59 protein-coding genes and 3 pseudogenes (1 of these 62 running past the window's edge) are annotated in these 57,671 nt (G+C 43.3%); 20 read left to right on the plus strand and 42 right to left on the minus strand.

Annotation, left to right across the window (positions count from 1 at the left end):
- Positions 1 to 340 precede the first annotated feature (340 nt).
- On the plus strand, positions 341 to 889 hold the full coding sequence (locus C9J46_RS16610; RefSeq protein WP_107247638.1) for a gamma carbonic anhydrase family protein: 549 nt from the start codon (positions 341 to 343) through the stop codon (positions 887 to 889).
- Between the two features lie 53 nt (positions 890 to 942).
- On the opposite strand, the gene C9J46_RS16615 is transcribed toward C9J46_RS16610, so the two are convergent.
- The 4 genes from C9J46_RS16615 to C9J46_RS16630 form a co-directional block, all read right to left on the minus strand.
- Positions 943 to 1,206: a DUF1488 domain-containing protein gene (locus C9J46_RS16615; RefSeq protein WP_107247637.1), complete on the minus strand. Its 264-nt coding sequence runs from the start codon at positions 1,204 to 1,206 to the stop codon at positions 943 to 945.
- 5 nt (positions 1,207 to 1,211) lie between these two features.
- On the minus strand, positions 1,212 to 2,033 hold the full coding sequence (aroE, locus tag C9J46_RS16620; RefSeq protein ID WP_107291252.1) for a shikimate dehydrogenase: 822 nt from the start codon (positions 2,031 to 2,033) through the stop codon (positions 1,212 to 1,214).
- A 63-nt stretch (positions 2,034 to 2,096) separates the two neighbouring features.
- Positions 2,097 to 3,005, minus strand: a complete 909-nt coding sequence (hemF, locus tag C9J46_RS16625) for an oxygen-dependent coproporphyrinogen oxidase (protein WP_107291253.1) — start codon at positions 3,003 to 3,005, stop codon at positions 2,097 to 2,099.
- 12 nt (positions 3,006 to 3,017) lie between these two features.
- Positions 3,018 to 3,575, minus strand: coding sequence for an L-threonylcarbamoyladenylate synthase (locus tag C9J46_RS16630; RefSeq protein WP_107247634.1), 558 nt, complete (start codon positions 3,573 to 3,575; stop codon positions 3,018 to 3,020).
- Between the two features lie 194 nt (positions 3,576 to 3,769).
- Between C9J46_RS16630 and purE the strand changes: the two genes are divergently transcribed.
- Together purE and C9J46_RS16640 are read left to right on the plus strand one after the other, a co-directional pair.
- Positions 3,770 to 4,258, plus strand: coding sequence for a 5-(carboxyamino)imidazole ribonucleotide mutase (gene purE, locus C9J46_RS16635; protein ID WP_107247633.1), 489 nt, complete (start codon positions 3,770 to 3,772; stop codon positions 4,256 to 4,258).
- A complete protein-coding gene (locus C9J46_RS16640) occupies positions 4,258 to 5,376 on the plus strand; it encodes a 5-(carboxyamino)imidazole ribonucleotide synthase (RefSeq protein ID WP_107291254.1) in 1,119 nt (372 codons plus the stop codon). Before purE ends, C9J46_RS16640 begins: the two co-directional genes overlap by 1 nt.
- Positions 5,377 to 5,419: 43 nt before the next feature.
- Here the strand turns inward: C9J46_RS16640 and C9J46_RS16645 are convergent, their stop codons facing one another.
- The 4 genes from C9J46_RS16645 to C9J46_RS16660 all read right to left on the minus strand — a co-directional run bounded on the left by C9J46_RS16645 (position 5,420) and on the right by C9J46_RS16660 (position 8,729).
- Positions 5,420 to 5,995, minus strand: coding sequence for a topoisomerase DNA-binding C4 zinc finger domain-containing protein (locus C9J46_RS16645; RefSeq protein WP_107247632.1), 576 nt, complete (start codon positions 5,993 to 5,995; stop codon positions 5,420 to 5,422).
- 92 nt (positions 5,996 to 6,087) lie between these two features.
- On the minus strand, positions 6,088 to 6,561 hold the full coding sequence (locus C9J46_RS16650) for a DUF494 family protein (RefSeq protein WP_005372379.1): 474 nt from the start codon (positions 6,559 to 6,561) through the stop codon (positions 6,088 to 6,090).
- A 2-nt stretch (positions 6,562 to 6,563) separates the two neighbouring features.
- Complete coding sequence (gene dprA, locus C9J46_RS16655) at positions 6,564 to 7,661, minus strand: DNA-processing protein DprA (protein ID WP_107287972.1); 1,098 nt, start codon at positions 7,659 to 7,661, stop codon at positions 6,564 to 6,566.
- Between the two features lie 6 nt (positions 7,662 to 7,667).
- Complete coding sequence (locus C9J46_RS16660; RefSeq protein ID WP_107291255.1) at positions 7,668 to 8,729, minus strand: LysM peptidoglycan-binding domain-containing protein; 1,062 nt, start codon at positions 8,727 to 8,729, stop codon at positions 7,668 to 7,670.
- 357 nt (positions 8,730 to 9,086) lie between these two features.
- Between C9J46_RS16660 and def the strand changes: the two genes are divergently transcribed.
- From def to C9J46_RS16685, 5 genes are all read left to right on the plus strand, one after another.
- A complete protein-coding gene (gene def / locus C9J46_RS16665) occupies positions 9,087 to 9,596 on the plus strand; it encodes a peptide deformylase (RefSeq protein WP_045084609.1) in 510 nt (169 codons plus the stop codon).
- A gap of 16 nt (positions 9,597 to 9,612) precedes the next feature.
- Positions 9,613 to 10,557, plus strand: coding sequence for a methionyl-tRNA formyltransferase (fmt, locus tag C9J46_RS16670; RefSeq protein ID WP_107208065.1), 945 nt, complete (start codon positions 9,613 to 9,615; stop codon positions 10,555 to 10,557).
- Positions 10,558 to 10,645: 88 nt separating this feature from the next.
- Positions 10,646 to 11,926, plus strand: a complete 1,281-nt coding sequence (gene rsmB, locus C9J46_RS16675) for a 16S rRNA (cytosine(967)-C(5))-methyltransferase RsmB (RefSeq protein ID WP_107287973.1) — start codon at positions 10,646 to 10,648, stop codon at positions 11,924 to 11,926.
- 120 nt (positions 11,927 to 12,046) lie between these two features.
- A complete protein-coding gene (gene trkA / locus C9J46_RS16680; RefSeq protein WP_107208067.1) occupies positions 12,047 to 13,423 on the plus strand; it encodes a Trk system potassium transporter TrkA in 1,377 nt (458 codons plus the stop codon).
- A gap of 6 nt (positions 13,424 to 13,429) precedes the next feature.
- Positions 13,430 to 14,875, plus strand: a complete 1,446-nt coding sequence (locus tag C9J46_RS16685; RefSeq protein ID WP_107208068.1) for a TrkH family potassium uptake protein — start codon at positions 13,430 to 13,432, stop codon at positions 14,873 to 14,875.
- Between the two features lie 63 nt (positions 14,876 to 14,938).
- On the opposite strand, the gene C9J46_RS16690 is transcribed toward C9J46_RS16685, so the two are convergent.
- Together C9J46_RS16690 and C9J46_RS16695 are read right to left on the minus strand one after the other, a co-directional pair.
- A complete protein-coding gene (locus C9J46_RS16690; RefSeq protein ID WP_107208069.1) occupies positions 14,939 to 15,598 on the minus strand; it encodes a hemolysin III family protein in 660 nt (219 codons plus the stop codon).
- 174 nt (positions 15,599 to 15,772) lie between these two features.
- Complete coding sequence (locus C9J46_RS16695) at positions 15,773 to 16,453, minus strand: FadR/GntR family transcriptional regulator (RefSeq protein WP_107208070.1); 681 nt, start codon at positions 16,451 to 16,453, stop codon at positions 15,773 to 15,775.
- A 347-nt stretch (positions 16,454 to 16,800) separates the two neighbouring features.
- Here C9J46_RS16695 and C9J46_RS16700 point away from each other — a divergent pair, with 347 nt between their 5' ends.
- The 4 genes from C9J46_RS16700 (at position 16,801) to C9J46_RS16715 (ending at position 19,404) form a co-directional block, all read left to right on the plus strand.
- The gene (locus tag C9J46_RS16700; protein ID WP_107208071.1) at positions 16,801 to 17,001 is read left to right on the plus strand and encodes a hypothetical protein; all 201 of its coding nucleotides are present in this window, start codon (positions 16,801 to 16,803) and stop codon (positions 16,999 to 17,001) included.
- A gap of 174 nt (positions 17,002 to 17,175) precedes the next feature.
- Complete coding sequence (locus C9J46_RS16705; protein ID WP_005372361.1) at positions 17,176 to 17,442, plus strand: YihD family protein; 267 nt, start codon at positions 17,176 to 17,178, stop codon at positions 17,440 to 17,442.
- A 298-nt stretch (positions 17,443 to 17,740) separates the two neighbouring features.
- The gene (locus tag C9J46_RS16710) at positions 17,741 to 18,727 is read left to right on the plus strand and encodes a serine/threonine protein kinase (RefSeq protein ID WP_107208072.1); all 987 of its coding nucleotides are present in this window, start codon (positions 17,741 to 17,743) and stop codon (positions 18,725 to 18,727) included.
- A gap of 74 nt (positions 18,728 to 18,801) precedes the next feature.
- Positions 18,802 to 19,404 (plus strand): thiol:disulfide interchange protein DsbA/DsbL, encoded by a 603-nt coding sequence (locus C9J46_RS16715; RefSeq protein WP_107208073.1) that lies wholly within the window; start codon positions 18,802 to 18,804, stop codon positions 19,402 to 19,404.
- Between the two features lie 65 nt (positions 19,405 to 19,469).
- Here C9J46_RS16715 and C9J46_RS16720 read toward each other — a convergent pair whose 3' ends face one another.
- Entirely contained in the window at positions 19,470 to 20,996 is a 1,527-nt protein-coding gene (locus C9J46_RS16720; protein ID WP_107208074.1) for a YifB family Mg chelatase-like AAA ATPase, read from the minus strand.
- A gap of 390 nt (positions 20,997 to 21,386) precedes the next feature.
- Between C9J46_RS16720 and ilvG the strand changes: the two genes are divergently transcribed.
- The 5 genes from ilvG to ilvA all read left to right on the plus strand — a co-directional run bounded on the left by ilvG (position 21,387) and on the right by ilvA (position 27,715).
- Positions 21,387 to 23,033 carry an acetolactate synthase 2 catalytic subunit gene (gene ilvG / locus C9J46_RS16725; RefSeq protein WP_107291256.1) on the plus strand — a complete coding sequence of 549 codons (1,647 nt, stop codon included), beginning with the start codon at positions 21,387 to 21,389 and terminating at the stop codon, positions 23,031 to 23,033.
- Entirely contained in the window at positions 23,033 to 23,281 is a 249-nt protein-coding gene (gene ilvM / locus C9J46_RS16730; protein ID WP_005372349.1) for an acetolactate synthase 2 small subunit, read from the plus strand. Before ilvG ends, ilvM begins: the two co-directional genes overlap by 1 nt.
- Positions 23,282 to 23,301: 20 nt before the next feature.
- The gene (ilvE, locus tag C9J46_RS16735) at positions 23,302 to 24,234 is read left to right on the plus strand and encodes a branched-chain-amino-acid transaminase (RefSeq protein ID WP_107247627.1); all 933 of its coding nucleotides are present in this window, start codon (positions 23,302 to 23,304) and stop codon (positions 24,232 to 24,234) included.
- A gap of 80 nt (positions 24,235 to 24,314) precedes the next feature.
- The gene (gene ilvD, locus C9J46_RS16740) at positions 24,315 to 26,156 is read left to right on the plus strand and encodes a dihydroxy-acid dehydratase (protein WP_107208076.1); all 1,842 of its coding nucleotides are present in this window, start codon (positions 24,315 to 24,317) and stop codon (positions 26,154 to 26,156) included.
- A gap of 5 nt (positions 26,157 to 26,161) precedes the next feature.
- A complete protein-coding gene (gene ilvA / locus C9J46_RS16745) occupies positions 26,162 to 27,715 on the plus strand; it encodes a threonine ammonia-lyase, biosynthetic (protein WP_107291257.1) in 1,554 nt (517 codons plus the stop codon).
- Between the two features lie 60 nt (positions 27,716 to 27,775).
- On the opposite strand, the gene C9J46_RS16750 is transcribed toward ilvA, so the two are convergent.
- The 22 genes from C9J46_RS16750 to C9J46_RS16855 form a co-directional block, all read right to left on the minus strand.
- On the minus strand, positions 27,776 to 28,168 hold the full coding sequence (locus C9J46_RS16750; RefSeq protein WP_107208078.1) for a helix-turn-helix transcriptional regulator: 393 nt from the start codon (positions 28,166 to 28,168) through the stop codon (positions 27,776 to 27,778).
- Positions 28,169 to 28,336: 168 nt separating this feature from the next.
- Complete coding sequence (locus C9J46_RS16755; RefSeq protein ID WP_107208079.1) at positions 28,337 to 28,714, minus strand: helix-turn-helix transcriptional regulator; 378 nt, start codon at positions 28,712 to 28,714, stop codon at positions 28,337 to 28,339.
- Positions 28,715 to 28,955: 241 nt separating this feature from the next.
- Positions 28,956 to 30,791, minus strand: coding sequence for a glutamine--fructose-6-phosphate transaminase (isomerizing) (glmS, locus tag C9J46_RS16760; RefSeq protein WP_107291258.1), 1,836 nt, complete (start codon positions 30,789 to 30,791; stop codon positions 28,956 to 28,958).
- A gap of 25 nt (positions 30,792 to 30,816) precedes the next feature.
- Positions 30,817 to 31,587 carry a DeoR family transcriptional regulator gene (locus C9J46_RS16765; protein WP_107287978.1) on the minus strand — a complete coding sequence of 257 codons (771 nt, stop codon included), beginning with the start codon at positions 31,585 to 31,587 and terminating at the stop codon, positions 30,817 to 30,819.
- Positions 31,588 to 31,802: 215 nt separating this feature from the next.
- Complete coding sequence (glmU, locus tag C9J46_RS16770; protein WP_107291259.1) at positions 31,803 to 33,161, minus strand: bifunctional UDP-N-acetylglucosamine diphosphorylase/glucosamine-1-phosphate N-acetyltransferase GlmU; 1,359 nt, start codon at positions 33,159 to 33,161, stop codon at positions 31,803 to 31,805.
- Between the two features lie 242 nt (positions 33,162 to 33,403).
- Complete coding sequence (locus C9J46_RS16775) at positions 33,404 to 33,826, minus strand: F0F1 ATP synthase subunit epsilon (protein ID WP_107208083.1); 423 nt, start codon at positions 33,824 to 33,826, stop codon at positions 33,404 to 33,406.
- Positions 33,827 to 33,843: 17 nt separating this feature from the next.
- Positions 33,844 to 35,250 (minus strand): F0F1 ATP synthase subunit beta, encoded by a 1,407-nt coding sequence (gene atpD, locus C9J46_RS16780; RefSeq protein WP_107208084.1) that lies wholly within the window; start codon positions 35,248 to 35,250, stop codon positions 33,844 to 33,846.
- Positions 35,251 to 35,282: 32 nt separating this feature from the next.
- Positions 35,283 to 36,149: a F0F1 ATP synthase subunit gamma gene (atpG, locus tag C9J46_RS16785; RefSeq protein WP_005372328.1), complete on the minus strand. Its 867-nt coding sequence runs from the start codon at positions 36,147 to 36,149 to the stop codon at positions 35,283 to 35,285.
- 44 nt (positions 36,150 to 36,193) lie between these two features.
- Positions 36,194 to 37,735, minus strand: coding sequence for a F0F1 ATP synthase subunit alpha (gene atpA / locus C9J46_RS16790; protein WP_005372324.1), 1,542 nt, complete (start codon positions 37,733 to 37,735; stop codon positions 36,194 to 36,196).
- A gap of 16 nt (positions 37,736 to 37,751) precedes the next feature.
- Complete coding sequence (atpH, locus tag C9J46_RS16795; RefSeq protein ID WP_107291260.1) at positions 37,752 to 38,285, minus strand: F0F1 ATP synthase subunit delta; 534 nt, start codon at positions 38,283 to 38,285, stop codon at positions 37,752 to 37,754.
- A gap of 16 nt (positions 38,286 to 38,301) precedes the next feature.
- Positions 38,302 to 38,772, minus strand: coding sequence for a F0F1 ATP synthase subunit B (gene atpF / locus C9J46_RS16800; protein WP_005372318.1), 471 nt, complete (start codon positions 38,770 to 38,772; stop codon positions 38,302 to 38,304).
- A 79-nt stretch (positions 38,773 to 38,851) separates the two neighbouring features.
- The gene (atpE, locus tag C9J46_RS16805) at positions 38,852 to 39,109 is read right to left on the minus strand and encodes a F0F1 ATP synthase subunit C (protein ID WP_005372317.1); all 258 of its coding nucleotides are present in this window, start codon (positions 39,107 to 39,109) and stop codon (positions 38,852 to 38,854) included.
- A 64-nt stretch (positions 39,110 to 39,173) separates the two neighbouring features.
- On the minus strand, positions 39,174 to 39,977 hold the full coding sequence (gene atpB, locus C9J46_RS16810) for a F0F1 ATP synthase subunit A (protein WP_107208085.1): 804 nt from the start codon (positions 39,975 to 39,977) through the stop codon (positions 39,174 to 39,176).
- A gap of 8 nt (positions 39,978 to 39,985) precedes the next feature.
- Positions 39,986 to 40,375 carry a F0F1 ATP synthase subunit I gene (locus C9J46_RS16815; RefSeq protein ID WP_107208086.1) on the minus strand — a complete coding sequence of 130 codons (390 nt, stop codon included), beginning with the start codon at positions 40,373 to 40,375 and terminating at the stop codon, positions 39,986 to 39,988.
- A 177-nt stretch (positions 40,376 to 40,552) separates the two neighbouring features.
- Positions 40,553 to 41,452: a ParB/RepB/Spo0J family partition protein gene (locus tag C9J46_RS16820; protein ID WP_107291261.1), complete on the minus strand. Its 900-nt coding sequence runs from the start codon at positions 41,450 to 41,452 to the stop codon at positions 40,553 to 40,555.
- A gap of 8 nt (positions 41,453 to 41,460) precedes the next feature.
- Positions 41,461 to 42,258: a ParA family protein gene (locus tag C9J46_RS16825; RefSeq protein ID WP_105061258.1), complete on the minus strand. Its 798-nt coding sequence runs from the start codon at positions 42,256 to 42,258 to the stop codon at positions 41,461 to 41,463.
- Positions 42,259 to 42,274: 16 nt separating this feature from the next.
- The gene (gene rsmG, locus C9J46_RS16830; RefSeq protein ID WP_107208088.1) at positions 42,275 to 42,895 is read right to left on the minus strand and encodes a 16S rRNA (guanine(527)-N(7))-methyltransferase RsmG; all 621 of its coding nucleotides are present in this window, start codon (positions 42,893 to 42,895) and stop codon (positions 42,275 to 42,277) included.
- A gap of 10 nt (positions 42,896 to 42,905) precedes the next feature.
- Positions 42,906 to 44,795: a tRNA uridine-5-carboxymethylaminomethyl(34) synthesis enzyme MnmG gene (gene mnmG, locus C9J46_RS16835; RefSeq protein WP_107291262.1), complete on the minus strand. Its 1,890-nt coding sequence runs from the start codon at positions 44,793 to 44,795 to the stop codon at positions 42,906 to 42,908.
- 426 nt (positions 44,796 to 45,221) lie between these two features.
- Positions 45,222 to 45,668, minus strand: coding sequence for an FMN-binding protein MioC (gene mioC / locus C9J46_RS16840; protein ID WP_107208090.1), 447 nt, complete (start codon positions 45,666 to 45,668; stop codon positions 45,222 to 45,224).
- 374 nt (positions 45,669 to 46,042) lie between these two features.
- The gene (locus C9J46_RS16845; protein WP_107287981.1) at positions 46,043 to 46,804 is read right to left on the minus strand and encodes an ABC transporter ATP-binding protein; all 762 of its coding nucleotides are present in this window, start codon (positions 46,802 to 46,804) and stop codon (positions 46,043 to 46,045) included.
- Complete coding sequence (locus C9J46_RS16850) at positions 46,801 to 47,835, minus strand: iron ABC transporter permease (protein WP_107208092.1); 1,035 nt, start codon at positions 47,833 to 47,835, stop codon at positions 46,801 to 46,803. The genes C9J46_RS16845 and C9J46_RS16850 overlap by 4 nt, the downstream gene beginning before the upstream one ends.
- Positions 47,828 to 48,775 carry an ABC transporter substrate-binding protein gene (locus tag C9J46_RS16855; protein ID WP_233217797.1) on the minus strand — a complete coding sequence of 316 codons (948 nt, stop codon included), beginning with the start codon at positions 48,773 to 48,775 and terminating at the stop codon, positions 47,828 to 47,830. Before C9J46_RS16855 ends, C9J46_RS16850 begins: the two co-directional genes overlap by 8 nt.
- A 135-nt stretch (positions 48,776 to 48,910) precedes the next feature.
- Here C9J46_RS16855 and C9J46_RS16860 point away from each other — a divergent pair, with 135 nt between their 5' ends.
- Positions 48,911 to 49,450 carry a cobalamin adenosyltransferase gene (locus C9J46_RS16860; RefSeq protein ID WP_107291263.1) on the plus strand — a complete coding sequence of 180 codons (540 nt, stop codon included), beginning with the start codon at positions 48,911 to 48,913 and terminating at the stop codon, positions 49,448 to 49,450.
- 75 nt (positions 49,451 to 49,525) lie between these two features.
- Here the strand turns inward: C9J46_RS16860 and mnmE are convergent, their stop codons facing one another.
- The 9 genes and pseudogenes from mnmE to C9J46_RS16905 form a co-directional block, all read right to left on the minus strand.
- Positions 49,526 to 50,893: a tRNA uridine-5-carboxymethylaminomethyl(34) synthesis GTPase MnmE gene (mnmE, locus tag C9J46_RS16865; RefSeq protein ID WP_107208095.1), complete on the minus strand. Its 1,368-nt coding sequence runs from the start codon at positions 50,891 to 50,893 to the stop codon at positions 49,526 to 49,528.
- A 113-nt stretch (positions 50,894 to 51,006) separates the two neighbouring features.
- Positions 51,007 to 51,666: pseudogene (yidC, locus tag C9J46_RS16870) on the minus strand (membrane protein insertase YidC); the annotation flags it as partial.
- A gap of 154 nt (positions 51,667 to 51,820) precedes the next feature.
- A complete protein-coding gene (yidC, locus tag C9J46_RS16875) occupies positions 51,821 to 53,455 on the minus strand; it encodes a membrane protein insertase YidC (protein ID WP_107247616.1) in 1,635 nt (544 codons plus the stop codon).
- A gap of 2 nt (positions 53,456 to 53,457) precedes the next feature.
- Positions 53,458 to 53,715, minus strand: a complete 258-nt coding sequence (gene yidD / locus C9J46_RS16880; RefSeq protein ID WP_107291264.1) for a membrane protein insertion efficiency factor YidD — start codon at positions 53,713 to 53,715, stop codon at positions 53,458 to 53,460.
- A complete protein-coding gene (gene rnpA, locus C9J46_RS16885) occupies positions 53,682 to 54,038 on the minus strand; it encodes a ribonuclease P protein component (RefSeq protein WP_005372259.1) in 357 nt (118 codons plus the stop codon). Before rnpA ends, yidD begins: the two co-directional genes overlap by 34 nt.
- A 15-nt stretch (positions 54,039 to 54,053) precedes the next feature.
- Entirely contained in the window at positions 54,054 to 54,191 is a 138-nt protein-coding gene (gene rpmH / locus C9J46_RS16890) for a 50S ribosomal protein L34 (RefSeq protein ID WP_005372258.1), read from the minus strand.
- A gap of 204 nt (positions 54,192 to 54,395) precedes the next feature.
- Entirely contained in the window at positions 54,396 to 54,623 is a 228-nt protein-coding gene (locus tag C9J46_RS16895) for a hypothetical protein (protein ID WP_233217798.1), read from the minus strand.
- 53 nt (positions 54,624 to 54,676) lie between these two features.
- Positions 54,677 to 54,865: pseudogene (locus C9J46_RS21835) on the minus strand (amino acid ABC transporter permease); the annotation flags it as partial.
- 173 nt (positions 54,866 to 55,038) lie between these two features.
- A pseudogene (locus C9J46_RS16905) lies at positions 55,039 to 55,248 on the minus strand (transporter substrate-binding domain-containing protein); the annotation flags it as partial.
- A 489-nt stretch (positions 55,249 to 55,737) separates the two neighbouring features.
- Between C9J46_RS16905 and dnaA the strand changes: the two are divergent.
- The gene (gene dnaA / locus C9J46_RS16910) at positions 55,738 to 57,144 is read left to right on the plus strand and encodes a chromosomal replication initiator protein DnaA (protein WP_107208098.1); all 1,407 of its coding nucleotides are present in this window, start codon (positions 55,738 to 55,740) and stop codon (positions 57,142 to 57,144) included.
- Between the two features lies 1 nt (position 57,145).
- On the plus strand, positions 57,146 to 57,671 hold the start of the coding sequence (gene dnaN, locus C9J46_RS16915) for a DNA polymerase III subunit beta (protein ID WP_005372253.1). 575 nt of this gene lie beyond the right edge of the window; the window shows 526 of its 1,101 coding nt (coding positions 1-526); its start codon is at positions 57,146 to 57,148; the stop codon falls past the right edge of the window.

The raw sequence follows: 57,671 nt of genomic DNA on the forward strand, positions 1-57,671 counted from the left end.
ATATTTGAATTGACTGTGCCAAATAACCGAAGTTATTTGTATTGGTCACTAGTATCATTGATAAATCTTTCGACTTAACTTTTCAACGAGTGCCCACACAGATTGCATGGTCAAATTGTTAAAGAACAATACTGAACTCGGTAACCGCTTGCGCCGTTGTCTGTCTCAGTGGGGTCGTAGTATAGAGAGTTCGATCACATTAGCAAGGGCTAAAGTGAAATAATTCTGACATATTTAATCACTCGAACAAATAATACTCAGAGTGCTATTGATTGACTACAATTCACGCGTCTATTTAGTTACTCTTGGTTAAAAATCCGTCCCCTATACAGGTATTACTATGACTTCCTCATTACGTAGCTATAAAAATATTCATCCAACACTGGAAAATAATGTCTATGTTGATCCATCTTGTGTTTTAGTGGGGGATATTCGCTGTGATGATGACAGTAGTATTTGGCCTTTAGTCGCTGCGCGTGGCGATGTGAACTACATCACTATCGGTAAACGCACGAATATTCAAGATGGTAGCGTGCTACACGTTAGCCGTGTCAGTGATGATCACCCTGATGGCTTTCCGCTGATTATTGGTGATGATGTAACGGTGGGACATAAAGCGATGTTACATGGTTGCCAAATAGGTCATCGTGTTTTAGTGGGGATGGGCACAATTATTTTAGATGGGGCTATTATCGAAGATGATGTCATCATTGGCGCAGGCAGTTTGGTTCCACCCAATAAACGCCTAGCATCTGGTTTTCTTTATGTTGGCAGTCCCGCAAAACAAGCCCGCCCTTTAACGGACAAAGAGAAAACCTTTTTATCACAATCAGCAGATAACTATGTGCGACTCAAAAATGAGTACCTTTGCGAAGAACTTCCGCTGTAAATAAAAAGAAGCCTTATCTAACGATAAGGCTTCTCGATAATTATTTGAGTGACTTAGCCAATAACGACATCACCATTATCGTCAAAACATTCATCTTCAATCATTTCTTCAGCCAACTCTTCAAGATCAAAACGCAATGAAGAAAACTCAGCGAGGATATCAGCTTCGTTATTTAAGGCTTTACCACTGTGCTGTTGTAGCCAGTTTAAGGTTACCCAACAGATGATCAGTGCGCCGCCTTGCTGAGCAGGGAAGTTAACGGCTTGTCGAACAGCATCCCATGATTGAATATCTGAAAATAGAATATCTTGGTTCATTACTTTTACTCTTGTAAAGTTCGGCGCAACTCACGTTGTACTTGTTTAGCTCCCGGACGAAGCCCGCGCCATAACATAAAGCTTTCAGCAGCTTGTCCAACGAGCATTCCTAACCCATCTAACACCTTTACTGCGCCATGCTCTTTCGCCCAACCATTAAAAGAGGTTATTGCTGAGCCATACACCATGTCATAGCACGTGGTATTCGTACCAATCACCGTTGGAGATATCGCTGGCACATCTCCAGATAGGCTGGCTGACGTTGAGTTGATGATCACATCAAAGGTTTGGTTTTCGAGTTCGGCGTGCTCTAGTGCAATAACATTACCGTAAGAAGAAAACAGCTCTGCCAATTGTTTTGCTTTGCTTACTGTGCGGTTGGCTATAACCAATTGTTTAGGTTGCTGTGCTAATAATGGCAAAATCACACCACGAGCAGCACCACCGGCACCTAACAATAAGATGCGTTGATCTTTTAATTCGACCTGTTGATTTATCAGATCTTGAACAAGGCCTTCACCATCAGTGTTATCACCCAATACACCGCCGTCATCCAATTTCTTAAGTGTATTTACGGCACCAGCCAAGCGAGCACGTTCAGTTAGCTTGGTCGCATATTGATAAGCTTGCTCTTTAAATGGCACCGTAATGTTACAACCTTTACCACCATCATTAAAAAACATATCTGCCGCTTGCACAAAACCATCAATGGCAACAAGTTGACTGGTATATGTCATCTGTTGGCTCGTTTGACGGGCAAATAAGGTATGAATGAACGGAGATTTACTTTGTCCGATCGGATTACCAAATACGACGTACTTATCCATATACGAATTCTCTCTTTATATTAAGAAGGCTCTATCACTCCGTGATCTGAGCTCAATAATTGATTACCACTCTCGTGGTTTTAAATAATCTTGATACAGTCGCGCTTCTGCTGAATTGGGCTCTGGTTCATAGCAGTACTCCCAACGTGCTAATGGTGGCATCGACATTAAAATAGATTCCGTTCTTCCGCCACTCTGTAAACCAAACAAAGTGCCACGATCATAAACCAAATTAAATTCGACATAACGTCCACGACGGTATAACTGAAACTCCCGTTCACGTTCACCATAGGGTAGATAATAACGCTGTTGTACTATCGGCATGTAGGCATTGATAAAGCCATTACCTACCGCTTGCATATAAGCAAAACTCTTATCAAATCCCCATTGATTGAGATCATCAAAGAATAGACCGCCTATACCGCGGGTTTCATTACGGTGCGGTAAGAAGAAGTATTTATCACACCATGCTTTGTGCTGTTGATAAACATCATCACCAAACGGCGCACACAACTGTTTAGCTGTATCATGCCAGTGTTGGCAATCTTCTTCGAAAGGATAGAACGGGGTAAGATCAAAGCCACCACCAAACCACCAAACCGGAGCTTCACCGTCTTTTTCTGCGATAAAGAAGCGAACATTGGCATGAGAGGTTGGCACATAAGGGTTGCGAGGGTGAATAACCAATGACACGCCCATCGCTTCAAAACGACGACCTGCTAATTCTGGGCGATGTGCTGTTGCAGAAGCTGGCATTTCAGCACCATAAACATGAGAAAAATTCACACCTGCTTGCTCGAAGATTTCGCCATCACGTAATACACGACTACGACCACCGCCACCTTCTTCACGCTGCCATTGGTCTTGTTCAAATACGACGGTTGTTTCTTGTTGCTCTAATGCTTGGCAAATACGATCTTGTAAATCCAACAAAAAGGCTTTAACTGCATTTTTATCTACTTGGCTATCCATACTCTTTATCCCTTACCCTTGACGGAAGATATTGCCATTAAGCGCATCACGTATCTCGGAAGGATTGGTACGTCCGCCTGTTTCACCTTGCAAGATTGCAGCTAAACAATGCCCTAACTGTTGTTCAACCTCTTGCGCTGTTCGACCTGGCTCTTGGCCTGTTAAATTTGCGCTGGTTGAGGTAATAGGTTTACCAAACTCCAAACATAAGCGTTGCACGAGTGGATGATCACTCACACGTACCGCAATCGTAGTAAATTGCCCCGTTAAAAACGAGGGAATATTAGGCTTAGTCGGCATTACCCAAGTCACAGGCCCTGGCCATGTTGCCATCACGGTTTGCTTTTGTTGTTCGGTCAATTGGTTTTCATCAATATATGACAGCAGCTGATCGTAATTCGCCGCGATCAAAATTAAGCCCTTTTCCACTGGGCGTTGTTTGATCGCTAATAGTTTTTCAACCGCTTCTTGATTATCCGGATCACAGCCGACACCAAACACCGCTTCGGTTGGGTACCCGATCACTTCACCTTGCTTTAAAGCTGCGACGACTTGAGCAAAATTCTCCACAGTATCCTCATTATTTGTTCAGCAAATATTGTTGTTTTACTTTCTCAATTTCATTCTACCTACTCCTTAGTCACAACTCCATGCTCGGTTATAAGACAGTCAATATTCATGACGCAAACGTTTTCCTTTGAGCTAAATCACCGTATAATGCAGCCATCAACACGATGTTAAGTTATGACCTGAAGGAGAATGAGATGAAAGTTGGAATTATCATGGGTTCAAAATCTGATTGGCCAACCATGCAACATGCGGCTGAGATGCTTGATCGTTTCAATGTTCCTTATGAGACAAAGGTCGTTTCGGCTCACCGCACGCCACATTTACTAGCCGAATACGCTGAAAGTGCACAAGAGCGTGGCATTAAAGTGATCATCGCAGGTGCTGGCGGTGCAGCTCACTTACCGGGGATGACAGCGGCTTTCACTAGCGTGCCTGTATTAGGCGTACCAGTGCAATCACGTGCATTAAAAGGAATGGATTCATTGCTTTCTATCGTTCAAATGCCGAAAGGTATTGCTGTTGGTACCTTAGCAATTGGTGATGCAGGGGCTGCCAATGCAGGTCTCTTGGCCGCACAAATTATCGGCACTCAAAATGAGCAAGTACTGGCCGCTATTGATGCTTTCCGCAAAGAGCAAACAGAAACGGTATTAAGCAACCCAAATCCAGCAGAGGATGCATAATGAATAATGTGCTAGTCCTTGGTGCTGGCCAACTTGCCCGTATGATGGCACTGGCTGGCGCTCCTCTTAACATCAATGTGATCGCTTATGATGTAGAGAGTGATAAAGTGGTTCATCCTCTTACCCAACAAGCAATGTCGAACTCGCTCGTTGAAGCGATTAATGACGTTGATGCGATTACTGCCGAGTTTGAACATATTCCTCACGATATTTTAGATATTTGTGCTGCCAGCGAGAAGTTCTTCCCAACGCCAGAAGCAATCAAAGCCGGTGGCGATCGTCGTCTAGAAAAAGCGTTATTAGATAATGCTGGCGTGCGCAATGCTAAATACCATGAAATCACTGAACGTGCAGATCTTCTTACTGCAATTGAAAAAATCGGGTTACCGCTGGTGTTAAAAAGTGCATTAGGTGGCTACGACGGTAAAGGACAGTGGCGCTTAAAAGAAAGCGCACAGATTGATGATATTTGGCCTGAAATGGCGCAATGTATTGCTGATTCTCCTAATCAGGCTATTGTTGCTGAGCAATTTATTCCTTTTCAACGCGAAGTATCATTGATTGGTGCCCGTAATCGCAGTGGTGATATTCAGGTATTTAACTTAACTGAGAATATCCATACTGATGGCGTACTAAGTTTATCAACTGCGATTGTGGGTGACTCACCACTGCAAGCGCAAGCCGATAACATGTTCCGTGCCGTCGCTAATAGCCTTGATTATGTCGGCGTGTTAGCTATCGAGTTTTTCGATCTCGATGGCGAACTACTGGTAAACGAAATCGCACCACGGGTTCATAACTCAGGTCACTGGACACAGCAAGGTGCAGAAACATGTCAGTTTGAAAACCACTTACGCGCGGTATGTGATTCTCCTCTTGGTAGTACTCAACTCATTCGTCCAAGTGCGATGATCAATATCTTAGGTTTAGATAGCATTCCTGATGCGGTTTATGCCCAAGAAGGTTGCCATGTACACTGGTACGGTAAAGAAAAACGAGCAGGGCGTAAAATGGGGCACATTAACGTGTGTGCTGATACACCAGAGCAATTGCAGTATCGTTTGATCATGTTATCAAGCTTGCTGGATGAGAAGGATTTCCCCGCACTGCCGCGTTAATATTTACTCCAATTTAAAAAGCCTGCGTCTGAGCAGGCTTTTTTTATGCTGTTTTATCAACACTATCAGGATCTTGATAAGCATGGCACTTTCTATCTGCACATTGCAGTTTCACACCACTAGCTAATTTCTTTTCAATTAGCAAACCAAAGCCACATTGTTGGCACGTACCGACAACGGGTTTGTTATTCACAGCAAAGCGACAGCTTGGATACTGATCACAGGCGTAAAACACTTTGCCATAACGGGATTTACGCTCAGTTAAATGGCCTTTATGACATTCAGGACATCCAACATCGGTATTCTCTGCTTTCTTTTCCGTTGAGGCTAAATAGTGACAAGCAGGGTATGCTGAACACCCAATAAACATCCCATAACGACCTTGGCGTAATACCAATGGGCTCTCACATTCAGGACAAGGCATATCGAGCTCTTTCACTACATGTCCATCGTTGTGATTTAATGGCTGAATATAGTCACAACTCGGATAATGATCGCAACCAAGAAAAGGACCACGCTTACCAAATCGCATCACTAATTCGCCACCACATTGTGGGCACGGTGTATGTGATAGCGCCTGCTCATGGGCAGAGAATAAAGGTGGGTTATTGGTTGTCATTACTGCTCGCTTAAAAAGGAATATCGCGTTTTACACGCTATCGCGACAAATAGCATAGATACAATAACGGGCCACTTTAAGGCCCGCTAATTTTAATGCACTGCGCCGTCTTCCGCACCGTATAGCAACTCTTCCATCTGGCTATACGCTGTTTCATTACCGGGGGCATTAAACAGCACCATTAAGATAATCCACTTCAAATCATCTAATGAAAATTCATTGGTATCGAGCTCCATGATCCGATCAATCACCATTTCACGGGTATCGGCATTTAGCACATGGATTTGCTCAAGATACATCAAGAAACCGCGACAAGTGACATCCATACGGATCATCTCTTGCTCGGTATACACACGCATTGATGTTGCTGCGCAGTTATTTACATAAGGAGTATGTTCAGTTTCTTGTAACGCTGCGAGTTGTTCTAACCAATTAAGCGCTTTATAAATATCATCTTGATGGAACCCAGCACGAATTAACTCTTCGGAAAGTTCATCTTGATCAAACATCAACTCAGCATCACTTTGGATGTAAGTTTCAAACAGGTACATAAGAATGTCCATCATGACTAGCTCCTCCTCGTTCTGACATAACCACCAGGTACTGCACTGACCAGGCCCAGTAATTCCAACTCTAAAAGTTGGGTTAATACTTCATGGACAGGCTGTTCACAGCGTTCAGCAACTACATCTACGGGTGTTGCTTCGGTGCCTACGTTAGCCAACAGAGCTGGAAATGGCAATTCTTCATTTTCAGGTTGTGGAAAAGGCAAGCCTATTTGGTTATTTATTGCGCACTCAGTTAAGGTTCCGACTTCATTAAAGATATCTGCGGGGCTTTCTACCAGTTTAGCACCAGATTTTATCAATGCATTACAGCCTCGACTTTGCGCATTATAGATAGAGCCTGGAAGGGCAAACACTTCTCGTCCTTGCTCTAACGCATAACGCGCAGTAATCAATGAGCCGCTTTTTTCTGCCGCTTCAACTACCAATACGCCTGTCGACAATCCACTGATCACTCGATTGCGACGCGGAAAGTTTTGTGGACGAGGTTTTTCATCAGGCCAAAACTCTGAAACCAATGCCCCTTGCTCTACAATCTCATTCGCTAACTGACGATGGCGAGCAGGATAAATCTGATCTAAACCAGAGCCTAACACCGCAACGGTAGCGCCGCCGGACTTCAATGCCCCCAGATGAGCTTGTCCATCAATTCCTAAAGCAAGTCCGCTGGTAACCACATACTCCGCTTGCCCTAGTGCATACCCGAAATTAAATGCCGCCTCTCTACCATCAATGGAAGCGGCGCGACTACCAATAATCGCCACTTGTGGTTGAGCTAGATAAGCGACCTCACCACGGACAAATAACAGTGGCGGTGGAGATGATATTTGTTTCAGTAAATAAGGGTAAGCAGGAGAATCTAGAGTCAAAATATGTTGATCCGGATGTTGCTGCCAACGCAACGCTTGATCGATACGCTGTTGGTTGGGGGAAGTAATCGCTGTGGCTTGTTGGTGAGTCAAACCTAGCTGACACAACTGATCAAATGAAGAGCCAACACATTGTTGCGCCGAAACATGACGCAAGAGTTTATTAATGCGATGACCACCTAAATACGGGGTCATCGCTAATACTAACCATGGGTAGAGTGATTCACTCATGAGATCTTAACGCGTTGGTGGAACAGCAATAACACCCGGCTTGAATGGTTCTAAGCTTTGCATCACCACAGCTAAACTAAAGTGCTCATAAGGACGAAGCACCATTAATTTACCCACTGAGACTTCACCCAACTGGGTAGAGCCTGCTAATGGGTTATCTTTGTAATGGTAACTGCCTTTTTTACCTTGAACTTTGGCGCCTTGTTTGTATAAATCAAATACAAAGCCTGATTCCACACCATCTAAATGCCCACGATCTAATACCACAACATCGAAGCTAGAGATGTAACTACGCCCTTCAAGTTGCCCAATCACATTGGCAGTCATTGCCTCTGGCGGTGTTGAGGGTGAAAACGATAAGTTAGGCTCTCCGCTCACTAATAATGGTAATAAAATATCGTTTTGATTGATTTCCTGACGGTAGGTATCAACCCGTAATTGACTGGTTTTATCATCGGCTGCAGTGACGGTTAAATCAGCAATCTCCTTTAATGTCATGACCTTTACATCAACTTCAGGGCTTGTCTCCGTTGCTGAATCATTACGTGTAAACGTTTCTTCAATACGGTAAACACGCCATTGTGTTGTCGGTGCCAAAGGCTGATCTGCCCATACAATATCACCGACAGACAAGTAACCACGTTCATCGCTTGAGCCTAACACTTGCGGTTGTGTTTTGGCTGATTCTTGACTGATTAATTTATTTTCAGCCACGTACTCCAACATTAAGTATCCCGGTAAGGTCGTAATAGGATCACGAATAACTCGCGCTTTTGGCGACAGTTTTACATGCTTTTTCAAACTCAGTTTTGGCTGCCCATTAACCCAGATAAGATGGAGGCGATCACCTGGGTAAATAAGGTGTGGGTTTTTAATGTAGCTATTCTTTTCCCACAATTGTGGCCATGACCATGGATTTTCGAGAAATACCCCAGAAATATCCCATAACGTATCACCTTTCTTAACGATGTAGACTTCTGGTATATCTTTTTTAAGTAGTGGAGATGGCGCAGCAAACAGAGAGGGGATAAAAAGCATAAAGCTAAGAATAATGCCCAATTGCTTCATGAGATCGCTTCCTTGGATAACACAACCGAATCGTAAGGCTCCGCCTTACAACAAATAAAATACGTTTATCGTCTCAGACTGGCATTAGCCTATTGATATGTCGACTGTTTAACGATGAGCAAAAAGCGCTTTTCGGTTCACGTCACTATTTATAGATAACTGTTGCAACTCAATAGCGTCAAGTTTGCTTACGGCTAACACTAATCACTTTGCCAATAAAATACTGACGGACGCTTTTTCATTCTTTGTCTTTCACCTATGACAAAAAATTCGGTACTGTTATTTGATCTTTAAAATGACTAGAATTAGACCAACAGCGTTTTATTTTTTAGTTTCCGTTAACGAATTCGAGTCCTTATGTCTGTATTACACGTTCTAACCTTTCCTGATGAACGCCTACGAACTGTAGCTAAACCAGTCGAAGCGATAACACCTGAAATCCAAACAATTATCGATGATATGTTGGAGACCATGTACGACGAAGAAGGCATTGGTCTTGCGGCAACCCAAGTTGATATTCACCAACGTATTGTAGTGATTGACGTATCAGAAGAACGTAACCAACCTATGGTACTAGTGAACCCTGAAATTACTGAAGAGCACGGTGAAGATGGTATTGAAGAAGGCTGTTTATCGGTTCCTACCGCGCGAGGTTTTGTACCACGCGCAGCAGGCGTAAGTGTTACTGCGCTGGATCGTGACGGTAAAGAATACAGCTTCAAAGCTGATGGCTTATTGGCGATTTGTGTACAACATGAATTAGATCACTTAGCTGGCAAGCTATTTGTTGACTATTTATCACCTTTAAAACGTCAGCGCATTAAACAGAAACTAGAAAAAATTAAACGCCATAACGCAAAAAACTAATTATTTAGAGGTTACCTTGAGCAAACCATTACGCATCGTTTTTGCAGGTACTCCTGACTTCGCCGCCCGTCATTTGGCGGCGTTGTTGTCTTCACAGCACCAAGTTGTTGCTGTTTACACTCAACCTGATCGCCCAGCGGGTCGTGGTAAAAAACTAACGGCAAGCCCAGTTAAAAATATCGCGCTTGAACATGATATTCCGGTTTATCAACCAGCTTCATTACGCAATGAAGAAGCACAACAAGAATTAGCTGCCATTGACGCAGATATCATGGTTGTGGTGGCATACGGCTTATTATTACCGCAAGAAGTATTAGATACGCCACGTTTAGGTTGTATTAATGTACACGGTTCTATTCTTCCACGTTGGCGTGGTGCAGCGCCGATCCAACGCTCTATTTGGGCGGGAGATACAGAAACTGGCGTAACTATCATGCAGATGGATATCGGCCTTGATACGGGTGATATGCTAAAAGTGGCAACCTTGCCAATTGAAGCATCAGATACTAGCGCTACCATGTACGAAAAATTAGCCGATCTTGGCCCTGATGCCTTAATTGATTGCTTATCTGATATTGCTAATGGCACAGCCGTAGCCGTTAAGCAGGACGATGAGCAAGCAAACTACGCCAAGAAGCTGAGCAAAGAAGAAGCGTTAATTGATTGGACAATGGATGCCGCTGCGATTGAGCGCTGCGTTCGTGCGTTTAACCCGTGGCCAATGAGTTACTTCACCGTTGCAGAGCAAAACATCAAAGTTTGGCAAGCGGCTGTTGAAGCTGACAATCAAGGTAAAGCACCGGGTACAATTTTATCTGCTGATAAGCAAGGTATCTTAGTTGCGACAGGTAATGGCGCATTGCGCTTATTATCGCTGCAACCGCCAGGTAAGAAAGCGATGACAGCAGCAGATTTGCTTAATTCTCGTCGAGAATGGTTTGAATCTGGCGCTCAGCTATAAATATCAAGGCCAGTGTGTAGTCACTGGCTTTTCTTTTTAAGTTCCACATTGTTATCGCCAGCACTAACGGCGAGTTCAGGAAACAGCTATGAATGTAAGAGCCACAGCGGCCAAAGTTATTTATCAGGTCGTCGATCAAGGGCAGTCATTAACCGCCGCGCTTCCTGCTGCGCAACAAGATATCAGAGAGCGTGACCACGCTTTATTGCAAGAGATCTGCTATGGCGTACTTCGCTGGCTTCCTCGCTTAGAATCTATTACTCAAGCGTTAATGGATAAGCCGTTAAAAGGTAAGCAACGCGTATTCCACCACTTAATTTTAGTGGGCTTATATCAACTCGGGTACATGCGAATTCCAGCACATGCCGCAGTAGCTGAAACAGTAAATGCAACGAAAACACTTAAAAAGCCACAACTTCGCGGGCTTATTAACGCTATTTTACGTAATTATCAGCGTCAACAAGAAACCTTAGATGCGCAAGCTATCAGCCATGATGCGGGTAAATATGGTCATCCAAGCTGGCTATTAAAGTTATTAAAAGAAAGCTATCCCGAGCAATTTGCTGATATCTGTGAAGCGAATAACACCAAAGCACCGATGTGGCTACGTGTTAATCGCCAACACAATACTCGCGATGCCTACCGCGCTTTATTAGATGCCGAGGACATTGCAACCGAGTTACACCCACAGGCTGCAGATGCGCTACGTTTAGTTTCGCCATGCGATGTCACTCAGCTTCCTGGCTTTAGTGATGGCTGGGTCTCGGTACAAGACGCTGCAGCTCAGTTAGCGGTGGATTATTTACAGCCTAAAGCGGGTGAGTTAATTCTTGATTGCTGCGCAGCTCCTGGTGGTAAAACAGCCCACATCATTGAACATGTACCATCAACCAAAGTGGTTGCGATTGACTGTGATGAAAATCGCCTTAAACGTGTACACGAAAACTTGGCACGTTTGAACCTGGATGCAACCGTATTATGCGCTGATGCCCGTTACCCAGAACAATGGTGGCAAGGTGACAAATTTGATCGTATTTTGCTAGATGCGCCATGTTCAGCGACGGGGGTTATTCGTCGTCACCCAGATATTAAGTGGCTACGTCGTGGCGAAGATATTGCGGCACTGGCAACACTTCAAGCAGAGATCTTTGACGCAATGTGGCTGCAATTAAAACCGGGCGGTACGTTGGTTTACGCGACATGCTCTATTACGCCACAAGAAAACTGCGATCAGGTAAAAGCGTTTTTAGCACGAACGTCAGATGCGACATTAATTGGCAGCGATCCAGCGAAACCTGGTCGTCAAATTCTGCCAGGTGAAGAGTCGATGGATGGTTTTTACTACGCTGTACTAACAAAAGCAGAGTAATCATTGTTTAAATAAAAGCGGAACTTGCTCTCAAGATTCCGCTTTTTCATATTTTATAACGCCGATCAGAACGTTGTACTTACAGCTGATCTCTACAGGCATTTACATCAGGCATAGACTATGAAAATTATTATTCTCGGTGCCGGACAAGTTGGCGGCACCCTTGCTGAAAACTTGGTTGGTGAGAATAACGATATCACTATCGTTGATAAGGATCCCGAGCGTCTGCGTGAACTGCAAGACAAATACGACCTTCGAGTTGTACAAGGCTTTGCCAGTCACCCTCGCACGTTACGAGAAGCAGGGGCACAAGATGCTGATATGTTGGTATCTGTTACGAACTCCGATGAAACTAACATGATCGCATGTCAAATTGCGTTCTCTCTTTTCAATACGCCTAACCGTGTTGCTCGTATTCGTTCACCTGAATACTTACGAGAGAAAGAACAACTGTTTCAATCTGATGCGGTTCCTGTTGATCACTTAATCGCACCAGAAGAATTGGTGACCGATTACATTGAAAAACTGATTGAATACCCAGGCGCATTACAGGTTGTTAGCTTTGCAGAAGATAAAGTCGGCCTTGTTGCGGTAAAAGCCTACTATGGCGGTCCGCTAGTTGGTAATGCATTATCTGCATTGCGTGAACACATGCCACACATCGATACCCGCGTAGCGGCGATTTTCCGTCAAGGTAAACCGATTCGTCCACAAGGTACCACGATCATTGAAGCTGATGATGAAGTCTTCTTTGTCGCCGCAAGTAACCATATTCGTTCCGTAATGAGTGAACTTCAGCGCCTAGAGAAGCCTTATAAGCGTTTGATGATTGTTGGTGGTGGTAACGTTGGTGCTGGTTTAGCTCGTCGTTTAGAGCAAAGCTACAGCATCAAACTGATTGAACGTAATCAAGAGCGTGCTGAGAACTTGTCTGAAATGCTACAAAATACCATCGTATTTTGTGGTGATGCCTCAGATCAGGAATTGCTCAGCGAAGAGCATATCGAGCAGATCGATGTCTTTATTGCGGTTACTAACGATGATGAAGCCAATATCATGTCAGCCATGCTTGCTAAGCGTATGGGCGCAAAGAAAGTGATGGTGCTTATCCAGCGTGGTGCTTACGTTGATTTGGTGCAAGGCGGTACCATTGATATTGCGATTTCACCGCAACAAGCGACGATTTCAGCGCTATTAACCCACGTGCGAAAAGCCGATATCGTTAATGTATCATCATTGCGTCGCGGCGCTGCAGAAGCCATTGAGGCTATCGCTCATGGTGATTCCAGTACCTCTAAAGTCGTTGGTCGTGCAATCAGCGATATTAAATTACCACCGGGTACCACCATTGGTGCTGTTGTCCGTGGAGAAGAAGTATTAATCGCCCATGACCGTACCGTCATCGAGCAAAACGATCACGTGGTGATGTTCCTTGTTGATAAGAAGTACATCCCAGATGTTGAACGTCTCTTCCAACCTAGTCCTTTCTTCTTGTAACTGATCATGGTTAATTATCGTCCCATACTGTTTGTACTAGGGTTAGTGCTGTCTAAGCTAGCCCTGTTCATGTACGTGCCGACATTAGTCGCCTTTTTTACCGGTACCGAAGGGTTTATTGATTTCGCCACTGCGGTGCTGATCACCCATTCTGTTGCCTTTTTATTTTTAACTTTAGGTAAAACCCCAGAGTTTAAGCTTAGCGTGCGAGACATGTTCTTGATCACCACCTTAGTTTGGACTGTCGCCAGTGCTTTTGCGGCCTTACCTTTTGTATTTATTAATCACATTAGTTTTACCGATGCTTACTTTGAAACTATGTCAGGGATCACCACAACGGGCTCTACCGTTTTAAGTGGTTTAGATGATATGGCACCCAGTATTTTGCTGTGGCGATCAACACTGCAATGGCTCGGTGGGGTTGGCTTTATCGTGATGGCAGTAGCGATCCTCCCGATGCTGAACGTCGGTGGTATGCGTTTATTCCAAACCGAATCATCAGATTGGTCAGATAAAAGCTCACCTCGAACCAAGAGCGTTGCAAAGAATATCGTTAATGTTTATCTCACGTTAACTCTGCTCTGCATTATCTCGTTTATGTTTGCAGGGATGAATACATTTGATGCCATTAACCATGCTTTCACAACCATTTCGACGGGCGGTTATTCCACTTCTGATGGCTCCATGAATCACTTCTCGCACAGTGCACAATGGGTTGCCACAGTCTTCATGTTTGCTGGCGGCTTGCCATTTTTGCTGTTTGTCCAAGCCTTGAAAAAACGCCATCCAAAAACCTTATTTGGTGATGCTCAAGTAAAAGGCTATGCCTTGTTTGTGACCGTTGCCAGTTTAATTGTGGCTGCATGCTTGTTCTTCAATAAAGATTATTCGTTGATGGATTCGCTGCGATTATCATTTTTCAACATCATTTCTGTTGTGACAACCACAGGTTTTGGCTTGGGAGATTTCACCGCATGGGGACCATTGCCGAGTATTATTTTCGCCTTCACTTTATTGGTAGGCGCTTGCTCAGGGTCGACCAGTGGCGGAATAAAAATCTTTCGATTCCAGATCGCGTTTGCCTTACTACGTAAGCAAATTATGCAATCTATCCACCCATCGGCGCTATTTGTCCAACGCTATAATGATAGACCGGTCACTGACGATATTGTGCGCTCGGTTGTTGCATTAGTATTGACCTTTATCATGACCATTATCTTCATTGCTGCGATATTAGGTCTACAAGGGCTTGATCCCATCACCAGCATTACAGGTGCTGTCACCGCTGTTGCTAATGTGGGGCCGGGGATGGGGAGTATTATCGGTCCAACGGGTAACTTCGCGAGTTTGCCTGATTTATCAAAATGGACCTTAAGCTTAGGTATGTTGATGGGACGTTTAGAAATTTTGACTGTGTTAGTCGTATTTTCACCTGCATTTTGGCGAGACTAATAACACTAAAAACAAAAAGGGAGCGCATTGCGCTCCCTTTTTTATCCATTTCAACGCGATGAACTACACAGGTTTGACGTAGAAATAAATCGCACAAAAGTGGCAAATAGAACCACCTAATACAAATAAATGCCAAATTGCATGGTTATACGGAATACGTTTATTGACGTAGAAAATCACCCCAAGTGAATAAATCACACCGCCTAAAGCAAGTAACACTAAACCACCCGTCGATAAAATAAGTGCTAATTGATAAATCATAATTAGCGATAACCAACCCATGGTTAAATAAGTGATCAGTGATAATTTCTCAAATCGATAAACAAATGCAATTTTGGCAATAATACCGATAATCGCCAGTCCCCAAATCACGCTCATCAAACCAATGGCTAATGGCGTCCGCAGAGAAATCAATAAAAAAGGCGTATAAGTACCAGCAATAAGAAGATAAATCGCACAATGATCGAACGTTTTTAACGCACGTTTCGCTTTAGGTGATGAAACCGAATGGTAGAGGGTAGAGGCTAAATAGAGCAATATCATGCTCACCGCATACACGGTATAGCTGATAAGACTTAACGTGTCAGCATTAACAGAGAATGCTTTCTCAAGTAATAAATACAACCCAAGCAAGCCAAATAACAGCCCGATCCCATGGCTTATACTGTTCGCTACTTCCTCTGCAACAGAATACCCTTGTTCTGTTGCCACCGATTTGTTCATCACTCAACCACCTCACGCTAACATGACATTATTCTACTATAACCACACCACTCAGCTTACACTTGTAAGCTGAAAATAAGCAAGTCAGGATTCGTGATATTTATAATAATGAGATAAAAACATACGTAATAAAAACGGAGCGCTCGTGATAAATAAGCAATACTCCGTTAGTTATTATTTTTGTAGTAGTGATAAGGTGGCTTGTCGAGCAGCATCTGGATCGCGAGCAATAATGCCATCAACGATTTGTTGGTGAGCATCAAGTTTTAAAATACGTTCACGCGTAACAACACGGAAGTAGTTTTCAAATACCGCTTTAAACAAGTTACCAAACGGACTAATAAAATGATTTCCAGAGGAAAAATAAATCAGTTGATGGAAACGTGTGTCGACTTCAATCCAATGTTCTTGATCGAAGTTATCGCCCATTTCATGCATTTCAGCCAACAGCTTTTGTAGCTCTTTACGCTCCTCATCTGTTGCGTGAATAGCTGCTAATGCTGCCGCTTCTGGCTCTAACATTAAACGCGCTTGTTGATATTCCTCTAATAATTCAGAATCGGCATCAAAATCTAACCAAGCCAGTAAATCTTGATCAAGATAGTTCCAATTCTTTTTCGGCATCACGCGTGTACCAATACGTGGCCGAGGCAACACCATTCCTTTGGCAGCCAACATTTTGATTGCCTCACGAACAGCTGTACGGCTTACACCATACATGTCACCTAATTCGACTTCACCCGGTAAAATATCACCAGGCGCTGTTTCTCCCGCCAAAATACGGCGGCCTATAGACTCAGCTAATCGATAAGATAAATTTCGGTTGGCAACAATGCGTTGCTGCTCTTGCTCCATACATCCTCTCCAAAGGCTTCTTTTATAATATGGTTATTCCATAAAATATGTGCAGTGTAATACACACATCGTATTACAACATAAACGGATCTGAATACGCCAAGCGAAAGCACTTTTACTATTCTTTTTTTACGGCATGCTTAATCCAACCATCTTAATGCTTCAATCTTAGCATTTTAGCGGCTACTTTTTACTCGACTTTTAAAATTGCTATTGTTATTCTCAGCGCAAACTAATTAACAACCAAGCGATATACTGATGGATGGGGTAAACCCAGTAGGGAATTTTCCCTTCAGCGATCAGCTTGCTAACTTCCGGCCATGGATGAGCCTGACAACAGGTGATTTATGCGACCAGCATCTCCCGTCAGGTATGTAAGTACCCCTCGTAGCCCTTCACGCCTTCGTGCAACGGCTCATGCTCCACATTTTAAAACGAAACAGACAGCCGTTGTTGAGATTTCATTGACGAATAACGATATAAAACTAAAGCGTGATGAGTTAGAGACTCAAATACAGTCATTAATCGCCAAGCAAAATATCGCGTAATGATAATAAAACGATTGAGATAAAGCAGCTTCGGCTGCTTTTTTTACTTCGTTTTGTCATTACAACACCGCACAACAGATTGTAACCCCGTGTGCTTTGTTATAATTTACCCCTATTAAAACTATGACAATTTGCTCGTAATAACGATCACTCAGCCTCAACTACGGAGTCACTATGAAAACGCATCGCGTCAATGAGCTCATCGAACTGCTTCATCCTGAATGGCAAAAAGATCCTGATCTAAATTTAGTGGAGTTTTTATTAAAGCTGGCTGAAGAAGCAAAGTATAACGGCCCATTAGAGTCACTCACTGATGATGTACTGATTTATCATTTGAAGATGCGTAACAGTGATAAAGACGCCATGATCCCTGGGCTTGCAAAAGATTGTGAAGATGATTTCAAAACCGCTATCTTACGCGCTCGCGGTATTATTAAATAATCTCACTATTATTTAACGTTAAAAGCCAGTGAATATTCACTGGCTTTTTTGTGCCCAAACCACCAGTTTAAGCACTGATTTTAGGCTGAACCATCGCCTTGCGTTACAATTATGTTATTAACAAAGCGTGATACATATTAATGGTTAACACTCAGCGCCGACACTCGATTTATTCGTCGTCTTCGCTAAACTGATGACAACACATGTTCGCTAGGGCGGGAGAGATCTACCCCTGAATTCTCGTTATCTCAAGATTAAGGTAAACTGCAGCCTTAATTTCCATCTTTAAGGCTGTTTCATGGAAAAAAACGATTTTTGTTTTTCGAATCTCACACCTGATTTGCTACTTGATGCCTTAGATAGCATTGATGTTCGTGCAGAATCAGGATTACTGGCTCTCAATAGTTATGAAAATCGGGTCTACCAGTTTAAAGCAGAAGATGGCGCACGTTATGTCACCAAGTTCTATCGCTCAGAACGTTGGAGTGATGAGCAAATTGAAGAAGAGCACCAATTTACACAAGAATTGGCTGACAATGAAATTCCTGTTGCCGCACCTCTAAATATCAATGGGAAAACACTACATACCTTTAATGGTCATCGTTTTGCTTTATTTCCAAGTGTCGGCGGTCGACAATTTGAAGTCGATAATTTTGACCAATTAGAATGGGTCGGTCGCTATTTAGGTCGCATTCATCTCGTGGGGCAACGCCAGCCTTTTCAACACCGTCCAACCATGGGGCTAGATGAATACGTCTATCAGCCTCGAAAATTATTAGAGCACAGTCAGTTTATACCCGATCATCTTAAGAATGTTTTTTTTGCCGATCTTGATCTACTGATTAAAAACCTTGAACAGCATTGGTCGTCTGATTGGCAAGCGATTCGTCTTCATGGTGACTGTCACCCAGGTAATATTTTATGGCGTGATGGCCCAATGTTTGTCGATCTTGATGATGCCCGTAATGGTCCTGCTGTCCAAGATTTATGGATGCTATTAAACGGTGAGCGCGCCGATCAACTAGCCCAACTGGATACGTTACTTGAAGCTTATGGTGAATTTGCAGATTTTGATCAACGTCAATTGCAACTAATCGAGCCTTTACGCGGTCTTAGAATGGTGCATTATATGGCATGGTTAGCAAAACGATGGCAAGATCCTGCATTTCCCCGTGCATTCCCTTGGTTTGCTGATGCAAAATACTGGGAAGGGCAAGTTCTTGCATTCAAAGAACAAATTGCCTCGCTGCATGATGCACCATTACAACTCATGCCACAGTGGTAAACACAAAAACGTATTAACATAAAAATTCAGGTTATATTTATAACCGTGATAAGGATAATCAGGGAGTTATATCAATGTTCAAGAAGTTACTCACGCTAGCTAGTGCAGCGTTACTATCATTTTCAGTGCACGCCGCAAAATTTACTGAAGGTGATTACTACAAAGTTCTCGATCTACCAAAATCTGAAACCCCCATTGTGACTGAGTACTTCTCTTTATACTGCCCGCATTGCTATCAGTTTGAACCTATGATCAAACAGCTAAAAACTAAATTGCCTGAAAATGTAAAGTTCCAAAAAAGGCATGTTTCATTCATGGGCGGCCCAATGGGTAAAGTAATGAGTAAAGCCTTCGCGACTTCTGTGGTATTAGGTGTTCAAGATAAAATGGTACCGGTGTTCTTTAACCGTATCCACACCATGAACAAGCCACCACGTAATGAAGAAGAAGTGCGTCAAATCTTCATTGATGAGGGAGTTCCTGCGGCTGAATTTGATGGTGCATATAATAGCTTTGCAGTAAATTCAATGGTAAGCCGTTCTGATAAAGCCTTTGAAGATGCAGGCTTAACCGGTGTGCCTGCTGTTGTGGTTAACAACAAGTACCTTGTACAAACAGGTAAAATCAAATCAGCGAACGAATACTTTGAGTTAGTAAACTACTTACTGAAAAAGTAATATCATCTAAAAATAAAAAAGGGCTGTAATGCCCTTTTTTATTATCCAAATAACGACACTTTTTGTTATATAACTTGGCTATTAATCTGCTTAAGCAGCCTATCCATTGCGCGATAGCCTAACGCTTCCGCTAAGTGCCCTCGAGAGATATCAGGCTCTCCCGCCAAATCCGCTATCGTACGCGCCACTTTAATGATTCGATGATAAGCTCGTACCGATAAACCTAACTGATGAAGCGCATTTTCTAAAAATGCCGCATCAGCTTGCTGAAGTGGGCAATACTGCTCTAACTCTCGCGTCGATAACAGCGCATTCACCTTACCACTGCGAGTCAACATTAGCTGACGAGCATGATCGACCCGCGCTTTAATCGTTACTGTTGAATCACCTCGATCTCCCCCTTTAGTTAACGTTCCTCGGGGTAGAGCAGGGATCTCAATCGACATATCAAACCTATCAAGTAATGGGCCACTCAACCGACTTAAATAACGTAATATCGCCTGTGGGTTGGTACGTGTTTGGTTACCGTCATAATACCCAGAAGGGCTTGGGTTCAGCGCACCGATCAATTGAAATCGCGCAGGAAACGTTGTTTTACTGGTCGCACGAGAAATCACAATATGACCTGACTCTAATGGCTCGCGTAAAGAATCTAAAACTTTACGTTCAAATTCAGGCATCTCGTCTAAAAATAAAAGCCCATTGTGCGCCAACGATATTTCTCCCGGTTTAGGTACCGAACCACCGCCCACTAATGCCGCCATAGAGCTCGAATGGTGTGGCGTACGAAAAGGCCTTTTTAACCAATTTCCTTGGTGTAAGGATTGTGGTGTGAGCGAGGTGACGGCCGCGGTTTCTAACGCTTCCTCATGACTCATCGGCGGCAGTAAATCACATAACCTTGATGCCAGCATAGTTTTTCCCGTCCCCGGAGGACCGAGGAACAAAACATTATGACCGCCGGCGGCGGCTATTTCTAACGCACGTTTCCCTTGTTGCTGCCCGATAATATCTTGCATATCTCGCTCTAAAGGAGCCGCAGTTTCTTTAAGCTGCTCACTAAAATTTAATGCTAATTGTTGTTGGCCGCATAAATAGCCACAAACGGCTAATAGATTGGATGCTGATTTATGAACCTCTTTACCGACGAGAGCCACTTGATCGCCATTACTGTCAGGCACCACAAAGCAACGCTTCGCCTTTAATGCAGCTAAAGCAGCAGGCAGTGCCCCCTTTACAGGTCGTAACTCTCCCGATAATGCTAATTCACCGATAAACTCATGCTCTGATAATTTATCTGTTGGGATCTGACCTGATGCCGCTAAAATACCTAACGCTATAGGTAAATCAAATCGCCCTCCTTCTTTAGGCAAATCAGCAGGGGCTAAGTTGACAGTGATACGTCGTGATGGGAACTCAAAATTCGCATTAATAATTGCACTTCGAACCCGATCTTTAGCCTCTTTTACCGTAGTTTCAGGTAGCCCTACTAATGTAAAACTTGGCAACCCATTACTTAAGTGGACTTCTACCGTTACAGGTGGAGCCTGCACTCCCACACAAGCTCGACTATGAACAATCGCAAGCGTCATGAACCATCACCTCACTGAGATAAAAAAACATTCGTTAATGAAATATTTATTTTTAGTTTCATAAGATGCCTGTAAATGCAGCTCGTTTGCTAAAAAAACCACAGTTTTTGCTTGTCATGCGATAGATGTCTGTGTTACCACTAACATATAGCAACAACTAGACAACAAAAGTTGGACAAATATACATGCGCTTAACAACATCCCTCGTACTCATTATTAAAGTCATTGTGGTGATTATGTCACCGCAGCGGGGATTTGCTGGCGCAAAGTAGCGCAAAGACGCAAACAAAAAGCCCCCGCACTGAGAAGTTCGGGGGCTTTTTTCAACAAATGGATTTGAGTAATCGTTATCATCTCAAATAGATCTCGCAAAGCAAGCAAGGAGCTGCGATGACAGGGGCAGAATTAGTCGTAAAAGCGCTGCATCAGCAGGGTATCAAAACCGTATTTGGTTACCCAGGCGGTGCCATCATGCCAATTTATGACGCGTTATATGATGGTGGAGTAGAGCATATCCTCTGCCGTCACGAACAAGGAGCAGCAATGGCTGCTATTGGTATGGCCCGATCCACCCAAGATGTCGCTGTCTGTATGGCAACATCAGGTCCAGGTGCCACAAACCTCGTCACTGGACTTGCTGACGCCTTTATGGATTCAGTCCCCCTAGTTGCGATTACTGGACAAGTTGCCAGCACCCATATTGGAACCGATGCCTTCCAAGAAATGGATGTGATTGGGATGTCTTTATCATGTACCAAACACAGCTATCTGGTCACCGATATCAATGAACTTGCACCAACCCTTGCTGAAGCATTCGTAGTCGCTAAAGCCGGTCGTCCGGGCCCTGTTATTGTCGATATAGCCAAAGATGTACAGCTTGCACAAGCGCCAACCGAATTACTCCCCCCAATTGAACCACCAGCGGTTCCAACGGTTAATAGTGAAGCTATCACTGCAGCTCAACAATTATTAGATCAAAGTCATCGTCCCGTAATGTATGTCGGTGGTGGGGTGCAAATTGCCCATGCAACCGATACGTTACGTCAATTTTTAAACCTTAATCCAATGCCTTCGGTCAGTACTTTAAAAGGCTTAGGGTCTATTGAACGCCATGATCCCCATTACCTTGGCATGCTTGGTATGCACGGCACAAAAGCAGCCAACCTAGTGGTACAAGAAGCGGATTTATTAATTGTGGTTGGCGCCCGATTTGATGATCGCGTAACCGGAAAATTGGATACCTTTGCGCCACACGCAAAAGTAATTCATATTGATATTGATGCCGCTGAATTTAGTAAATTACGTCATGCTGATGCGCCATTACGTGGCGATATTAATACTATTTTGCCTCAGTTAGAGCTGAGCCAAGATATCAGCCGTTGGCTCACTCACAGTGAACATATTCGTAAAATAGGTAAATGGCGCTATGACCATCCTGGCGAGCTGATTTACGCACCATTACTGCTTAAACAATTATCAGATATGATGCCTGATAGCAGCATGATATCGACTGATGTTGGTCAGCACCAAATGTGGGCTGCACAGCATATTCAACCTCGTGCGCCACAAAACTACATTACATCAGCCGGTCTTGGCACCATGGGTTTTGGCTTGCCAGCGGCAATGGGAGCCAGTGTTGCCCGTCCTGATGATCAATCTATTCTGATCTCTGGTGATGGCTCGTTTATGATGAATGTACAAGAATTGGGAACCTTAAAGCGCCGCAGTATTCCCGTCAAAATGGTACTTATCAATAACCAGCGCTTAGGTATGGTACGTCAATGGCAATCGCTGTTTTTTGATGGTCGCCACAGTGAAACCATCCTAGATGATAACCCTGATTTTGTGATGTTAGCTAAAGCGTTTGATATTCCGGGAAAAACCATTACTCGCAAAGAAGAAGTGGCTCCTGCACTGGAAGAAATGCTCGCCAGTAAAACCGCTTACTTACTGCATGTGCTAATTGATGAAGAACAAAATGTATGGCCACTGGTTCCACCGGGTGCTGCAAACCAAGATATGCTGGAGAACACCTAATGGAAAGATATTTACTCAACATTACCGCTAATGATAAGCCTGTATTACTTGAGCGAATTTTACGTGTGATCCGCCATCGTGGCTTCATCATAAAAAAAGTCGATGCAACACAAAATCATCACAGCAAGATAGCCAGAATCGAAATTATCGTCGATAGTACTCGTCCTATATCGACGCTTATCAACCAAATTGAAAAACTGTGGGACATCATCAGTGTAGAGACTTCCCCCCTGCAGTTACTGGATTAAATTTTAGAAAGGAATTCAACATGGCAAATACAGCAGATTACATTTGGTTTAACGGTGAAATAGTGCCTTGGGCTGATGCTAATGTTCACGTTTTAACCCACGCAATGCACTATGGTACTTCAGTATTTGAAGGGATCCGTTGCTACAACACGCCAAAAGGCCCAGCCATTTTTCGTCATGAAGAACATATGGTACGGCTAAAAAATTCGGCAAAAATTTATCGCTTCCCAATCCCATACAGCTGCGATGAACTAATGGAAATTTGCCGTGAAACGATCCGAGTCAATAAACTCGATTCTGCTTACATTCGCCCATTGGGTTATGTGGGGAATGTTGGCCTAGGGGTTTGTCCTCCCGTTGATACAAAAATGGATTTGATTGTTGCCGCTTTCCCTTGGGGCTCTTACTTAGGTGAAGAAGCACTGGAAAATGGCGTTGATGCGATGATTTCTAGCTGGAATCGTGCCGCGCCAAATACTATTCCAACGGCTGCAAAAGCTGGTGGTAACTACCTATCATCATTACTGGTTGGTAGCGAAGCACGTCGCCATGGTTACGCAGAAGGGATCGCATTAAGTGTTGATGGTTATCTATCAGAAGGCGCTGGTGAAAATATCTTTGTCATTCGTAACGGCGTTCTTTCAACACCACCAACAACTAGCGCAATTTTACCCGGCATCACCCGTGACACGATTATGATCCTAGCTAAAGAACGGGGTTACGAAGTACGTGAAGAAAACATTGCTCGTGAAGCACTTTACCTTGCCGATGAAATCTTCATGACAGGGACAGCAGCTGAAATCGTACCGGTACGCAGTGTGGATCAAATTACCGTCGGTGAAGGTAAACGAGGCCCTATCACCAAAGAGCTGCAAGCCGCTTACTTCGGTCTGTTCAATGGTGAAACAGAAGATAAATGGGGCTGGTTAGATTACGTTTATCCACAAAAGTAATTGCCCTTCACAACCCAACCAATACATATCAAAACTGTCGCTAATGCATTAGCGACAGTGCTCAAAAAGGATTTTCTGTTATGCCTAAATACCGTTCTGCAACCACAACCCATGGCCGAAATATGGCTGGTGCTCGTGCGCTTTGGCGTGCCACTGGCGTCAAAGATGAAGATTTCGGTAAGCCGATTATTGCCGTTGTGAACTCGTTTACCCAATTTGTTCCCGGTCACGTCCACTTAAAAGATCTCGGTCAATTAGTCGCAAAGCAAATAGAAGAAGCGGGCGGTATTGCCAAAGAGTTTAATACCATTGCTGTTGATGACGGCATTGCGATGGGGCATGGCGGTATGCTGTATTCACTCCCATCACGTGAGCTTATTTCAGATTCTGTTGAGTACATGGTGAATGCCCACTGTGCCGATGCGATGGTATGTATCTCAAACTGTGACAAAATCACCCCGGGAATGTTAATGGCGTCACTTCGCTTAAATATTCCGGTTATTTTTGTTTCTGGCGGACCAATGGAAGCCGGTAAAACCAAGCTTTCAGAGCAAGTGATCAAGCTCGATTTGGTTGATGCAATGATCCAAGGTGCCGATCCTAAAGTATCAGATGAACAAAGTGAGCAGATCGAACGTTCAGCATGCCCAACTTGTGGTTCGTGCTCTGGTATGTTCACGGCGAACTCAATGAACTGTTTAACCGAAGCATTAGGTTTAAGCCAGCCGGGTAACGGTTCAATGCTGGCAACACACGCAGATCGCGAGCAGCTATTTATTAACGCGGGTAAGCGTATTGTTGGTCTAACTAAGCGTTACTATGAGCAAGACGATGAAACCGCATTGCCACGTAACATTGCCAATAAAAAAGCCTTCGAAAATGCGATGGCATTAGATATTGCAATGGGGGGATCAACTAATACCGTTTTACACCTTTTAGCCGCAGCGCAAGAAGGTGAAATTGATTTCACCATGACCGATATTGATCGCATGTCTCGTATTGTTCCACACCTCTGTAAAGTTGCACCATCAACACCGAAATATCATATGGAAGATGTTCACCGAGCAGGTGGCGTTTACAGTATTTTAGGTGAACTGGATCGCGCAGGTCTCTTCCATAACGATTGTCACAATATTCTGGGTGAAACCTTTGCCGAAAGCTTCAAACACTACGATATTAAAGTAACGGATTCAGAAGAAATTAAAACGTTCTTCCGCGCAGGTCCTGCAGGTATCCGTACCACGCAAGCATTCTCGCAAGATTGCCGTTGGGAAACGCTTGACGATGATCGAGAAAATGGCTGTATTCGTAGTAAAGAGTTTGCCTTTAGCCAAGATGGCGGTCTTGCTGTACTGTCAGGCAATATGGCACTTGATGGCTGTATTGTTAAAACCGCAGGCGTTGATGAAAGTTGCTTAACCTTTACAGGTCCTGCCGTTGTGTTTGAAAGCCAAGATACCGCTGTTGAAGCGATTCTTGCCGGTAAAGTGAAAGCAGGCGATGTCGTGGTTATTCGTTATGAAGGACCTAAAGGTGGCCCTGGTATGCAAGAAATGTTGTACCCGACCACTTACCTTAAATCTATGGGTCTTGGCAAAGAATGTGCGTTGATCACTGACGGTCGATTCTCTGGCGGTACCAGTGGCCTATCTATTGGTCACGTTTCGCCTGAAGCAGCAAACGGTGGCACGATTGGCCTGATCGAAAATGGCGACATTATCGCCATTGATATTCCAAACCGTAGCATTGAGCTCAATGTCGATGATGCAACCCTCGCGGCACGTCGTGAAGCAACGAACCAACGCGGTTGGAAGCCTGTCGATCGTGAACGTCAGGTTTCTTTTGCCCTAAAAGCCTATGCCAACCTAGCCACCAGTGCAGATAAAGGCGCAGTGCGCGATAAATCTAAACTAGAAGGATAATCACCATGAGCGAAGTGAAACAGGCCACGGATGAAGAGCTACTTAGCGGAGCCGACTATCTTCGCAATATCCTTCGAGCGCCAGTATATGAGGTGGCACAAGTCACCCCATTGCAAAATATGTCTCGTCTGAGCGCAAGGATTGCAAATCAGATCCAACTAAAACGAGAAGATCGCCAGCCGGTTCACTCGTTTAAGTTACGTGGCGCTTATAACATGATGTCGCAGCTGACTGAGCCGCAAAAAGCGGCAGGAGTGATTGCAGCCTCTGCCGGTAATCATGCACAAGGTCTTGCTTTATCAAGCCAGCAACTCGGGGTTAAAGCCACGATTGTGATGCCACGTACGACACCTGATATCAAGGTGGATGCGGTACGTAGTTTTGGTGGTATTGTAGTGCTGCATGGCAGTAATTTTGATGAAGCTAAGGGCTATGCCGAACAATTAGCGCAACAACACGGCTATACCTTTATCCCTCCTTTCGATCACCCATCGGTGATCGCAGGACAAGGCACAATTGGTATTGAGTTGGTGCAACAAAATGGTCATCTTGATTGTGTTTTTGTACCGGTTGGTGGCGGTGGTTTGGCGGCAGGCGTTGCCGTTTTACTCAAACAGCTACTACCTGAAATTAAAGTGGTTGGGGTTGAGGCTGAAGATTCTGCCTGTTTAAAAGCAGCGCTTGATGCAGGCCAACCAGTCACATTAGATCAAGTCGGCATGTTTGCTGATGGTGTAGCTGTGAAACGTATTGGTAGTGAAACCTTCCGTTTATGTCAGCAATACCTTGATGATGTTATCACGGTCAGCAGTGATGAAATTTGCTCGGCGGTTAAAGATATCTTTGAAGATACCCGCGCGATTGCTGAACCTTCGGGGGCACTTTCTCTTGCTGGGCTAAAAAAATACGTCGAGCTGCATCAAATCCGCGACCAGCAACTTGCTGCGATTTTATCAGGCGCAAACTTGAATTTTCATGGTCTACGCTATGTTTCAGAACGTTGTGAGTTAGGTGAAAAACGTGAAGGGTTATTAGCCGTTACGATCCCTGAACGTCCTGGGGCTTTTCTTGATTTCTGCCATTTGATTGGGGGGAGAGCGGTAACCGAGTTTAACTACCGTTATAACGATGATGCGCTGGCCAATGTTTTTGTCGGTGTGCGTTTAATGCAAGGCCAAGAAGAACTTGATGGCATCATTAAAGATCTGCGAAAAGGCGGATATCCGGTGGTCGATTTATCTGATGACGAAATGGCGAAAGTCCATGTTCGTTATATGATTGGGGGTAGGCCATCAAAACCGCTTAAAGAACGTTTATATAGCTTTGAGTTCCCTGAATACCCAGGTGCACTTATTCGCTTTTTAAATACCCTTGGTTGTCATTGGAATATTAGCTTATTTAATTATCGTAATCATGGGGCAGATTATGGTCGTGTTTTATGTGGCTTTGAACTTGAAGACAAAGATTTGCTGTCATTTACTAGCCACTTACGCGAATTGGGCTATCAATGGAAAGACGAAACAGAAAATCCAGCCTATAAGTTTTTTCTTGCTCAGTAATGAATAGTCCCTAACAAAAAAGCAGCGTAATCGCTGCTTTTTTTATAACAATCAACATGATTAACGACTGTTTGAAACATATTCAAGGCAACAGGAAATCAAATTAATATTTTGTTCGATCATTTTTTGGCGTAAAGGAGAAGGTACCTGCGCATACATAACCGATAATCGATTGATATCACCATATTCAGGTGTACTGTCGTCTGAAATAAACCAATGCAAAGGACGCCCTGTTATCTTTGCTATATTCATTAGCATTAATATTCGAGGCTCTGTTTTCCCCGACTCTACATCAAGGTAAGTTTGACGAGCAACACCTAGCTGCTTAGCCATACTCACTTGAGTGACCCCTTTCCATTCTCTCGCTTCTCGAATCTTTTGTGCAATATGCGCTATTTCTGTTATTGCGTTATTAATCTCACGCTCAACACTATATTCACTCATCATCGACATTTATACCGCACTAAACCCATAAACTTTGTTTAAACTATTCTTCGCTAAAATAGATGTCTATGGGTGCTAGTACAAAAATGTGATACGCCATATTCACTGTCATCAAAGATAGACAATAAAAAGATCGAAATGAACAATTAAGTAGGCACCAAGGAAGATCGTTATTCGCTACTTATTTTTATGTGTTAAAGCACGGGTGTATTCCGCCATAAAACTCGCTAAGTTGATACATTGCTGCAAAATAACGTGGCGAGCAGAATGTGGCAAGTGACTAAAAAATTGCAATAAGCGATCAATTTCTTCCTTATACTCACTTTCTAAAATTTCAATCCCTTCATCACCATAAACAAACCAAGTTAATGGCCTCTCAGTGATCTCCGAGATCTCAGACAATAATCGTACTTTAGGTTCTGTTTTTCCGGTCTCTAGATCAAGATACGTTTGGCGAGCGACTTTCAACTGCTGGGCCATATGTACTTGGGTTAATCCTTTCCATTCACGAGCCTCCTTGATCCTAGCGGCAATCTTTGTCTTTGGCTCTGTCATACACCTTCTCCAATTAGATAGTGAAGAACGCTTCACTATTTGTTGCAGTGCAGATGATGAGCCAATTTTTCATTTTTTTTAATTCTTAATATTCAATAAGATAAAATCAAAGCAGACTTTTATTCTTAATTTGAATCGCACATCGTATGGATAATCAGGCATTTTTTTATTTCGCAACACAGTAAACGTTATCAAGAGTACCGATAAAAAAGACGCAAGTTGCGCCTTTTCTCATTTGACATTACTCAACAGTCACCGCTTTGGCTAAATTACGAGGCTGATCAACATCAGTACCTTTAATTAAAGCCACGTGATACGACAACAACTGCATCGGAATGGTATAAAAAATCGGTGCGATGATTTCATCCACACTGGGCATGGTCATGATTTTCATGCCGCTGGTCTCTTCAAATCCAGCTTCACTATCGGCAAACACATACAGTAAGCCACCGCGAGCACGTACTTCTTCAATATTAGATTTGAGCTTTTCTAATAAATCATTGGTAGGTGCCACCACGATAACAGGCATCTCAGCATCAACTAACGCAAGTGGGCCATGCTTTAATTCACCCGCCGCATAAGCCTCTGCATGAATGTACGAGATCTCTTTTAATTTAAGTGAAGCTTCAACAGCAATCGGGTAGAACTCACCACGACCTAAAAATAATGCATGTTGTTTATCGCTGAATTCTTCAGCCAATAGCTCAATCGACTTATCAAGCGTTAATGCTTTCTCGATAAAGCTTGGTAATTGCTGTAGTGAATGAACGATTTTTTCTTCTTGCTCATTATCAATCGTACCTTGCTGCTTACCTAATGCAGTTACAAGCATTAATAATGCGACTAACTGCGTAGTAAACGCTTTAGTTGATGCGACCCCAATTTCAGCCCCCGCGCGGGTCATAAAAGCTAAATCAGATTCACGTACCAAAGATGAGCCTGCAACATTACAAATTGTCATCGCAGCCATATAGCCTTTTTCTTTTGCTAAACGCAGTGCCGCTAAGGTATCTGCTGTTTCACCTGATTGAGAAAGGGTGATCAGTAAGCTATTTGGACGGGTAACAAATTTGCGGTAGCGAAATTCAGAGGCAATTTCAACATCACAGCTAATTCCTGCAATAGATTCAAACCAGTAACGTGCCACCATGCCCGCGTTATAGGAGGTACCACAAGCAATAATTTGAATATGCTCAACATGATCAAAGATCGTTTTCGCTTCATTACCAAAACTTTCCAAGATCACGCGATTGTTGCGGATCCTGCCTTCCATGGTATTGATCAGAGCGCTTGGCTGCTCAAAGATCTCTTTTTGCATATAGTGACGATAATGACCTTTATCCGTATCATCATGTTGAATATGAGATTCGGTGACTTCACGTTCAACCAACTCATCTTGTTGATTATAAACTCGAATATCACGACGGGTGACTTCGGCAACATCGCCTTCTTCTAAAAACATAAAGCGACGAGTCACATTCAGCAAAGCCAATTGATCAGACGCAATAAAGTTTTCACCTACACCTAATCCGATCACCAACGGGCTACCAGAGCGCGCAACAACCAAACGTTCCGGATCGCGACTATCCATCACTACGGTACCATAAGCGCCTTCTAGTTGAGTAACAGCTTGCTTCACAGCGGCTAATAAAGAATCGGCAGTTCGCAGTTCCCACTCAACTAAATGTGCAATTACTTCAGTATCGGTTTGAGAATAAAAAACATAACCTCGTTGTTGTAATAGATCACGCAATGCTTGGTGATTCTCAATAATCCCATTATGAACAATCGCTATATGCTCACCAGAGACATGAGGGTGGGCGTTAGCTTCTGAGGGTTCGCCATGTGTTGCCCAACGTGTATGCGCGATCCCCGTTCCGCCAATAACTTGCGTTTCATTAACCGCCTCAGCTAAGGCTTGAACTTTCCCCATACGTCGTAAGCGTTGTAATTTAAATTGTTCATCAACAACGGCAAGACCTGCTGAATCATACCCGCGATATTCTAATCGACGTAAGCCTTCGACTAAGATCTCTGCTACATCACGTTGTGCTACCGCACCTACAATCCCACACATAACTGCTATCCTTTATAACTTGTTATTATTCACTATAGGCACGAATCACGCGCACACCCTGTTGTTCTATTGCAACAGTATCAGCATCACTCATGCCATCATCGGTAATTAAAGTATCGATCCCTTGCCACGTTAACTCTAAATTCGGAATTTTTCGTCCGACCTTACAAGACTCAATCATTACCACCACTTCGCGAGAAACTTCCGCCATCACTCGACTTAGCCCCGTCAGCTCATTAAAGGTGGTTGTGCCACGCGTGATATCAATGCCATCAGCACCAATAAATAGCTGATCAAAATCGTATGAACGCAATACGGATTCTGCAACTTTGCCTTGAAATGATTCCGAATGCGGATCCCATGTACCGCCCGTCATCAATAAGGTCGGTTCATTTTCAAGTGCATTTAGTGCATTCGCGACTTGCAAAGAATTAGTCATTACCACTAAGCCTTGTTTAGTGCTTAGTAGGTTAATTAATGCTGCTGTTGTACTACCACAATCAACGATAATGCGATTGTGATCTCGGATCAGATCAGCGGCAGCAATCGCAATCGCTGACTTTCGTTCTGAAACTTTTTCTTCTAAGCCAGTTGCAACTATTTCACTCGGCATAGCAATGGCACCACCGTATCGGCGTAGCAATAAGCCAGAACTTTCTAATGCCGCGAGATCTTTACGAATTGTGACCTCAGAGGTCGAGAAGTGACTAGCAAGTGTATCCACACTAACTTCACCTTCAATACCAACCATAGCTGCAATAGCATGGCGACGTTGTTGCGTATTACGTTTTGACATAAGTTTTGAAATGATAGATTAAGTTTCAGTTTGAAATTTAGTATAGCGTTTTAAAAATTAATCGATCAATAACAAATATGCAGATTCGGTATAATTTTTCTCTCGAAATAACTACTGGAATGGAAAAGCTAGAGGAATATAGGGGCGGGGGTTGGAGATAGACAATAAAAAAGCAGGAGAAACTCCTGCTTTAAAAATGATAACGTAATTGAAAATTACTTCTTGGTTGGGCGTTTCCAGCCTTGAATCGTTCGTGCGGGTGCGCGAGTGATCACTAACTCACCTTCTCCAACATTACGATTAATCGTTGCACCGGCACCAATAGTTGCACCGCTTGCAACTTTAACTGGGGCGATAAGTTGAGTATCAGAGCCAACAAATACATCATCGCCAATTTCAGTTTTAAATTTGTTCGCGCCATCGTAGTTACAAGTAATAGTACCTGCACCTATATTGACGTTAGCACCAATCTCAGCATCACCAAGGTAAGTTAAATGACCCGCTTTAGAGCCTTCACCTAAACGCGTTTGCTTGATTTCAACAAAATTACCCACATGCGCTTGATCTTGAAGCTCCGTACCTGGACGTAAACGAGCAAATGGACCGACCGTACAGGCTTCACCTACCGTCGCACCATCAATCATACTGTATGGGCTGATAATTGAGTTATCATCAATCTCACAATCTTTAAGCACACAACCGGCGCCAATCACGACGTTATCACCAATACTAACGCTGCCTTCAATCACCACGTTAACATCAATTTCAACATCGGTACCGCATTGTAATTCGCCACGTAAATCAAAACGAGCAGGATCACGTAACATCACACCTTGCTCTAATAAACGCTCAGCTTGTTGAGCTTGGAAAGCTCGCTCAAGGCGCGCAAGTTGAATACGGTTATTTACACCTTCAACCTCAATAGGGCTTACAGGGTGCACCGCTTCGACGGCACGACCTTCATCATGGGCAATCTCAATAATATCGGTTAGGTAATATTCACCTTGCGCATTATCATTTTTAAGCGCCGCTAACCAACGCTTAAGATCACCGCCATTAGCCACCATGACACCAGTATTGATTTCTTTTATGAGCTTTTGCTCTTCAGTGGCATCTTTTTGCTCTACAATCGCAACTACGGGACCATTACGACGCACAATACGACCGTAACCACTTGGATCATCAAGAACAACGGTTAGTAAGGCAATGCCACCATCAGGCTGAGCATCAAGCAGGTTTTCTAACGTTTGTGCACTAATCAGTGGCACATCACCGTATAAAATCAATGCTTTTTCATCATCAGCAAGGTTCGGGGTCGCTTGATTAACCGCGTGTCCTGTTCCTAATTGCTCAGCCTGTAGTACCCAATTGACTGATTCTTGAGCCAATACTTGTTGCATGGTGTCACCACCATGGCCATAAACTAAATTAATATTTTTCGCACCAAGATCATTACATGTGTCAATCACATGTTTGACCATCGGCTTTCCGGCTAAAGTATGAAGTACTTTTGGCAAGTTAGAATACATACGGGTGCCTTTTCCCGCAGCTAAAATCACAGCACTAAAGCGCATGATGGGATGTCCCTCTTGATGCATAAATTTGTTATTTAATTGGTATTGTACCGTCAAGTTCCACTAGATTTAAGCGTAATTGTTTAATTCTCACTAAGAAATAACAGGTGTACCTCGCAAAAGTCTTAATAGAAAATCATTTTTGTAATAATAAATATCCCCAAACAACATCAATCAATAAGATTTTTAGCAATAAAAAAAGCGACCTTAATGGTCGCTTTTTATATTACTTTAGCGTCAGACTAGCGTGCGCGTTTAGTTAGTTCAATTACTCGAAGCTGAGCAATGGCTTTCGCTAAATCACTGGCTGCCTGTGCGAAGTCAATATCGCCATGCTGATTATGGATGCGCTCCTCAGCTTGACGCTTAGCTTCTTCTGCTTTCGCGGCGTCTAAATCAATACCACGAATAGCTGTATCGGCTAATACCGTCACTGCAGAAGGCTGAACTTCAAGCATACCGCCAGAAAGATAGATTACATCTTCCTCACCACCTTGCTTGGTAATACGTACCATGCCAGGGGTAATAGCTGTAAGTAGTGGCGTGTGACCGGCATGAATACCTAGCTCACCTTCACTACCCGTTACTTGAATATTTTCAGCACGACCAGAGAACAGACGTTTCTCAGCACTGACTACTTCCAACTGGAAAGTTATCGCTGCCATGTCGCCTCCTAATTAGCTTACAGCTTCTTCGCGTTTTCTAATACGTCTTCAATCGCACCACAGTACATAAATGCCTGCTCTGGGATATCGTCGTATTCACCCGCTAATAAGCCTTTGAAGCTACGTAGTGTGTCTTTCAACGTTACGTAGATACCTGGGTCACCAGTAAAGACTTCTGCTACGTGGTAAGGCTGAGTTAGGAAACGTTCAATCTTACGTGCACGTGATACAGCTTGCTTATCTTCTTCAGATAGCTCGTCCATACCAAGAATAGCGATGATGTCTTTTAGCTCTTTATAACGTTGAAGTAGGCTCTGAACGCCACGAGCAATGTCGTAGTGCTCTTGACCTACAACCAATGGATCAAGCATACGTGATGTTGAATCCAATGGGTCGATCGCAGGGTATAGACCTAGCGATGCGATCTGACGCGAAAGTACAACTGTTGCATCTAAGTGAGCAAAGGTTGTTGCTGGTGATGGGTCAGTCAAGTCATCGGCAGGTACGTATACCGCCTGAACTGACGTGATAGAACCAGACTTCGTTGACGTGATACGCTCCTGAAGTACACCCATCTCTTCTGCTAGTGTAGGCTGGTAACCTACGGCAGATGGCATACGACCTAGTAGTGCTGATACTTCAGTACCTGCAAGGGTGTAACGGTAGATGTTATCGATAAATAACAGTACGTCACGACCTTCGTCACGGAAACGCTCAGCCATAGTAAGGCCAGTCAATGCAACACGTAGACGGTTACCTGGTGGCTCGTTCATCTGACCGTAAACCATTGCTACTTTTGATTCTTCAGGTTTTTCGATGTTAACAACACCTGCTTCCTGCATTTCAAAGTAGAAATCGTTACCTTCACGTGTACGCTCACCAACACCTGCAAACACAGATAAACCTGAGTGTTTTAGGGCGATGTTGTTGATAAGTTCCATCATGTTAACGGTCTTACCAACACCCGCACCACCAAACAGACCGATCTTACCACCCTTAGCGAATGGACAGATTAAGTCGATAACTTTAACACCTGTTTCTAGGAGTTCAGTTACGTTTGACTGATCTTCATAGCTTGGTGCTTCACGGTGAATAGCGTAACGCTCTTGCTCACCGATCTCACCACACTCATCAATAGGTTGACCAAGAACGTTCATGATACGTCCTAAAGTCGCTGTACCTACTGGCACTTCAATTGGGCGGCCTGTGTTTTCAACAGACAAACCACGACGTAAGCCATCAGAAGTACCCATAGCGATACCACGAACAACACCACCACCAAGTTGCTGCTGAACTTCCAGTACTAGTGTACCGTTCTCTTTCGCATCAACATGAAGGGCATCGTATACCTGTGGTACAGAGTCCTGTGGAAACTCTACGTCGACTACCGCACCGATGATCTGTACGATCTTACCTGTAGCCATCGTTAATCCTCTAAACTTATTAATTCTTTGCCTTAAACAGCAGATGCGCCAGAAACGATTTCTGACAGTTCTTGTGTGATCGCAGCCTGACGGGCTTTGTTGTACACAAGTTGCAGTTCATCAATCAGATCCCCTGCATTATCTGTTGCAGCTTTCATCGCTACCATTCGTGCCGCTTGCTCACTGGCAAGGTTCTCAACCACACCTTGGTACACTTGTGATTCGGCATAGCGAACCAATAGGGTATCTAGTAGCGGTTTAGGCTCGGGCTCATAAATATAATCCCAAGAATGGTTGCGCTGCATTTCTTCGTCTTCTGACTTAGGCAAAGGCAACAATTGATCAATCACTGGTTGCTGTACCATGGTATTTACAAACTGGTTGTAAACCACATACAGACGATCCAGTTGGCCTTCATCATATTTCTTCAGCATTACGCCAACAGTACCGATCAACTCATCAACACTTGGCGTGTCACCAAGGCCTGATACTTGAGCTGCTACGTTACCGCCGTAGCTATTAAAGAATGCTGTTGCTTTAGCTCCAATTAGCGCTAAATCAACATCCGCACCTTTATCTGACCATGTTTTAATATCGGTGATCGCTTTTTTGAACAAGTTAATGTTCAAGCCACCACACAAACCACGGTCAGTTGAAACAATGATGTAACCAACGCGCTTGGCTTCACGCTCTTCAAGATAAGGATGCTTATACTCGAGGCTACCAAGGGCGATATGACCGATCACTTTGCGCATAGTTTGTGCGTATGGACGTGATGACTCCATTGCTTCCTGCGTTTTACGCATTTTAGAAGCAGCCACCATTTCCATCGCTTTAGTGATCTTTTGCGTGTTTTTAACACTACCGATCTTGTTACGAATCTCTTTTGCGCCGGCCATCGTTACTCTCCGTTAGAAGGTGATCGCAAGCGATCACCAACCAATTACCAAGTCTGGGTCGCTTTGAAATCTTCTAGCAGTTTTGCAAACTGCGCAGCGATTTCATCGTTGTAAGCACCCGTTTCATCTATCTGAGCTACAAGCTCAGCAAACTGACCTTTCGCGTAAGAAAGTAACGCTGCTTCGAAATCAGCAAGCTTAGTTAGCTCAACATCATTCAAGTAGCCTTTTTCAGCTGCAAAGATAACAACCGCTTGCTCAAATACAGACATTGGCGCGTATTGTTTTTGCTTCATCAGTTCAGTTACTTTCTGACCATGATCTAGCTGTTTCTTAGTGGCGTCATCAAGGTCAGACGAGAACTGTGCAAACGCTGCAAGTTCACGGTACTGTGCAAGTGCGGTACGAATACCACCCGACAGTTTCTTGATGATCTTGGTTTGGGCAGCACCACCTACACGCGATACAGAGATACCTGGGTCAACAGCAGGACGAATACCAGCGTTGAATAGCTCTGTTTGTAGGAAGATCTGACCATCGGTGATAGAGATAACGTTAGTCGGTACGAATGCCGATACGTCACCCGCTTGGGTTTCGATAATCGGTAGTGCCGTTAGCGATCCGGTTTGACCTTTCACTTCACCGTTAGTGAATTTCTCAACGTAGTGCTCGCTTACACGAGAAGCACGCTCTAGAAGACGCGAGTGAAGGTAGAAAACATCACCAGGGAATGCTTCACGACCAGGTGGACGCTTAAGCAATAGTGAGATTTGACGGTAAGCAACAGCCTGCTTAGACAGGTCATCGTATACGATCAGTGCATCTTCGCCGCGGTCACGGAAGTATTCACCCATCGCACAACCAGAGTATGGTGCTAGGTATTGTAGCGCAGCAGCTTCTGATGCTGATGCTACAACTACGATAGTGTTTTCCAGTGCGCCGTGCTCTTCCAGCTTACGAACTACGTTAGCGATAGTTGAAGCTTTCTGGCCAATAGCCACATACACAGAGTAGATACCAGAATTTTTCTGGTTGATGATGGCATCGATAGCCATCGCTGTTTTACCGGTCTGACGGTCACCGATGATAAGCTCACGCTGACCACGGCCGATTGGGATCATTGAGTCAACTGCTTTGTAACCAGTTTGTACTGGTTGATCAACAGATTTACGATCGATTACACCCGGTGCAATTACTTCAACAGGAGAGAATGTCTCTGTTTCAATTGGACCTTTACCATCGATAGGCTGACCTAGTGTGTTTACAACACGACCAAGTAGCGCAGGACCTACAGGTACTTCAAGAATACGACCAGTACCGGTTACCTTCATGCCTTCCTGTAGAGAAGCATAAGGGCCCATTACAACTGCACCTACCGAGTCACGCTCAAGGTTAAGTGCTAGTGCGAATAGTCCGCCTGGTAGTTCAATCATTTCACCTTGCATTACGTCAGCAAGGCCATGGATACGAATAATACCGTCGCTTACAGAAACGATAGTACCTTCGTTACGCGCTTCACTTACAACGTTGAAGTTTTCAATACGTTGTTTGATCAGTGCGCTAATTTCCGTGGAATTAAGTTGCATGCTCCAATTCCCCAAATCAAGACTGCAAAGTATCGTTCAGACGGTTCAATTTGCCCCGTACAGAGTTATCGATAACAAGGTCTCCAGCTCTAATTACAACCCCGGCAATCAGGGTCTCGTCTACACTGCAAGTCAGCATAACTTTACGCGCTAAACGCTGCTCAAGTTTCACGCTAATGGCATCTAGTTGATTATCATCTAAAGCAATAGCAGAAATTACTGTCGCTTCGATGGTGTGCTCATGCTCATGTTTCATCAGCATGAATTCATCACAGACATCAGGTAGCGCCTTAAGGCGTCCATTTTCAGCCATCACCTTTAGAAGGTTTTGACCGAATTCATCGAGTTGCTCACCGCATACTGAAACAAAAATTTCAGTTAGCTTATCCGCAGCAAATCCGCTATCCAGTACATCCTGCATAGTGTCATTTTTTGCTACTTCACTGGCAAAGTTCAGCATTTCTGCCCACTGAGCTAGTTGGTTCGTCTCGACCGCAAAGTCAAAAGCTGCTTTAGCGTAGGGGCGTGCGATTGTAGTCATTTGTGACATATGCTTGCCCCTTTAATTACAGTTCTGCAGTGACTTTGTTAAGAATATCGGCTTGAGCATCCACATCAATGGAGCGCTCAATGATCTTCTCAGCACCAATCACAGCTAGAGTTGCAACTTGTTTTCTTAACTCATCACGAGCACGATTACGTTCCGCTTCAATTTCAGCCATACCTTGCGCAAGGATTTTCTCGCGCTCAGTTTGTGCTTCCGTTTTCGCTTCATCGATAATTTGAGCTTTACGCTTGTTTGCTTGCTCGATCAACTCGCTCGCAGCGCGTTTCGCTTCTTTTAGTTGATCAGAAGCATTCGCTTGTGCAAGGTCAAGGTCTTTAGCTGCGCGATCTGCGGCAGCCAAGCCGTCAGCAATTTTTTTCTGACGTTCTTCAATCGCTTCCATAATCGGTGGCCATACATATTTCATGCAGAACACCACGAAGAGGAAGAAAGCGATAGCTTGACCCAGCAAAGTTGCATTCATATTCACAACGCATCTCCTTTAAAAGGGTTGCTAGAGTCCATTTGCTACTTAATGTCAGCTTGAAACAAGCTGACATTACGATTTATTAACCAGCTAGCTGACCAACAAATGGGTTTGCGAATGTGAATAGCAGCGCGATTACGATACCGATCATTGGTACCGCATCAAGTAGACCAGCGATGATGAACATCTTAACTTGAAGCATTGGAGCCATTTCAGGTTGACGTGCAGCACCCTCAAGGAATTTACCACCTAGAAGTGCGAAGCCGATCGCTGTACCAAGGGAAGCAAGACCTACAATGATGCCCACGGCAATTGCAGAAAAGCTTAGTAAAGTTTCCATCACTATCTCCAGTTTATAGTTGTCGGCAAAACGCCAATATAATAAAAAATGTTACAAAAAATCGTTAATGATTGTCTTCATGTGCCTGAGACAGGTACACGATAGTTAACATCATGAATACGAAAGCTTGAATTGTAATGACCAGAATGTGGAAAATAGCCCACGGTACCGAGCCTAGCCATTGAGCCCACCACGGCATTAGTGCCGCGATTAGGATAAACACCACCTCACCTGCAAACATGTTACCGAATAAACGCATACCTAGTGAAATAGGCTTCGCTAATAGCGATACCACTTCAAGAAGAAGGTTAAACGGGATCATGATAGGGTGATTGAACGGGTGAAGAGCCAGTTCTTTAGCAAAACCGACAAGACCTTTCACTTTGATGCTGTAGTAAATCATCAATGCGAACACGCCTAGCGCCATTGCCATGGTGATGTTAACGTCAGCACTTGGAACCACTTTCATATAAGGGATCCCGATACTTTGTGCGGCATACGGAATGAAATCAATAGGCACAAGGTCCATGATATTCATCAGTAAAATCCAGCAGAAAATAGTTAGTGCTAACGGAGCTACAAGTGGATTGCGGCCATGGAAAGTATCTTTGACGTTGGTATCAACGAATTCAACAACCATTTCGACAAAACATTGTACTTTACTTGGAACTCCTGATGATGCCTTCTTCGCTACTGAACGAAATAGCCATAGAAAAGCTAAACCGGTCAAAACAGAGAAGATAAGGCTATCTATGTTTACCGCCCAAAAGCTACCTTCACTCACTAAGCCCAATTTATCGGTTGATAAGTTGGTCAAGTGGTGAGTGATATAACTTGCAGACGTTAGCGCTTCACCTTGCGCAGCCATAACTCATCCTATTTGTTGTTGTTAATGAATAAAACCGGTCCAAAAATATTAATACCAAGGGCCAGCAAATAGGTTAGTTTGAGAGGAACAAGTTCCACTCCCATATACAGGTAAGCAATGGCAAAAAGGATGACTGTGATAAGAATTTTAAGCACTTCTCCGCCATAAAATGACGCCATGACTAGCCGTGCATTCCTAGCACCACTAAACATGAAGGCACACATCGCGAAGACAGTATTGGCAATAACAAAGATGCCACCGCCAATCAATGCAGAGATTCCCCAGTCAACATTGACAGCAAAAACTGCCGTTAATGCCGTTGCTATCACGACGCCAGATTGTAGTAACAACAACCGTTTTGCCAGTTGGCGTCCCGGTTTAGCTAGCGTCGATACCATGTATTCGTTCCTCGAGTCCATTCCTTTACACAATCCGTGCTTGGGAAAACAGCGAAAATTATACGGCTCATTAGATTGATTGCAATCAAATAGCAGCAAAAAAAACAGTTAGATTTTACAACACTCTAACTTGATCACGATGATGTTATTTTTTTAACAAAAATTGCAGCTCTAACATCACATTTTATTATCGAGAATTGCAAGAATTTGCTCTAACTTGTCTTGCTGTTCAAAGTTAATAACGATTTTTCCTTTGCCACTTTTAGTTTGATTAATCGCCACCTTAGTGCCTAATTGCTCAGTTAGCCTGTTTTGTAATAAAACAACATGTTCACTTTGTGATGCAGGCACTTTAGGTATTGATGGATTTAAAAGTGTTTTAACCAGTTTTTCAGTTTCACGCACAGTTAACAAATTATCGACAATTTTTTGTGCTACAGCTAACTGTTGTGTTTCATCTAAGGATAATAAAGCCCTTGCATGACCCATTTCGAGTTTTTTCTGCTCCACTAATTGTTTAACAGGCTCGCTTAACTGGTTTAAACGCAATAAGTTAGAGACGGCAGCACGTGATTTTCCGACCGCTTCAGCAATTTGCTGGTGAGTCAGTGAAAACTCTTGCTGTAGTCGTGCTAAAGCCACCGCTTCTTCTATTACATTGAGATCTTCACGTTGAATATTTTCAATCAACGCAATAGCAATTGTCGCGCGATCATCAACGCTTTTAACCAAACAAGGCACCGTCGTTAATCCTGCGATTTTAGCCGCTTGCCAACGACGCTCACCGGCAATAATTTCAAAACGTTGATCAGCTAAACGTCGAACAACAATAGGTTGAATGATCCCTTGGGCTTGAATCGATTCAGCAAGCTCCGCAAGCGTATCATCAGCCATCGATTTACGCGGCTGGAACTGACCTGATTGCAGCAGTTCAATCGCAAGGTCCCGTAATTCACTGTCATTGTTTGAAGTCGAAAGTGCTGTTTGTTGATGGGTTTGTTGCTTAGCTTGTGCGACTGCACTGGTAGAAAGCAAGGCATCAAGGCCTTTGCCTAAACCACGTTTATTAAAATTCATGAAAAGCCTTATGCGTCCTCAGAAGTCACCGTTTGTAATGCTAATTCATCACGACGAATCATTTCACCCGCGAGCGCTAAATAGGCTTTAGCGCCACTAGAATACTTATCGTAATACATCGCAGGACGACCATGGCTTGGCGCTTCTGCTAAACGGACATTGCGTGGAATAACGGTACGATACACTTTGTCACCAAAGTGTTTTTTCAGCTGTTGAGAGACTTCGTTAGCTAATCTATTCCGAGGATCAAACATGGTGCGCAGTAAACCTTCTATTTTAAGTTCACTATTCACCACCGCTGTTAACTTGCTAATGGTATCCATTAATGCTGTTAAGCCTTCAAGAGCAAAATACTCACATTGCATCGGCACTAATACGGAATCCGCCGCTGTCATAGCATTAATGGTGAGTAAGTTTAGCGAAGGGGGACAGTCAATAAAAATATAGTCGTAGTCATCACGAACCTTGGCAAGTGCAGTACGTAGACGCACTTCACGGGCAAACACTTCCATCAACTTTATTTCAGCAGCAGTGACATCACCATTAGCGGCTATCAAATGATAGCCCCCCGTCGTTTCTTTTATAACAACGTCATTAAATGGCGTTTCCTCGACCAAAAGATCATAAGCGGTGGCATCAACTTGGTATTTATCAACCCCACTGGCCATGGTTGCATTACCTTGTGGATCAAGATCAACCACTAATACTTTACGTTGGGTTGCAGCCAAGGATGCTGCTAAATTTACACAGGTGGTGGTTTTACCCACACCACCTTTTTGATTTGCTACCGCTATGATTCTTCCCACAAGAAAACCTCAACAATTAATCCTTTGCCGTCAAGACTACTAGATGACGCTCACCTTCTAAATCAGGAACCTGTAAAGATTTCACTTCTATAACTGAGCACCATTCAGGCAGTTCTGCCGCTTCTTGCTCGTTATATTGGCCTTTCAATGCGAGGAAATGACCACCTGATTTTGGTAGATGATGGCACCAGTTAACCATATCGGCCATTGAAGCAAACGCACGACTTAACACTGCATCAAAGCCATCACCGGCTTCAAACTCTTCAACGCGACTTTGTACTGGCGTCACATTGGTAATTTTTAGCTCATGGATCACTTGGCGAATAAAACGGATGCGTTTACCTAAGCTATCTAACAAGGTAAATGATTTATCAGGACACATAATCGCCAACGGAATACCTGGCAGTCCCGGTCCTGTTCCAACATCAATGTAACTAGCGCCATCTAAATACTGGCTGACGACAATACTATCCATAATATGTTTAACTAACATTTCGTTAGGATCACGGACTGACGTCAGATTATACGCTTTATTCCATTTGTGCAGCAGTTCTACATAACCGATCAGCTGGTCAAGTTGCTGTTCTGTGACCTGCAGTTCAGTTTGGGCGATAAGTTGTACTAATCGTTGTTTCATTGTTTAGCCCTTATTCGCCTTTTTTTAATAAGCCGTGTTTTTTCAAATAAACCAATAACAGCGAAATCGCAGCAGGGGTAATACCTGAAATACGTGATGCCATACCAATTGATTCAGGTTTTGCATCATTAAGTTTTACCACTACTTCATTCGATAGGCCTTTAACATTGCTGTAATCAATATCAAATGGCAGCTTAGTAGTTTCATGACGCAGGGATTTTTCAACTTCATCACGCTGACGATCAATATAACCTTGGTATTTCACCTGGATCTCAACTTGCTCACGCGCTTCAATATCGTCAAGCGCTGGTGCAAATGTTTCGATGCTTGTCAGTTGTTCGTAAGTCACTTCAGGACGACGAAGAAGATCTTCACCACTCGCTTCACGAGCGATCGGCGCTTTAAGAATTTTGTTTAATTCATCAACATGATCCGATTTTGGATTGATCCAAATATCTTTCAGACGTTGACGTTCAAGTTCCATATTTTCAATTTTTTGATTGAAACGAGACCAGCGAGCATCATCAACTAAACCAAACTCACGACCCATTGGGGTTAAGCGTAAATCAGCATTGTCTTCACGAAGCAATAAGCGGTATTCGGCACGAGAAGTAAACATACGGTATGGTTCTTTAGTACCAATCGTTGATAGATCATCAATCAATACGCCCATGTATGCTTGATCACGACGAGGACTCCAGCCTTCTTTATCTTGAACTTGAAGCGCGGCGTTCATACCCGCCATTAAGCCTTGTGCTGCCGCTTCTTCGTAACCTGTCGTACCGTTAATTTGTCCTGCAAAGAACAGACCATCGATATATTTGTTTTCGAAGGTTTGTTTTAGATCGCGAGGGTCAAAGAAATCATATTCAATCGCATAACCTGGACGCATAATGGTTGCGTTCTCAAAGCCTTTCATTGAACGAACAATTTGCATTTGTACATCAAACGGTAAGCTGGTGGAGATCCCGTTTGGATATAATTCATTTGTCGTTAAGCCTTCCGGCTCAATGAAGATCTGGTGACTATTTTTATCTGCAAAACGCATCACTTTATCTTCAATCGAAGGACAGTAACGTGGACCAATTCCTTCAATAACACCGGCATACATTGGGCTACGATCCAAATTATTGCGGATCACGTCATGTGTGCGTTCATTGGTGTAAGTAATAAAACATGGGATTTGACGTGGATGATCCGACGACTTACCCATAAATGAAAATGTTGGTGTCGGGTTATCACCGTGCTGCTCTTCAAGCACACTGAAATCAACACTGCGCGCATCAATACGTGGAGGAGTACCTGTTTTTAAGCGATCAACACGTAATGGTAATTCGCGTAGACGATCCGCGAGGGCATTCGATGCAGGATCACCAGTACGTCCGCCACTGTAGTTTTCCATACCAATGTGGATCTTACCACCAAGGAAAGTACCAACAGTTAACACAACGGCTTTGGCGTGAAACTTTAAGCCCATTTCCGTTACAACACCAACAGCACGGTGATTTTCAACAATTAAATCAGTGACGGCTTGTTGGAAAATCATTAGATTTTCTTGGTTTTCTAATACGTTACGAACAGCTGCTTTGTATAATGCGCGGTCTGCTTGAGCACGAGTCGCACGTACTGCAGGACCTTTCGATGAGTTCAGTGTACGAAATTGAATACCACCTTTATCAATGGCTTGCGCCATTAATCCACCAAGGGCATCAACTTCTTTAACCAGGTGTCCTTTCCCGATCCCGCCAATAGCTGGGTTGCACGACATTTGGCCCAACGTATCGATATTATGGGTCAACAGTAAGGTTTTTTGTCCCATTCGGGCTGCTGCCAATGCGGCTTCTGTGCCTGCATGACCACCACCCACAACGATGACATCAAATTTTTCCTGGTAAAACATGGAACTTCCTCAGGTATTTAAATAGCCAGTGAGTTAACTCGAGCAAAGGGCGGACATTCTATCCTTTTTCTGTGCAAGAGAGAATATTTCATCAAGATCATTTGATCAGTTTAATTACGCTCTTTAAATATATATAAGATCTTTTTAAAGAGATCTTCTATTAGATCTACTATTAGGATCGTACGATCGTGTGGATAACCGACAAATGATCCTAATGATCATGTATTTAAGAAGGATCATTTCTTGTGCAGGAGCTTGGATCTGATCGTGTATAGGCTGGGATCAAAAAAGCCACTTATGCACAGGGGGAGGAAGTCATATAAGTTATTAAATGGATAACTATGGGTTGATCACCGTTTAGATCTATAGTTATCCACAGAAAAAAGATCGAAATAAGCTGGAAACTGAGTAACTATTGATGGTTTTTTAATCAGTAATTAAGTTTTTCCAGTTATTAAACCATGCTTCAGCAGGCTCTTCAGGCACTGGTGTCTCTGAAACATCAATATCAAGACGTTCACCGATCTGGTTTGCACCTAAAGAAAGTAATAATCCTTCTATTTTCTTACCTGCCGCACAGAAGGTATCGTAATTACTATCACCAAGCCCAATGACAGCAAATTTAACACCGCTCAGTGTGGGTTGTTGTTGAGTGAGTTGCTCTACAAATGGCAAAAAGTTATCAGGATAGTCGCCAGCACCGTGAGTTGAGCAAATGATTAGCCAGATAGTGTCTTGATCGAGCTCTGAAAACTCTGCTTGATTGATGACTTCAGCTTGGTGGCCATTATCTTCGAGCAATTCTGCTAAATGATCGGCGACATATTCAGCGCCACCTAAAGTACTACCGGTAATAAGGCTAAGTGAGCTCATAGTTATCCTTTATATAGATAGAAAAAGCTAGAGCCTTTGAATTAGCAAAGATCTAGCTCGTGTTGATTGTTAATTTCGATGATTTTTATCATCAATTAGATATTCTTTGCTGTAGGTTATCGCCATTTTATTCACTTATCTATGGCTAACTGATATCCACCAGCAAATTAAGTCTTAATTAAGAGGAAAATATGTGGGTACTTTATAAGAAAAGGTCGAGTTATAAAGTAGATAGATGATCTTAGATTGGAGATCATACTGTTGTGGATAATATATCACTAATGATCTTACCCACACGATCTTGATATTTTAATCACAGGCTTATGATCATAACAAACAGGTCGATCCTATCGTTTTATGATGAAAGAAAGGATCTATTTTCTTCGTGGCGTCAGATAAAGTTTATCGGATGTTGGGTGGCGACAAATCGTGATGTTATCTTGGTATAACTGATGTAATCGAGAAGGAGTTAATACGTTATCTGGGGTATTAAAGGCAATTAATTCACCCTGCTGTAAAAGTAATAACTGATCGCAGAACTCAAGTGCAGTATTGAGGTTGTGAATTGCCACCAGCGCCGTTTTGCCTTGTTGGCATTGCGCTGCGAGGATATTCATTAACTCAGATTCATGGCCGATATCTAGGCTGGCTGTGGGCTCGTCCAGTAACATACAATCAGCGTTTTGAAGTAATAGACGAGCAAAGTGTACACGTTGTTGTTCTCCTCCCGATAGTTGATTAAGTGGTTGATTTAATAGTTTTTCAATGTTTAATTGATGGATGATTCTATTAAACTCTTTGTCACTTATTGGGTTGTTGTGGCTATAGCGGCCGTAATCAATTACATCTTTGACTAAAAAAGCGAACGCTGGCTCTGTATGTTGGGGGAGATAACTCATGTGCTGTGCACGTTGTTGGTGACGATAACTGGAAAGTCGTTTTTCTTTGAGAAATATCTCGCCAGATGACGGCGTCAAATAGCCCGCTAAACACTTTAATAATGTACTTTTTCCTGCACCATTTGGACCAATAATCCCAACCAGTTCACCTGCGCCAATTGTGAAATTGATATCGGTTAATAACGGCTTGTTTCCTTGCTGAAAAGAAAGGTGTTTGGCTTGAATGATCGTATTCATTGGGCTATCCCTTGGTACTGACTACGGATCAATAGGGCAATAAAATAAATGCCACCAATCACGGCGGTAATGATCCCTGTTTTCAATTCATTGGGAGCGATCACGGTTCGCGCTAGAAGATCGCACAGTAATAAAAATAAAGCGCCGAAAATAGCTGAAAATGGCAGTAACCGTCGATTATCTGGTCCTAAAAGAAGGCGAACCAAATGCGGTACGATTAAGCCGATAAAGCCAATCGGGCCTGCTACCGCAATAGCCATTGCGGTGAGTACGGTGGTTAATACCAGTAATGTGAATCGGCTGCGCCTGACATTAACGCCCATACCATGGGCATTTTGTTCACCTAAAGCCAGCAAGTTTAAAACTTGGCCATGGCGTAACAGCACGATTGCTGCAATAACAATGATCGGTGTGGGCCATAGCAACTGTTGCCAGATGCGAGAGTCTAATCCTCCCATTGTCCAGAAGACAAACTCGCTGATCTCATATTGTTGTGCAGTCAGTAATACGCCCATGGTTAAGCCTCCTAGCAAGCTTGATACTGCGAGACCTGCCAAGATAATAAATAGTCCTTGTTGGTGAGATTTAGCCGCGAGCATATACACCAATAAAGCGCTAGTAAGTGCGCCAATAGTCGTGAAAAGAGGTAGCCAACCTATAGCTGTGGCACTGATCCCTGTGACGATGGCGATAACAGCAGCAAAGCTGCTACCGGCACTGATCCCTAAAATATCAGGGCTGGCCAAGGGGTTTTTAAATAATCCTTGGCTACAAGCACCAGCAAGGGCTAATGCACCACCCGCTAATATGGCGGCACAAGCACGGGGGAGGCGAATATGGAGCACGATAGCATTGGCGAGTGGATATTGCTCCGCTGCTGCGTGGCTACCTTGGACGAGATAAGTATGTAGCAGACCTGTGATATCTGTTATTGGGATAGAGACAGAGCCTAAGCTGAGATACGCTATAACAGTAATAATAAAGATGACGCTCGTCAGTAACCACTGATAGGAAGTTGCTAATTTAGGCATGAGGTTTACCATAAACGCGATGGTTTAAATAGATAATGGCATCAACAATATACTGGCTATCTGTTGAACGTAGTGCTTGAGGCAAACAGATCACTTTGTGGTGTTTTATGGCGTTTAATTGTTGTAGTGAAGGATCGTTTAATAACTCCTGACGAAAGGTGTTACTGCTATCATTGGTATCTTTACCACAGGTTCCAGGAACAATAATGACATCAGGATTGATAAGTAATAACTGCTCTTTTGCCAGTGGTACTTGACCGTATTTATCCCCTTGGGTTGCAGCAATGGCATTGATTAAGCCTGCTTGCTCAAAAATGGTATTAATGGTTGATTGGCGGTTGCTTGATGCGCCCCATGGGGTGTATTCAACGGCGGTAAGTCGGTGCTTGGGAATGATGACGTGTTGTTTTAATTTACGATCCATCGTCTCGACTAACTGCTGAGCGCGTTGGTTTTGATTAACTAATTTACCTAACATGAGAATGTTTTTTTCAATATCAGCTAATGTATATACGGTATTAAATACAAAAACATTGATACCTGCTTGACGCAGGATATTCACTTTTTGTTGGTCGCTCCAATTGGCTGCAATCAGTAAATCAGGTTGGTTAGCGATAGTGCGTTCAATATTCAGATCCAATAGTGGGATTGTTGGCGGTAATTTATTAGCGATCAAAGAGTAAGTCGGATCGTTACTTAATCGACTTAAGCTTGTGATTTGATGAGCTGGTAGTAATTCAATTAATACCTGATCACTGAACATACTTTTTGATGATACACGCAATGGTGGGTTGTTGAGAGAGACCATTTTTTGAGTCGCATCCATTACTGTAAGCGGGTAGGTTGTTGCTTGTTCAGCATTACTTGGGCTGCTGAGTAGTAATATGGTACACAGTGAAAAAGCATGAAAAAATTGGCGCATAATAGTCATCGAAAGCATGATAAAGGCTGCTTGTCGCTCTTCCTTGGGCGAACAAAAGGTGGCGTCATAGTTAGCGATTTTGATTATGCTGTCAATTACAGTCGTGTATCACTCTGTTAATATCGCAGGATTCGTTATCTTAAGGTGGTACCAATGACATTAAAGTTCTCAGGTGATATTGATGAGCTGGCTTATCCCTTTATATTTGAAGACTCCCCCTTGTGTGATTTTGAAATTCTAACCGATGAATTATGCACCTATACAGGGCTGGCATTATCTCAACTTGAAGAGGGGGAGATCCGCCAATCATTAGCATGGTTACAGCCACATCTGTTCCATCTCAATGGTTCTATTCGGGGAAAATGTGGGATTTTTGAAACTGATATCGAGAAACTCAAATCGGATTACCACCATTTCCGAGATCAGGTGACGGATAACAATAAACGCTTTGTTTTGCCTCGTGGTGTTGGTTCGGTTGTGCTGTTGCATCAATGTCGAAGTTTAGCGAAGAAAGTGGTTCGTCAATTAGTGTTAGTGGACGCTTCGGGTAAAAATGTACCAGAGACCTTACCGCGCTTTACTAACTTGTTAGTGAACTACTATTTTGCATTGACCCGAGTATTAAACCAACAAGCGGGTATTGAAGAGCCAGAATATATCAGTATTAATTATCCTAAAGCGCCGAAAAGCTAATATAAAAAATAATAAAAAACGTCATATATCAAAGATATATGACGTTTTCTTGTTTCTGTTATCAATGGTTAGTATTTACTTACCAATACAGAACGAGGTAAAGATACGACCGAGTAAATCATCCGATGTAAATTCACCGGTGATCTCACTTAAGTGTTGTTGAGCAAGACGTAACTCTTCAGCAAGAATTTCACCTGCCATAAAGCCTTCAAGCTGCTCTTTACCAATATCGAGGTGCTCAGCGGCACGCTCTAGGGCATCTAAGTGACGACGGCGAGCCATAAAGCCGCCTTCAGTGGTGCCAGAGAAACCCATACATTGTTTTAGGTGTTCACGTAGGGCATCTACGCCATCGCCTGTACGTGCTGATAATCGAATTAAGGTTGGATTATTGGCATGACAGATACCCGCTTGTTCACCGGTAAGCTCTGCTTTGTTACGAATCACAGTTAAACCCATATCAGCCGGCAGACGTTCAATGAAATCAGGCCAGATCTCTTTGGGATCGGTCGCATCTGTCGTGGTGCTATCAACCATAAACAGAACGCGATCAGCATGCTCAATTTCATCCCACGCACGTTCAATACCAATGCGCTCTACTTCATCAGAGGCTTCACGCAAACCTGCGGTATCAATAATGTGCAGTGGCATGCCATCAATGTGGATATGCTCACGCAATACGTCACGAGTCGTACCTGCAATATCTGTCACAATCGCGCTATCTTTACCAGATAGAGCATTCAACAGGCTAGATTTACCTGCATTAGGGCGACCCGCAATGACGACTTTCATGCCTTCACGCATAATTGCGCCTTGGTTGGCTTCTTTACGTACTGCATTTAAGCGCTCGATAATGCCATTTAAATCACCACCGACTTTACCATCAGAAAGAAAATCAATTTCTTCTTCTGGGAAATCAATTGCTGCTTCTACAAAAATACGTAAATGGATCAAGGCTTCAACCAGTTCATTTACTTTGGTTGAGAATGCCCCTTGCAGTGATTTAAACGCACTCTTTGCCGCTTCTTCAGAGCTTGCATCAATTAAGTCGGCAATCGCTTCTGCTTGCGCTAAATCGAGCTTATCGTTCATAAAGGCGCGCTCTGAGAACTCACCAGGACGTGCTGCACGGATCCCGTCAATTTTTAAGATACGACGGATCATCATATCCATCAGTACAGGGCCACCATGACCTTGGAGTTCCAACACATCTTCGCCAGTAAATGAGTTAGGGCCTTTAAAAAAGAGGGCGATGCCTTGATCCAGTGCGGTGCCATCTTCATTTTTAAAAGGAAGGTATTCAGCGTAACGCGTTTTCAGTTCGCGACCTGCAACAGCAAGCGCAACCTCTTTGGCTTTAGGACCTGAAACGCGGATGATGCCGACGCCACCACGACCCGGCGGTGTCGCTTGAGCGACGATAGTATCGATGTGTTGATTCATAACCTTGGCTTTGCTTGATAAAAACAGGGGAATTGTAAACTAGTGTTGCGTGTAACACCTAATTAGGCAAATAAAAAAGGTGGCTAAAAAGCCACCTCAGTGCAAATATTCTCTTACTTCGTCTTTTTTCGACTATGTAAGCCCTGCTGTTCTAATTTACGGAAAATAATGGTTTGTTGGATCAAGGTGACAATATTGGAGGTTAACCAGTACAGCACAAGTCCAGCAGGGAAGTACAAGAAGAAAACCGTGAATATTACTGGCATAAACGTCATGATTTTCTTTTGCATGGGATCAGTGACGGTAGAGGGGTTATTCTTTTGGATAAAGAACATAGTGATACCCATTAAAATCGGCAGTACATAGTATGGGTCTTGCGCTGATAAGTTTTGGATCCACCCAAAAAAGGGCGCGTTACGCAGCTCTGTAGATAGATTCAATACGGTATAAAGCGCAATAAAAATGGGCATTTGTATTAGCAAAGGTAAGCAGCCACCCAATGGGTTAACTTTCTCTTTCTTGTACAGCGCCATCATCTCCTGGCTTTGACGTTGGCGGTCGTCGCCGAAACGCTCACGCATCGCTTGGATTTTCGGTTGCAGCATACGCATCTTAGCCATTGATGTGTATTGCGCTTTAGTTAGTGGATACATTAAGCCACGGACAATCAACGTTAGAATAATGATGGCGACGCCCCAGTTACCCACGATGCCATGAATGAAGGCAAGAAGCTCATGTAAGGGAGTGGCGATAAATGATGACCAACCGTAATCAGGGAGTGCTGCTGTCTTTAAATCTGGATTCATAATGTCGTGCCGGGCTCTGCCATAGAAAGATTAAATTTTAACCAATAATATTCGTACTAAAGTCCGAGTAATGCAAATAAAAAAGGCGACCCGAGGGTCGCCTTTTTAGTGCTAGAGAAGATTACTTCGCTTTTTTACTGCTGTGTAAGCCTTTTTTCTCAAGGGCACGGAAAATAATCGTTTGCTGGATCAGTGTAACGATGTTTGACACTAACCAGTAAAGTACTAGACCTGAAGGGAAGAACAGGAAGAAGAAAGTAAACATAACCGGCATAAAGGTCATGATCTTCTGCTGCATAGGGTCTGTCACTGTTGACGGACTCATCTTCTGGATAAAGAACATAGTGATACCCATTAAGATAGGTAGCACGTAGTACGGGTCTTGTGCTGACAAGTCATGGATCCAACCGAAGAATGGCGCGTGACGCAATTCAACCGATTCCATTAATGCCCAGTACAGTGCAATGAAGATTGGCATCTGTAGTAAGATAGGAAGACAGCCACCCAGTGGGTTAACTTTCTCTTTCTTGTACAGTTCCATCATCTCTTGGCTTTGACGTTGACGGTCATCACCTAGACGCTCGCGCATTGCTTGGATCTTAGGCTGAAGCATACGCATTTTAGCCATCGACGTGTATTGCGCTTTTGTTAGTGGATACATCGCACCACGAACGATAAACGTTAGGATGATGATTGCAATACCCCAGTTACCCACAAGGCTATGGATAAATGATAATAGCTTGTGTAGCGGGCTAGCAATGAACCATAACCAACCGTAATCAACTGTTAGGTTAAGGTTCTTCGCCGTTGCAGCCATTTCGTTTTGTAGCTTAGGACCGACCCAAAGTGTTGCTTTGATTTCTTTACTCTTACCAGGTGCAATTGTTTCGATTGGCATGCGTACACCAATATAGCCGTTACCGTTGCTAGTTGTAGAGTAAACTTGAGACGTTTGATCTGCGCCATCGCGTGGGATCCAAGCAGAAACAAAGTAGTGTTGCATGATAGCAACCCAACCTTCGTTCGCAGCAACATCAAGGTTCTTCTCCTTCATGTCGTCGAAACTGTATTTCTTGTACTTAGTATCGTTTGCAGAATATGCGCCACCAAGGTAAGTAGGCATAGTTAGGCTACCGCCTGAATCACTTAGCTTATGACGAAGCTGTGCATACATCTGCACGCTTGCTGCTTTATCAGTGTTGTTCGCAACGGTGTAATCAACGTTAACAGCGTAATCATTACGCTTAAGAACAAATGTTTTGGTGTAATTGATGCCATCTTTAGTAAATGTCATCGGTACACGTAATTCATTTTGATCAGGACCCATTACAAAGTCTTTTGCTGTTACGCTGTATTGCGCACGGCCACCTTGTTGAGAATCAGCACCATTCGGGCCGATTAAACCTGATTGTGCAATGTATTCATGACCATCTGTATCATTAAGCAGTACAAACGGGTCTTTTGAATCGAGTGTGTTGTTGTATTTTAGCAGCTTAGCATCAACTACATCACCACCAAGCGTATCGACTGTTAATTCCAGTACATTCGTTTTTATGGTAATTAAGTTTTGTGAGCTAGTTTGATCAGTTAGAGGCTGACCTTCAGCAGAATGTGACGGGATATCACTGCTTTGTGTCGATTGTTGCGCTACACCTTGGCTTTGAGGCTTAGGAGTTTTGTCAGCATTCCATTGTTGAAATAATAAGAATGAGACAAAAAGTAGGGCAATTAACAGAATATTACGTTGGGAACCCATAGTTAATGTTCTCTGTCGTTATGCTTAGTAGGCGGAACGGGGTCGTAACCACCGTCATTTAAAGGATGACATTTTAATAGACGTTTCGCCGCTAACCAACAACCTTTTAGCGCTCCATGCATTTTTACAGCTTCGATCGCATATTGAGAGCAGGTCGGAGTGAAACGACATCGTGGCCCAAGGAGAGGACTGATTGCCATTTGGTAAAAGCGGACTAGTCCAACGACTAGCCACGCGAAGGGCGAGACAGGCGATGCCATAACTTATCTAACAACTTGAAGAGTTCTTCGTTGCTCAACTCGTTAGCTGATTTCTTTGCAATCACTACGAAGTCTTTTGCTGGAAGCTGATGTTGTTTCAGACGAAAACTTTCACGCACAATGCGTTTAAAGCGATTTCTATCTACAGCAGTTTTAATCTGTTTTTTTGGAACAGCCAGACCAAGACGGGGGCAGTTTAGTTCGTTAGAACGGGCAAGAATAGTTAAGTGAGGAGAGCCAGCACGATGAGCTTGCTGGAAGACAGTTTTATAATGTTCGGGAGTTAACAAGCGTAACTCCCGAGAAAAAGCGTAGTTCTTCAAAATAATCGTCGATGATTACTTAGAAAGACGCTTACGGCCTTTAGCGCGACGTGCATTGATTGTTGCACGACCGTTCTTAGTAGCCATGCGAGCACGGAAACCGTGAGTACGCTTACGCTTAAGAACAGTTGGTTGGAAAGTACGTTTAGACATTTTGTTACCTTAAATTAACTGATCAGTTTTTAAGTGTGTTACCAGTCTTTGACTTAAATTAGTCAAACACCTCTAACAAAGAGGCGGAATTGTAATCACTGACTAACAAAGAGTCAATAAATATACGTGTAACTGGCAACGGGCGCTGCATTATACTTTTTATTAGCCGAAGTTCAAGGATCCTTATTGGATCTCAATTTGTGTTCAGAACGCTTGTGGCCGTAGATCCTTAGGTTGACTGAAGATCTGGTGTGGTGGTCCTTGCTCGACAAATTCGCCGTCAGCGATGACGATCACGCTATCGGCGACTTCACGGGAAAACTGTAATTTATGAGTAACGATCAACATGGTTTGCTGTTGTTGCGCTAATTGATTGATCAAGCTTAATACTTCATTTACCCATAGGGGGATCCAACACTGATGTTGGCTCATCAAGTAACAATCATTCAGCGTCTAATACCATTGCTTGACCAATGCTAATACGTTGTTGTTAACCGCCTAAGAGCGCTGCTGGATAAGCGTTGGTTTCGATCACCCCCTATTATAATTGCAGCACGAATACTTTCAGACATGTAAGCGGCATAATGCAGGCTAAGACTCATCACGGCTGCGCTAAATGCATCTAGCCCGACCAAGCTTGGTATGATCTGAGGTAAGCCGTAACCAAGTAAAAATTAAAATCAAAATCAAAACCCATAATGATGATCCGTTGTGCTGATGGAATGAAAGATAAGAGAGAGCCACTATTGGGCTAAACTATCAATGGTGGGGTCGTGATTATTATTGGGTTGGTATTGTTATCAAGCCCTTTGGTTGAAATAGTATCAATACGCCCTGTTTATCATTGTCCAAACAATCCAGAGAAACTCGCGATAACAAATTTAACCTTATAGTCATTACGTTGACTTATCTCATTCCATAGGTTGACTTCAAATCCCTGTAATTTGTCGTTACTAACAAATGTAAAAGGGAAATAACGTCCTGACATACCGACTTTTACCATAGTTTCTGCCATAACGCTGGTGGTAGAACATGCAACCCGTGTAGTGGCAACCATGGTCGGTGTAATCCCATTTTTTATTCGATATTTACCTTTTATTCGTCGTGTTTTATGTGCGTAATCAATTCTGTCTTGGCACTAAATAATAATTAACAGCTATCTGAAATAACTATTTGTTTAATTGCTAGCATATTACCGTGTGTCATCATGTCTTTTTTGTCTGTCTGAGCGAGGAAATTGATAGAAAAGGTTACCCACAATGAAAACTTTTCCCTGTGGATGATAATTGGCGATGATAAAATGGTCATTCTTAAGTAAAAATAGCATTAAACGGGGAATGAAAGACTTATCTTTGTGCTAGCTGTGTTAATATAGCTGTGGGTAATGGTGGGTTAATTTGTGCTGATCTTACATCTTGTTGTGCGATCTATGTGCATAAGTTCGATCTTATTCACTGGATCTGCGATCTCTTTACTGGTGATCCTTGTTCAGCGAGTATAAAATTATCTTCCTTTTATGTTTTGTTTATTCAGTGTGGAGTCTACCTTGTCATCTTCGCTATGGTTGCAGTGCCTTCAACGCCTTCAAGAAGAACTCCCTGCGACAGAATTCAGTATGTGGCTACGTCCGCTTCAGGCTGAATTAAATGATCATACTTTGACATTATTTGCTCCTAATCGATTTGTATTAGATTGGGTTCGCGATAAATATCTTAATAACATCAATCGTCTACTTAATGAGTTTTGTGGTGCAGATGCACCGAGCCTGCATTTTGAAGTTGGGAGCAAACCTGTTGCAGCACCGCCGCAGCCAGTTGCGCCTCCTGTTTTTACTTTGCCAAAATCAAAACCTGAAGTAGAACCTCAACCAGCCGTCCACCATGAGCCAGCGTCTGCGCCTTCTCCGGTGCAAAATGAATCGCCAGGTGGATACCGTTCTAACGTCAACCCAAAACATAATTTTAATAATTTTGTTGAAGGTAAATCTAACCAGTTAGGTTTAGCGGCGTGTCGTCAGGTATCTGATAATCCGGGAGCGGCGTATAATCCATTGTTTTTATATGGCGGTACCGGGTTAGGTAAAACGCACCTATTGCATGCGGTCGGTAATGCGATTGCTAATCGTAAACCGAACGCCAAAGTGGTTTACATGCATTCAGAACGTTTTGTGCAGGATATGGTCAAAGCCTTACAAAATAATGCGATTGAAGAGTTTAAACGTTATTACCGTAGCGTTGATGCATTATTGATTGATGATATTCAATTCTTTGCTAATAAAGAGCGTTCTCAAGAAGAGTTCTTCCATACCTTTAATGCGTTATTAGAAGGTAATCAGCAAATCATTTTGACTTCAGATCGTTACCCGCGTGAAATTAACGGGGTTGAGGATCGATTAAAATCACGTTTTGGTTGGGGCTTAACGGTGGCAATTGAGCCGCCAGAGCTTGAAACACGCGTTGCTATTTTAATGAAGAAGGCGGAAGATCATAATATTCGTCTGGCTGATGAAGTGGCGTTCTTTATTGCCAAGCGTCTTCGTTCAAATGTCCGCGAATTAGAAGGGGCATTGAACCGTGTTATTGCCAATGCAAACTTCACTGGTCGTGCGATCACGATTGATTTTGTTCGTGAAGCATTGCGTGACTTACTAGCACTGCAAGAAAAGCTGGTCACGATAGATAATATTCAGAAGACTGTTGCTGAATACTATAAAATAAAGATGGCAGATATGTTGTCTAAGCGTCGTTCTCGCAGTGTTGCACGTCCTCGTCAGATGGCAATGGCACTGGCAAAAGAATTGACCAACCACAGTCTTCCTGAGATCGGTGATGCTTTTGGTGGCCGCGATCATACTACCGTGCTTCATGCTTGCCGTAAGATCGAGCAACTGCGTGAAGAGAGCCACGATATTAAAGAAGATTATTCAAACCTAATTAGAACATTGTCGTCTTGATATGAAATTTACCGTCGAACGCGAATATTTATTAAAGCCTTTACAACAAGTTGCTGCGGCACTTGGTGGTCGTCCATCATTGCCTATTTTAGGTAATATCTTGTTGAAAGTAGAAGATGGTTGCTTGTCGATGACGGGTACCGATCTTGAAGTTGAACTTATCGCCAAGGTTGCCCTTGAAGGGGATTATGAATCCGGTACGGTTACTGTACCTTCTCGTAAGTTCCTCGATATTTGTCGTGGTTTACCAAGTAATGCCACTATCTCGGTGAGTTACGAAGGTGATCGCGTACTTATTCGTTCAAGCCGTAGCCGTTATACATTAACCACACTGCCTGCTGCTGATTTCCCAAATATTGAAGATTGGCAAAGCGAAGTTGAATTTACGCTTGAACAAGGCCGTATGCGTCAGTTGATTGATAGCACGCAGTTTTCAATGGCTAACCAAGATGTTCGTTACTACTTAAATGGTATGTTGTTTGAAACTGATGGTCAGCATTTACGATCAGTCGCAACTGACGGCCACC

It is taken from the genome of Photobacterium sp. GB-36, from assembly GCF_003026135.1.
In the GTDB taxonomy this organism is placed as follows: domain Bacteria; phylum Pseudomonadota; class Gammaproteobacteria; order Enterobacterales; family Vibrionaceae; genus Photobacterium.

Bases quoted from the DNA above. Each gene is read 5' to 3' on its own strand.
- C9J46_RS16715 (WP_107208073.1), top strand. From the start codon at position 18,802: ATGTTCAAGAAGTTACTCACGCTAGCTAGTGCAGCGTTACTATCATTT.
- yidD (WP_107291264.1), bottom strand. From the start codon at position 53,715: ATGGCATCGCCTGTCTCGCCCTTCGCGTGGCTAGTCGTTGGACTAGTC.
- C9J46_RS16705 (WP_005372361.1), top strand. From the start codon at position 17,176: ATGAAAACGCATCGCGTCAATGAGCTCATCGAACTGCTTCATCCTGAA.
- C9J46_RS16685 (WP_107208068.1), top strand. From the start codon at position 13,430: ATGGTTAATTATCGTCCCATACTGTTTGTACTAGGGTTAGTGCTGTCT.
- C9J46_RS16710 (WP_107208072.1), top strand. From the start codon at position 17,741: ATGGAAAAAAACGATTTTTGTTTTTCGAATCTCACACCTGATTTGCTA.
- rsmB (WP_107287973.1), top strand. From the start codon at position 10,646: ATGAATGTAAGAGCCACAGCGGCCAAAGTTATTTATCAGGTCGTCGAT.
- C9J46_RS16850 (WP_107208092.1), bottom strand. From the start codon at position 47,835: ATGCCTAAATTAGCAACTTCCTATCAGTGGTTACTGACGAGCGTCATC.
- C9J46_RS16765 (WP_107287978.1), bottom strand. From the start codon at position 31,587: ATGTCAAAACGTAATACGCAACAACGTCGCCATGCTATTGCAGCTATG.
- C9J46_RS16615 (WP_107247637.1), bottom strand. From the start codon at position 1,206: ATGAACCAAGATATTCTATTTTCAGATATTCAATCATGGGATGCTGTT.
- glmU (WP_107291259.1), bottom strand. From the start codon at position 33,161: ATGCGCTTTAGTGCTGTGATTTTAGCTGCGGGAAAAGGCACCCGTATG.
- ilvG (WP_107291256.1), top strand. From the start codon at position 21,387: ATGACAGGGGCAGAATTAGTCGTAAAAGCGCTGCATCAGCAGGGTATC.
- glmS (WP_107291258.1), bottom strand. From the start codon at position 30,791: ATGTGTGGGATTGTAGGTGCGGTAGCACAACGTGATGTAGCAGAGATC.
- C9J46_RS16855 (WP_233217797.1), bottom strand. From the start codon at position 48,775: ATGCTTTCGATGACTATTATGCGCCAATTTTTTCATGCTTTTTCACTG.
- atpD (WP_107208084.1), bottom strand. From the start codon at position 35,250: ATGGCTACAGGTAAGATCGTACAGATCATCGGTGCGGTAGTCGACGTA.
- rsmG (WP_107208088.1), bottom strand. From the start codon at position 42,895: ATGAAACAACGATTAGTACAACTTATCGCCCAAACTGAACTGCAGGTC.
- C9J46_RS16695 (WP_107208070.1), bottom strand. From the start codon at position 16,453: ATGGAGCAAGAGCAGCAACGCATTGTTGCCAACCGAAATTTATCTTAT.
- ilvD (WP_107208076.1), top strand. From the start codon at position 24,315: ATGCCTAAATACCGTTCTGCAACCACAACCCATGGCCGAAATATGGCT.
- C9J46_RS16640 (WP_107291254.1), top strand. From the start codon at position 4,258: ATGAATAATGTGCTAGTCCTTGGTGCTGGCCAACTTGCCCGTATGATG.
- C9J46_RS16775 (WP_107208083.1), bottom strand. From the start codon at position 33,826: ATGGCAGCGATAACTTTCCAGTTGGAAGTAGTCAGTGCTGAGAAACGT.
- ilvE (WP_107247627.1), top strand. From the start codon at position 23,302: ATGGCAAATACAGCAGATTACATTTGGTTTAACGGTGAAATAGTGCCT.
- C9J46_RS16610 (WP_107247638.1), top strand. From the start codon at position 341: ATGACTTCCTCATTACGTAGCTATAAAAATATTCATCCAACACTGGAA.
- C9J46_RS16750 (WP_107208078.1), bottom strand. From the start codon at position 28,168: ATGTCGATGATGAGTGAATATAGTGTTGAGCGTGAGATTAATAACGCA.
- yidC (WP_107247616.1), bottom strand. From the start codon at position 53,455: ATGGGTTCCCAACGTAATATTCTGTTAATTGCCCTACTTTTTGTCTCA.
- mioC (WP_107208090.1), bottom strand. From the start codon at position 45,668: ATGAGCTCACTTAGCCTTATTACCGGTAGTACTTTAGGTGGCGCTGAA.
- atpB (WP_107208085.1), bottom strand. From the start codon at position 39,977: ATGGCTGCGCAAGGTGAAGCGCTAACGTCTGCAAGTTATATCACTCAC.
- hemF (WP_107291253.1), bottom strand. From the start codon at position 3,005: ATGGATAGCCAAGTAGATAAAAATGCAGTTAAAGCCTTTTTGTTGGAT.
- C9J46_RS16815 (WP_107208086.1), bottom strand. From the start codon at position 40,375: ATGGTATCGACGCTAGCTAAACCGGGACGCCAACTGGCAAAACGGTTG.
- aroE (WP_107291252.1), bottom strand. From the start codon at position 2,033: ATGGATAAGTACGTCGTATTTGGTAATCCGATCGGACAAAGTAAATCT.
- C9J46_RS16860 (WP_107291263.1), top strand. From the start codon at position 48,911: ATGACATTAAAGTTCTCAGGTGATATTGATGAGCTGGCTTATCCCTTT.
- C9J46_RS16690 (WP_107208069.1), bottom strand. From the start codon at position 15,598: ATGAACAAATCGGTGGCAACAGAACAAGGGTATTCTGTTGCAGAGGAA.
- def (WP_045084609.1), top strand. From the start codon at position 9,087: ATGTCTGTATTACACGTTCTAACCTTTCCTGATGAACGCCTACGAACT.
- C9J46_RS16895 (WP_233217798.1), bottom strand. From the start codon at position 54,623: ATGAGCCAACATCAGTGTTGGATCCCCCTATGGGTAAATGAAGTATTA.
- trkA (WP_107208067.1), top strand. From the start codon at position 12,047: ATGAAAATTATTATTCTCGGTGCCGGACAAGTTGGCGGCACCCTTGCT.
- atpH (WP_107291260.1), bottom strand. From the start codon at position 38,285: ATGTCACAAATGACTACAATCGCACGCCCCTACGCTAAAGCAGCTTTT.
- atpG (WP_005372328.1), bottom strand. From the start codon at position 36,149: ATGGCCGGCGCAAAAGAGATTCGTAACAAGATCGGTAGTGTTAAAAAC.
- C9J46_RS16700 (WP_107208071.1), top strand. From the start codon at position 16,801: ATGCGACCAGCATCTCCCGTCAGGTATGTAAGTACCCCTCGTAGCCCT.
- rpmH (WP_005372258.1), bottom strand. From the start codon at position 54,191: ATGTCTAAACGTACTTTCCAACCAACTGTTCTTAAGCGTAAGCGTACT.
- ilvM (WP_005372349.1), top strand. From the start codon at position 23,033: ATGGAAAGATATTTACTCAACATTACCGCTAATGATAAGCCTGTATTA.
- ilvA (WP_107291257.1), top strand. From the start codon at position 26,162: ATGAGCGAAGTGAAACAGGCCACGGATGAAGAGCTACTTAGCGGAGCC.
- C9J46_RS16650 (WP_005372379.1), bottom strand. From the start codon at position 6,561: ATGATGGACATTCTTATGTACCTGTTTGAAACTTACATCCAAAGTGAT.
- C9J46_RS16720 (WP_107208074.1), bottom strand. From the start codon at position 20,996: ATGACGCTTGCGATTGTTCATAGTCGAGCTTGTGTGGGAGTGCAGGCT.
- atpA (WP_005372324.1), bottom strand. From the start codon at position 37,735: ATGCAACTTAATTCCACGGAAATTAGCGCACTGATCAAACAACGTATT.
- purE (WP_107247633.1), top strand. From the start codon at position 3,770: ATGAAAGTTGGAATTATCATGGGTTCAAAATCTGATTGGCCAACCATG.
- atpE (WP_005372317.1), bottom strand. From the start codon at position 39,109: ATGGAAACTTTACTAAGCTTTTCTGCAATTGCCGTGGGCATCATTGTA.
- mnmG (WP_107291262.1), bottom strand. From the start codon at position 44,795: ATGTTTTACCAGGAAAAATTTGATGTCATCGTTGTGGGTGGTGGTCAT.
- C9J46_RS16645 (WP_107247632.1), bottom strand. From the start codon at position 5,995: ATGACAACCAATAACCCACCTTTATTCTCTGCCCATGAGCAGGCGCTA.
- mnmE (WP_107208095.1), bottom strand. From the start codon at position 50,893: ATGAATCAACACATCGATACTATCGTCGCTCAAGCGACACCGCCGGGT.
- C9J46_RS16845 (WP_107287981.1), bottom strand. From the start codon at position 46,804: ATGAATACGATCATTCAAGCCAAACACCTTTCTTTTCAGCAAGGAAAC.
- dprA (WP_107287972.1), bottom strand. From the start codon at position 7,661: ATGAGTGAATCACTCTACCCATGGTTAGTATTAGCGATGACCCCGTAT.
- C9J46_RS16660 (WP_107291255.1), bottom strand. From the start codon at position 8,729: ATGAAGCAATTGGGCATTATTCTTAGCTTTATGCTTTTTATCCCCTCT.
- C9J46_RS16755 (WP_107208079.1), bottom strand. From the start codon at position 28,714: ATGACAGAGCCAAAGACAAAGATTGCCGCTAGGATCAAGGAGGCTCGT.
- C9J46_RS16820 (WP_107291261.1), bottom strand. From the start codon at position 41,452: ATGAATTTTAATAAACGTGGTTTAGGCAAAGGCCTTGATGCCTTGCTT.